At 69.6% G+C, this 55863-nt stretch carries 57 protein-coding genes, 2 tRNA genes, 1 pseudogene and 1 riboswitch (2 of these 61 only partly in view); of the genes and pseudogenes, 29 read left to right on the top strand and 31 right to left on the bottom strand.

Translation table 11 applies throughout. The features are described from left to right. Positions 1-247 carry the end of an amino acid ABC transporter ATP-binding protein gene (locus LK06_RS22560; protein WP_039651585.1) on the top strand. Its footprint begins 506 nt before the window's first position, so the window shows 247 of its 753 coding nt (coding positions 507-753); the start codon falls outside the window, past its left edge; it ends in the stop codon at positions 245-247. Between the two features lie 156 nt (positions 248-403). Next, a complete protein-coding gene (locus LK06_RS22555; RefSeq protein WP_039651421.1) occupies positions 404-757 on the top strand; it encodes a winged helix-turn-helix domain-containing protein in 354 nt (117 codons plus the stop codon). Between the two features lie 192 nt (positions 758-949). Here the strand turns inward: LK06_RS22555 and LK06_RS22550 are convergent, their stop codons facing one another. Next, on the bottom strand, positions 950-1228 hold the full coding sequence (locus LK06_RS22550; protein WP_052318919.1) for a hypothetical protein: 279 nt from the start codon (positions 1226-1228) through the stop codon (positions 950-952). Between the two features lie 216 nt (positions 1229-1444). Between LK06_RS22550 and LK06_RS22545 the strand changes: the two genes are divergently transcribed. Next, entirely contained in the window at positions 1445-2074 is a 630-nt protein-coding gene (locus tag LK06_RS22545; RefSeq protein WP_039651419.1) for a CGNR zinc finger domain-containing protein, read from the top strand. On the opposite strand, the gene sodX is transcribed toward LK06_RS22545, so the two are convergent. Continuing rightward, positions 1978-2412, bottom strand: coding sequence for a nickel-type superoxide dismutase maturation protease (sodX, locus tag LK06_RS22540; protein ID WP_071659152.1), 435 nt, complete (start codon positions 2410-2412; stop codon positions 1978-1980). The two genes, LK06_RS22545 and sodX, sit on opposite strands and share 97 nt — an antisense overlap. A 145-nt stretch (positions 2413-2557) precedes the next feature. Between sodX and sodN the strand changes: the two genes are divergently transcribed. Continuing rightward, a complete protein-coding gene (sodN, locus tag LK06_RS22535) occupies positions 2558-2953 on the top strand; it encodes a superoxide dismutase, Ni (RefSeq protein ID WP_030339082.1) in 396 nt (131 codons plus the stop codon). 7 nt (positions 2954-2960) lie between these two features. On the opposite strand, the pseudogene LK06_RS35090 reads toward sodN, so the two are convergent. After that, positions 2961-3083 (bottom strand): annotated as a pseudogene (locus LK06_RS35090) (tyrosine-type recombinase/integrase); the annotation flags it as partial. Between the two features lie 394 nt (positions 3084-3477). On the opposite strand from LK06_RS35090, the gene LK06_RS22525 reads away from it, so the two are divergent. Beyond that, positions 3478-3879: a helix-turn-helix transcriptional regulator gene (locus LK06_RS22525; protein WP_039651415.1), complete on the top strand. Its 402-nt coding sequence runs from the start codon at positions 3478-3480 to the stop codon at positions 3877-3879. Between the two features lie 40 nt (positions 3880-3919). Then, positions 3920-4336: a VOC family protein gene (locus LK06_RS22520; RefSeq protein ID WP_039651413.1), complete on the top strand. Its 417-nt coding sequence runs from the start codon at positions 3920-3922 to the stop codon at positions 4334-4336. A gap of 321 nt (positions 4337-4657) precedes the next feature. Here LK06_RS22520 and LK06_RS22515 read toward each other — a convergent pair whose 3' ends face one another. The 3 genes from LK06_RS22515 to LK06_RS22500 form a co-directional block, all read right to left on the bottom strand. Further along, complete coding sequence (locus LK06_RS22515; protein WP_039651411.1) at positions 4658-4990, bottom strand: DUF952 domain-containing protein; 333 nt, start codon at positions 4988-4990, stop codon at positions 4658-4660. A 703-nt stretch (positions 4991-5693) separates the two neighbouring features. After that, positions 5694-6833, bottom strand: a complete 1140-nt coding sequence (locus LK06_RS22505) for a family 2 encapsulin nanocompartment cargo protein polyprenyl transferase (RefSeq protein WP_039651410.1) — start codon at positions 6831-6833, stop codon at positions 5694-5696. A 112-nt stretch (positions 6834-6945) separates the two neighbouring features. Beyond that, positions 6946-8352: a family 2B encapsulin nanocompartment shell protein gene (locus LK06_RS22500; RefSeq protein ID WP_039651408.1), complete on the bottom strand. Its 1407-nt coding sequence runs from the start codon at positions 8350-8352 to the stop codon at positions 6946-6948. Positions 8353-8697: 345 nt separating this feature from the next. Here LK06_RS22500 and LK06_RS22495 point away from each other — a divergent pair, with 345 nt between their 5' ends. Continuing rightward, complete coding sequence (locus LK06_RS22495) at positions 8698-9597, top strand: 1-aminocyclopropane-1-carboxylate deaminase/D-cysteine desulfhydrase (protein WP_039651406.1); 900 nt, start codon at positions 8698-8700, stop codon at positions 9595-9597. Here the strand turns inward: LK06_RS22495 and LK06_RS22490 are convergent. Beyond that, positions 9594-11177: a Na+/H+ antiporter gene (locus LK06_RS22490; RefSeq protein WP_039651404.1), complete on the bottom strand. Its 1584-nt coding sequence runs from the start codon at positions 11175-11177 to the stop codon at positions 9594-9596. The two genes, LK06_RS22495 and LK06_RS22490, sit on opposite strands and share 4 nt — an antisense overlap. Before the next feature lie 61 nt (positions 11178-11238). Here LK06_RS22490 and LK06_RS22485 point away from each other — a divergent pair, with 61 nt between their 5' ends. From LK06_RS22485 to LK06_RS22475, 3 genes are all read left to right on the top strand, one after another. Further along, the gene (locus LK06_RS22485) at positions 11239-11499 is read left to right on the top strand and encodes a UBP-type zinc finger domain-containing protein (RefSeq protein ID WP_078858848.1); all 261 of its coding nucleotides are present in this window, start codon (positions 11239-11241) and stop codon (positions 11497-11499) included. A 292-nt stretch (positions 11500-11791) separates the two neighbouring features. Continuing rightward, positions 11792-12208 (top strand): ATP-binding protein, encoded by a 417-nt coding sequence (locus LK06_RS22480; RefSeq protein WP_039651402.1) that lies wholly within the window; start codon positions 11792-11794, stop codon positions 12206-12208. 17 nt (positions 12209-12225) lie between these two features. Then, positions 12226-13338: an RNA polymerase sigma factor SigF gene (locus LK06_RS22475; RefSeq protein WP_174673917.1), complete on the top strand. Its 1113-nt coding sequence runs from the start codon at positions 12226-12228 to the stop codon at positions 13336-13338. Positions 13339-13344: 6 nt separating this feature from the next. Here LK06_RS22475 and LK06_RS22470 read toward each other — a convergent pair whose 3' ends face one another. After that, positions 13345-13806, bottom strand: a complete 462-nt coding sequence (locus LK06_RS22470) for a hypothetical protein (RefSeq protein WP_039651400.1) — start codon at positions 13804-13806, stop codon at positions 13345-13347. Positions 13807-13952: 146 nt separating this feature from the next. Between LK06_RS22470 and LK06_RS22465 the strand changes: the two genes are divergently transcribed. Further along, on the top strand, positions 13953-14921 hold the full coding sequence (locus LK06_RS22465) for a diacylglycerol/lipid kinase family protein (protein WP_039651398.1): 969 nt from the start codon (positions 13953-13955) through the stop codon (positions 14919-14921). A 344-nt stretch (positions 14922-15265) separates the two neighbouring features. Continuing rightward, positions 15266-15523 carry a WhiB family transcriptional regulator gene (locus LK06_RS22460; RefSeq protein ID WP_003992873.1) on the top strand — a complete coding sequence of 86 codons (258 nt, stop codon included), beginning with the start codon at positions 15266-15268 and terminating at the stop codon, positions 15521-15523. Positions 15524-15720: 197 nt separating this feature from the next. Here the strand turns inward: LK06_RS22460 and LK06_RS22455 are convergent, their stop codons facing one another. Both LK06_RS22455 and LK06_RS33360 read right to left on the bottom strand, forming a co-directional pair. Then, positions 15721-17187 (bottom strand): sensor histidine kinase, encoded by a 1467-nt coding sequence (locus tag LK06_RS22455; protein ID WP_039651390.1) that lies wholly within the window; start codon positions 17185-17187, stop codon positions 15721-15723. Positions 17188-17570: 383 nt separating this feature from the next. Then, on the bottom strand, positions 17571-17852 hold the full coding sequence (locus tag LK06_RS33360) for a hypothetical protein (protein ID WP_159025102.1): 282 nt from the start codon (positions 17850-17852) through the stop codon (positions 17571-17573). A 246-nt stretch (positions 17853-18098) separates the two neighbouring features. Between LK06_RS33360 and nagB the strand changes: the two genes are divergently transcribed. The 7 genes from nagB to LK06_RS22420 all read left to right on the top strand — a co-directional run bounded on the left by nagB (position 18099) and on the right by LK06_RS22420 (position 26284). Continuing rightward, positions 18099-18884 carry a glucosamine-6-phosphate deaminase gene (nagB, locus tag LK06_RS22450; protein ID WP_039651389.1) on the top strand — a complete coding sequence of 262 codons (786 nt, stop codon included), beginning with the start codon at positions 18099-18101 and terminating at the stop codon, positions 18882-18884. A 235-nt stretch (positions 18885-19119) separates the two neighbouring features. After that, entirely contained in the window at positions 19120-19884 is a 765-nt protein-coding gene (locus LK06_RS22445) for a GntR family transcriptional regulator (protein ID WP_039651387.1), read from the top strand. 208 nt (positions 19885-20092) lie between these two features. Then, positions 20093-20365 (top strand): DUF3311 domain-containing protein, encoded by a 273-nt coding sequence (locus tag LK06_RS22440; RefSeq protein WP_039651385.1) that lies wholly within the window; start codon positions 20093-20095, stop codon positions 20363-20365. Then, positions 20362-21972 (top strand): monocarboxylate uptake permease MctP, encoded by a 1611-nt coding sequence (gene mctP / locus LK06_RS22435; RefSeq protein WP_039651384.1) that lies wholly within the window; start codon positions 20362-20364, stop codon positions 21970-21972. Before LK06_RS22440 ends, mctP begins: the two co-directional genes overlap by 4 nt. Positions 21973-22054: 82 nt before the next feature. Then, entirely contained in the window at positions 22055-22561 is a 507-nt protein-coding gene (locus LK06_RS22430) for a GNAT family N-acetyltransferase (protein WP_039651583.1), read from the top strand. A gap of 77 nt (positions 22562-22638) precedes the next feature. Continuing rightward, positions 22639-22716: riboswitch (cobalamin riboswitch) on the top strand. Positions 22717-22860: 144 nt separating this feature from the next. Beyond that, the gene (locus LK06_RS22425) at positions 22861-25218 is read left to right on the top strand and encodes a ribonucleoside-diphosphate reductase subunit alpha (protein ID WP_043433559.1); all 2358 of its coding nucleotides are present in this window, start codon (positions 22861-22863) and stop codon (positions 25216-25218) included. A gap of 55 nt (positions 25219-25273) precedes the next feature. Then, positions 25274-26284, top strand: a complete 1011-nt coding sequence (locus tag LK06_RS22420) for a ribonucleotide-diphosphate reductase subunit beta (protein WP_039651381.1) — start codon at positions 25274-25276, stop codon at positions 26282-26284. A gap of 246 nt (positions 26285-26530) precedes the next feature. On the opposite strand, the gene LK06_RS22415 is transcribed toward LK06_RS22420, so the two are convergent. The 10 genes from LK06_RS22415 to LK06_RS22370 form a co-directional block, all read right to left on the bottom strand. Further along, positions 26531-27901, bottom strand: a complete 1371-nt coding sequence (locus LK06_RS22415) for a bifunctional albaflavenone monooxygenase/terpene synthase (protein WP_039651379.1) — start codon at positions 27899-27901, stop codon at positions 26531-26533. Continuing rightward, positions 27898-28983 carry an epi-isozizaene synthase gene (gene cyc1, locus LK06_RS22410; RefSeq protein WP_086083749.1) on the bottom strand — a complete coding sequence of 362 codons (1086 nt, stop codon included), beginning with the start codon at positions 28981-28983 and terminating at the stop codon, positions 27898-27900. The genes LK06_RS22415 and cyc1 overlap by 4 nt, the downstream gene beginning before the upstream one ends. Before the next feature lie 292 nt (positions 28984-29275). Further along, positions 29276-29926, bottom strand: coding sequence for a peptide deformylase (gene def / locus LK06_RS22405; protein ID WP_039651377.1), 651 nt, complete (start codon positions 29924-29926; stop codon positions 29276-29278). A gap of 74 nt (positions 29927-30000) precedes the next feature. Further along, a complete protein-coding gene (locus tag LK06_RS22400) occupies positions 30001-31008 on the bottom strand; it encodes a tetratricopeptide repeat protein (RefSeq protein ID WP_039651581.1) in 1008 nt (335 codons plus the stop codon). Positions 31009-31119: 111 nt separating this feature from the next. Further along, entirely contained in the window at positions 31120-32376 is a 1257-nt protein-coding gene (locus LK06_RS22395; protein ID WP_052269850.1) for an HD-GYP domain-containing protein, read from the bottom strand. Continuing rightward, positions 32373-33686 (bottom strand): HD-GYP domain-containing protein, encoded by a 1314-nt coding sequence (locus tag LK06_RS22390; protein ID WP_043433561.1) that lies wholly within the window; start codon positions 33684-33686, stop codon positions 32373-32375. The genes LK06_RS22395 and LK06_RS22390 overlap by 4 nt, the downstream gene beginning before the upstream one ends. A gap of 116 nt (positions 33687-33802) precedes the next feature. Further along, on the bottom strand, positions 33803-34105 hold the full coding sequence (rsrA, locus tag LK06_RS22385) for a mycothiol system anti-sigma-R factor (RefSeq protein WP_039651374.1): 303 nt from the start codon (positions 34103-34105) through the stop codon (positions 33803-33805). Further along, entirely contained in the window at positions 34102-34965 is an 864-nt protein-coding gene (locus LK06_RS22380) for a sigma-70 family RNA polymerase sigma factor (protein ID WP_078858849.1), read from the bottom strand. The genes rsrA and LK06_RS22380 overlap by 4 nt, the downstream gene beginning before the upstream one ends. 91 nt (positions 34966-35056) lie before the next feature. Then, positions 35057-35707: an alpha/beta hydrolase family protein gene (locus LK06_RS22375; protein WP_052318920.1), complete on the bottom strand. Its 651-nt coding sequence runs from the start codon at positions 35705-35707 to the stop codon at positions 35057-35059. A 1-nt stretch (position 35708) separates the two neighbouring features. After that, positions 35709-36524: an SOS response-associated peptidase gene (locus LK06_RS22370; RefSeq protein ID WP_039651368.1), complete on the bottom strand. Its 816-nt coding sequence runs from the start codon at positions 36522-36524 to the stop codon at positions 35709-35711. Between the two features lie 51 nt (positions 36525-36575). On the opposite strand from LK06_RS22370, the gene LK06_RS22365 reads away from it, so the two are divergent. The 4 genes from LK06_RS22365 to LK06_RS22350 all read left to right on the top strand — a co-directional run bounded on the left by LK06_RS22365 (position 36576) and on the right by LK06_RS22350 (position 40093). Then, positions 36576-37298: a M50 family metallopeptidase gene (locus tag LK06_RS22365; RefSeq protein ID WP_039651367.1), complete on the top strand. Its 723-nt coding sequence runs from the start codon at positions 36576-36578 to the stop codon at positions 37296-37298. 29 nt (positions 37299-37327) lie between these two features. Beyond that, positions 37328-38644: a 3-phosphoshikimate 1-carboxyvinyltransferase gene (gene aroA, locus LK06_RS22360; protein WP_039651365.1), complete on the top strand. Its 1317-nt coding sequence runs from the start codon at positions 37328-37330 to the stop codon at positions 38642-38644. A 17-nt stretch (positions 38645-38661) separates the two neighbouring features. Further along, a complete protein-coding gene (gene rsgA, locus LK06_RS22355) occupies positions 38662-39672 on the top strand; it encodes a ribosome small subunit-dependent GTPase A (RefSeq protein WP_039651363.1) in 1011 nt (336 codons plus the stop codon). A 97-nt stretch (positions 39673-39769) separates the two neighbouring features. Next, positions 39770-40093: a DMT family transporter gene (locus tag LK06_RS22350; protein WP_030787784.1), complete on the top strand. Its 324-nt coding sequence runs from the start codon at positions 39770-39772 to the stop codon at positions 40091-40093. Between the two features lie 42 nt (positions 40094-40135). On the opposite strand, the gene LK06_RS22345 is transcribed toward LK06_RS22350, so the two are convergent. Next, positions 40136-40741: a TetR/AcrR family transcriptional regulator gene (locus LK06_RS22345; RefSeq protein ID WP_039651359.1), complete on the bottom strand. Its 606-nt coding sequence runs from the start codon at positions 40739-40741 to the stop codon at positions 40136-40138. Between the two features lie 200 nt (positions 40742-40941). On the opposite strand from LK06_RS22345, the gene hisN reads away from it, so the two are divergent. The 3 genes from hisN (at position 40942) to LK06_RS22330 (ending at position 43023) form a co-directional block, all read left to right on the top strand. Then, positions 40942-41742, top strand: a complete 801-nt coding sequence (gene hisN / locus LK06_RS22340) for a histidinol-phosphatase (RefSeq protein WP_039651358.1) — start codon at positions 40942-40944, stop codon at positions 41740-41742. 182 nt (positions 41743-41924) lie between these two features. Continuing rightward, a complete protein-coding gene (locus tag LK06_RS22335; protein ID WP_039651580.1) occupies positions 41925-42320 on the top strand; it encodes a CBS domain-containing protein in 396 nt (131 codons plus the stop codon). 286 nt (positions 42321-42606) lie between these two features. Then, positions 42607-43023 carry a Fur family transcriptional regulator gene (locus LK06_RS22330; protein ID WP_043433563.1) on the top strand — a complete coding sequence of 139 codons (417 nt, stop codon included), beginning with the start codon at positions 42607-42609 and terminating at the stop codon, positions 43021-43023. 193 nt (positions 43024-43216) lie between these two features. Here the strand turns inward: LK06_RS22330 and LK06_RS22325 are convergent. From LK06_RS22325 to LK06_RS22310, 4 genes are all read right to left on the bottom strand, one after another. Next, positions 43217-43290: transfer RNA gene (locus LK06_RS22325), tRNA-Met, on the bottom strand. A 69-nt stretch (positions 43291-43359) separates the two neighbouring features. Next, the gene (locus tag LK06_RS22320; protein ID WP_174673916.1) at positions 43360-45174 is read right to left on the bottom strand and encodes a tetratricopeptide repeat protein; all 1815 of its coding nucleotides are present in this window, start codon (positions 45172-45174) and stop codon (positions 43360-43362) included. Positions 45175-45378: 204 nt separating this feature from the next. Further along, a tRNA-Met gene (locus LK06_RS22315) sits at positions 45379-45452 on the bottom strand. Between the two features lie 82 nt (positions 45453-45534). Beyond that, the gene (locus tag LK06_RS22310; RefSeq protein ID WP_078858855.1) at positions 45535-48510 is read right to left on the bottom strand and encodes a UPF0182 family membrane protein; all 2976 of its coding nucleotides are present in this window, start codon (positions 48508-48510) and stop codon (positions 45535-45537) included. Positions 48511-48672: 162 nt separating this feature from the next. Here LK06_RS22310 and LK06_RS22305 point away from each other — a divergent pair, with 162 nt between their 5' ends. Next, the gene (locus LK06_RS22305; RefSeq protein WP_039651352.1) at positions 48673-49215 is read left to right on the top strand and encodes a PPA1309 family protein; all 543 of its coding nucleotides are present in this window, start codon (positions 48673-48675) and stop codon (positions 49213-49215) included. 57 nt (positions 49216-49272) lie between these two features. Here LK06_RS22305 and LK06_RS22300 read toward each other — a convergent pair whose 3' ends face one another. The 4 genes from LK06_RS22300 to LK06_RS22290 all read right to left on the bottom strand — a co-directional run bounded on the left by LK06_RS22300 (position 49273) and on the right by LK06_RS22290 (position 52442). Further along, positions 49273-50370 (bottom strand): YlbL family protein, encoded by a 1098-nt coding sequence (locus LK06_RS22300; protein WP_039651350.1) that lies wholly within the window; start codon positions 50368-50370, stop codon positions 49273-49275. 49 nt (positions 50371-50419) lie between these two features. After that, positions 50420-50593 carry a hypothetical protein gene (locus LK06_RS33835; protein WP_167747951.1) on the bottom strand — a complete coding sequence of 58 codons (174 nt, stop codon included), beginning with the start codon at positions 50591-50593 and terminating at the stop codon, positions 50420-50422. 178 nt (positions 50594-50771) lie between these two features. After that, entirely contained in the window at positions 50772-51230 is a 459-nt protein-coding gene (locus LK06_RS22295) for a molybdenum cofactor biosynthesis protein MoaE (protein WP_039651348.1), read from the bottom strand. A gap of 96 nt (positions 51231-51326) precedes the next feature. Next, on the bottom strand, positions 51327-52442 hold the full coding sequence (locus LK06_RS22290; RefSeq protein WP_039651347.1) for an SDR family oxidoreductase: 1116 nt from the start codon (positions 52440-52442) through the stop codon (positions 51327-51329). Positions 52443-52634: 192 nt separating this feature from the next. Between LK06_RS22290 and LK06_RS22285 the strand changes: the two genes are divergently transcribed. Together LK06_RS22285 and LK06_RS22280 are read left to right on the top strand one after the other, a co-directional pair. Next, positions 52635-54104: a zinc-dependent metalloprotease gene (locus LK06_RS22285; protein WP_039651345.1), complete on the top strand. Its 1470-nt coding sequence runs from the start codon at positions 52635-52637 to the stop codon at positions 54102-54104. Further along, on the top strand, positions 54101-54622 hold the full coding sequence (locus LK06_RS22280; RefSeq protein WP_039651343.1) for an NUDIX hydrolase: 522 nt from the start codon (positions 54101-54103) through the stop codon (positions 54620-54622). The genes LK06_RS22285 and LK06_RS22280 overlap by 4 nt, the downstream gene beginning before the upstream one ends. A gap of 69 nt (positions 54623-54691) precedes the next feature. On the opposite strand, the gene LK06_RS22275 is transcribed toward LK06_RS22280, so the two are convergent. Further along, positions 54692-55447: an AIM24 family protein gene (locus LK06_RS22275; protein ID WP_039651342.1), complete on the bottom strand. Its 756-nt coding sequence runs from the start codon at positions 55445-55447 to the stop codon at positions 54692-54694. Positions 55448-55464: 17 nt separating this feature from the next. Then, positions 55465-55863 carry the 3' portion of an AIM24 family protein gene (locus LK06_RS22270; RefSeq protein ID WP_039651340.1) on the bottom strand. It continues 282 nt past the right edge of the window, so 399 of the gene's 681 nt are visible here — the last part of the coding sequence; its start codon lies off the right edge, out of view; the stop codon is at positions 55465-55467.

Here is a 55863-nt window from a genome sequence, read left to right as displayed (position 1 = left end):
GTTCGACGAGCCCACGTCGGCGCTCGACCCGGAACTGGTCGGCGAGGTCCTCGACGTCATGCGGGACCTGGCGGAGGACGGCATGACGATGGTCGTCGTCACACACGAGATGGGCTTCGCCCGCGAGGTCGGCGACTCGCTGGTCTTCATGGACGACGGTGTGGTGGTCGAGTCCGGCCACCCGCGGGACGTCCTGACCAATCCGCAGCACGAGCGGACGCAGTCGTTCCTGTCCAAGGTGCTCTGACCGTCCAAGGGGTTTCCCCCCCGCTCCGCACCCTGCCATGCACGTCTGCATGGCAGGGTGCGCGGCTTCCGGGACCCTCATCACCGGCCGCAAGGACATCTGGACCGACCGGATCAAGCTCAAGAACCCCCAGCTGAAGATGATCGTCAGAAGCAGGTGCAACCGGGTCTGGGCTCCCTGCTGCCCCCTGCACCCGGCGTACACGGGCAGCACGACTCCCTCACCTCAACCTTCAGCCGGGCCCCTGCCCGGCTCTCGGCGCACGAGCGATTGCTGCTCCAGCAGCTCGCCGAAAATGAGGGCGATGTCAGCCTGGCCGACGTTGAGGCCGAGGCCGAGCCGTACCTCCGCCCGGTCTGCATCCTCCAGGCGCTGACCAGGCTCGTGGAACAGTCGTTTGTGCAGGCGCAGGACACGGGTGCCAGCTGCCGGTTCCAGCTGCTGGCACCGATACGGGCGTTCGTCGCGCAGATGAGCGCGCAGGAGATGGCCTGGGAGACGGTGGCGTAGCTCGAAGGGGGGCGGTACGGCTCGTACCGCCCCTTCACTCGGTGCGCTGGACAAGCTCTGGTCACGAACCTCGGTTAAGGGCCGGCAACGGCGTGTCCGACGGCGGGCACCGCACCGGGCGCGCCTGGGCGAAGCCCTTCTCGCACGGCACGCGCGCCACCCCGGCGACGGCACACGGCGCCGTCGGTGTGCTCACCGTAGAGCTCGAACGCCGGGCGGCCGGCCGGCGAGGGCGGCGCCCTTCGCTGCGAGCCGCCTCCGCCCGGACCGGTCGAGGGCGCCCTCAGGTTTGGCTTGATCCATGCGCATGAGACGCCGAGCACGTTGGACCGCGTTGATCTGGGGCGTCGTCTCGTCGATCATGTGGTCCGCATTCACGAAGACACCGCCGTCGCGGACCGGCGCCGCGACCTGACCGTAGAGGGCCGCGAGGGGTTGATTGTGCAGCCAGTGCGGGGCCCTGGCGCTCACAAGGGTGGCGTAGAAGTCCTACGGCAGCCGGGCCGGTCGGCCGGGGCCTCCGGATCGGCGGTCACGAAAGAGACGCGGCCGTCGCCCCGGAAGGGGTTCTGGCGCTCGTGGCGCCGAGACCTCACCACTCATCGTCGCGCGTAATACCCTGGAAGGACGATCGGCTGTTACCCCGCCCGCAGGCACGACCATAGAGCGCCCTCGTAAGGATTATAAGTGGAACTGGCCTATTACTCGGACTATGCCGTCCGCCTCGTCAACACCGAGGAGCCGACCCGGGGCAAAGACACCCTGACCTCGGTCGAGGCCGTCCGCGACCTCTTCGGCATCAACGCGTCGGCCGCCCGCCGCGCCACCGACGCCGACGTCACGCGCTTCCGCTCGGTCCGGGCCCGACTGCGCGCGGTCTTCGAAGCGGCCGACACGGGCGACGAGACCCTCGCCGTGGACCTGCTGAACTCCCTGTTGCTGGAGTTCCCGGTGAGCCCGCAGATCTCCGGCCACGACCACCGCGACGAGGACGGCCGCCCGCTGTGGCACATGCACCTGGCCGACCACCCCTCGAACGCCACCGCCGGTTACGCGGCGATCGCGGCCATGGGCCTCGCCTTCCACCTGACCGAATACGGCGTGGACCGTCTCGGCCTGTGCCAGGCGCCCCCCTGCCGCAACGCCTACCTCGACACCTCCACCAACCGTTCCCGGCGGTACTGCTCCGACCGCTGCGCGACCCGCGCCAACGTGGCCGCCTATCGGGCCCGCAAGCGCCTGGAAGCCGAGCGGTCGGAGAACAGCGGCCTCGTGGCCGAGAGCGCCCAGCGCAGCACTGCCAGCGGCGAGCGCTGACCGGCCACCCGTGGCCGGTACCGGAACCAGGCCTTCCCCAGGATCAGCTCGTCCGGTACCACCCCGTAGTCGGTACTGTCACCGCCCGCGTACGGGTTGTCCCCGAGCACCCACCAGCCGCCCTCGCGCCGCTCCGTGGCACGCTTGACGACCAGCAGGTCCTGCTGGAAGGGGTGACGCAGGACCACGACGTCCCCCGGCCGGATCGGGGCCCCGTACCGCAGCAGCAGCCGGTCCCCGTGCCGAAGCGTGGGAACCATGGACGGGCCCGTCACCTCGGCCAGCCCCAAGGGGGGCACGGTCCTTCCCCGCTCGGTGTCCTGCGACAGCTCCGGCATTCCCGGCACCTCCCCGGTCCGTTCCTCCACCAGTCTCAGTCTCACCCTGGACTTTTGTCCTAAGCCCTGGGGGGCACCCACGAAAACCGGTCCCTCAGGGAGTAATCTCGCACCTGAGAAGACGATCACGAGGAAGGAACGCTCCATGCTTTCCCGCCTGTTTGCCCCCAAGGTCAAGGTCAGCGCCCACTGCGACCTGCCCTGCGGCGTGTACGACCCGGCCCAGGCCCGCATCGAGGCGGAGTCGGTGAAGGCCGTCCAGGAAAAGATGGCCGGTAACGACGACCCCCACTTCCAGGCGCGTGCCACCGTCATCAAGGAGCAGCGCGCGGAGCTGGCCAAGCACCACGTCTCCGTGCTCTGGAGCGACTACTTCAAGGCCCCGCACTTCGAGAAGTACCCGGAGCTGCACCAGCTGGTCAACGACGCCCTGAAGGCCCTGTCGGCCGCCAAGGCATCCACCGACCCGGCGACTGGCCAGAAGGCGCTGGACTACATCGCCCAGATCGACAAGATCTTCTGGGAGACCAAGAAGGCTTGATCTATGGCTAGGCCGTCTGACCTGCGGTTTCGCGGGTCGCATCGCCTACCTGACCGCACCCGGCCCGCAGGCCGCCGAGCACGGCGTCCATGACGGCCCGGGTGCGGTCTTCTTCGCCCGGCCACGGGTGCGTGCACCACCACCAGGGCAGCACGACCGCGGTGGGGGCACTGGCCGTGCCCTTCCTGTTCCGTATCGCGACTACCGGATTCCCCGGCTCCGCTCCACCTGGCTGCGCCTCGTCGCCGACCCCGTCCCTGACGAACTCCGCACCCCCTGACCGACCCAGGTACCGATCAACGCAGCGACCTACTTCGCGGGCGCCACGGCTTGTACCGGTGGACTCCCACAGCGAACTGCGCCGCTGCATCCACGCACCGCTCGCGCCGAACATCCCCTGGAACAGGCGGTTTCGTTTCGTTGGGATCATGGAGTATCAGTTGCCGATGGGACAGGGTGAGGCAGGAAGGAGGCTCCGCCGTACTCGGACCCCTCCGCTGTGAGCCCTGTGCGATGCTGGGGTGATGACGGCCCTGGAGGACCTCAGACGGCTACGGCGCGTACGGGACCGCATGGACCGCGAGTACGCCGAGCCGCTGGACATGACCCAGCTGGCCCGCGACGCCCTGATGTCCCCCGGCCACTTCCAGCGCAGCTTCCGCAAGGCGTTCGGGGAGACGCCCTACACCTATCTGATGACCCGCCGCATCGAGCGGGCCAAGGCGCTGCTGCGCCGGGGGGACCTCACGGTGACCGAGGTGTGCCTGGCCGTCGGCTGTACCTCGCTCGGCTCCTTCAGCTCCCGCTTCACCGAGTTGGTTGGCGAGACGCCGAGCAGCTACCGGGCCCGCTCCCACGAGGCGAGCGTGGTGATCCCGTCCTGTGTGGCCCGTACGTTCACCCGCCCGCGCCGCCGACCCTACTGAGTCCCGCGCACCGCGGCCCGAAGGGGCCTAGCGTGATCACATGGACGTGAAACTCAAACAGTGCTTCATCGCCGTGGACGACCACGACAAGGCCCTCGCCTTCTACCACGACGTACTCGGCCTGGAGATCCGCAACGACGTGGGCTTCGAGGGCATGCGGTGGGTGACGCTGGGCTCGCCGCTCCAGCCGGACGTGGAGATCGTGCTGGAGCCCCCCGGGGCCAACCCCGACGCCTCACCCGCTGACCGGCAGGCGATGGCCGAACTGCTCGCCAAGGGGATGCTGCGCGGGGTCATCTTCACCACCGACGACTGTGACGCACTGTTCGAGCGGGTACGGGAGTCCGGCGCCGATGTGCTGCAGGAGCCGACGGACCAGCCGTACGGGGTGCGCGACTGCGCCTTCCGGGACCCGGCGGGCAATCAGCTCCGCTTCCTCCAGCGCCCCGCGGGGTAAGCACCCCGGCAGACCACGGGCCCGGTGCCGCATGCTTACCCGGGCCACGAGCGGTTCGAGGGCCGTTCGGCGGAAGGCCCTGGCCACCCTTTGGTCCCGTGCGTCCGTGATCGGGGTGGTCGTCCTCGCCCAGCGGCCGGATCGGCACGCCCTTCAGGTCCGGCGGAGGCGGGGATCCGTCGTCCCTCTCCCATACGTGGGGGCCCTGGGGCCGCGCCTCCTCCCGGAGCGCGAGCGTGAGTCCTCCCCCGACGGCGACGGCCACCACCCACGCCGCCACCGCCCACCGCCACCTCCGGCGGCGCGTTCCCCCTTCCCGTGTCATCCCCAGGGCTCCACGTCCACCACGGCCTCGATCGGCAGCGGCCCGTACACGTGCGGGAACTCCTCCCCGCCCGGCCGCACCGCCTCGTACTTCACCGGCACACCGACCCGGGCCGGGTCCACGACCAGAACAACCAGGTCGTCCGGACCGTCGTAGTCGCCGTAGAGGAGACCGGCGATGCGCGGGAGTTGCTCGCGGGTGGAGAAGTGGAGGAAGCCCTCCTGCTGGAGAGTGCGGCCACGCGTCGATACCTCGTAGGCACCGTGCTCCCGCGCAGCCTCCCACAGGGAACGCTCGGTCACATGGAAGATCCGGGGCAGTTTCGGCATGTGTCCACGCTACGGTGCCGGCCGGGCGGCACACACGCCTTCGGACAGCACCGTGGCGGCAGACGGCGGTCAGGCGTCCGGTGCCTCCCGGCGCGTTCCGGGACTCTTCGCAGCCGGTGTATGGGGCGGCCCGGCCGTGGCCGATGTGACCGTCCCGGGAGGCGCGGCATAGGCCGCGCAGTCGGGGTTGTGACACGGGCCGGGGCCCCAGACAGGCACCCAGGCGCCCAGCGTCTTGCGCCGGCCGACGACCGTTTCGACAGGCTGTCCGCAGATGGGACAGACGGATTTCTCGCCGCCCATGCTCTCAGCGTAGAGCGCGGCCGCTCGCTCGGCGCCTTCGCCGAGCGAGCGGGCGATGAGGTACGAGCCTGCACGAGCTGATGCCTTCCGCCGGCAGCGGACTTCACCGGGTGCGGCCCTCAGCGATCCGACCACTCGATCGACAGCGCCTCGCTTCCGTCCGAAACGCGCTGTTCATGGCGTTCGAGTTCATGGCGGTCGCCTCCGTGCCGGTCGCCTTCGTGGCGGTCAAGACGGCCGTGGCCGATAGCGCGCGCCGCGCGCACAGGACGACGGGTCCCGCGCACTGCGAGGATGCGCGGGACCCGTCTGGCCGGAGCCCCCGGTGTCCGCGCGGGGTCAGGAGCCGCACGGAGCCGGGGACTCCGGGGTTCTTCTCGGCTGCCGGTTCCGGCAGCGCTCAGCTGGTGCGTCGGGTCACGAACTCGGCGAGCGCCAGCAGACCGCCCGCCGCCTCGGGATCGGGAACCGCGCGGGAGAGTTCCTGCATCGCGCGGGCCATTCGGTCGGCGGCCTCCGTCTGCGCCCAGTCCCGGCCACCGGCCCGCTCCACGGCGAGTGCCGTTCGCGCGATGTCCTCGGCGTCCCCGGAGACGTGCGGCTGCCCGTACAGCTCGGTGAGTTCTGCCGCCGCCGGGGTGTCGGAGGCGAGCGCCGCCACCACTGGAAGGGACTTCTTGCGGGCAGCGAGATCCGCGCCGACTGGCTTGCCGGTCCGCCGCGGGTCTCCCCAAATGCCGATGACGTCGTCGATCAGCTGGAAGGCGAGCCCGGCCTGGCGGCCGAAGCCGTCCAGTGCAGCTACGTCCTGCTCCTGTGCTCCCGCGTACAGCCCGCCGAGTGCACAGGCGCAGCCCAGCAGCGCGCCGGTCTTCGCCTCGGCCATGGCGAGCACCTCGTCGAGGGTGATCTCCTCGGGGGCACGGCACTCCATTCCGGTGTCGATGTGCTGGCCGGCGCAGAGCTCCACGACACAGTCCGCGAGCCGGGCTGCGGCCGGGACGGAGGACGGGTGCGGGTCCTCGGCGAGCAACCGCAAGGCGAGCGCCTGCAGGGCGTCTCCGGCGAGGATCGCATCGGCGTCGCCGAACACGGTCCAGGCCGTCGGCCGGTGCCGACGGGAGGTGTCCCGGTCCATCACGTCGTCGTGCAGGAGCGTGAAGTTGTGGACCAGCTCGACCGCTGCAGCGGCCCGGACGGCCGCCGACCGGGCCGGGGGGCCGCCGAGCGCGGAGGCCGCGGCGAGGACGAGTGCGGGGCGTATCGCCTTGCCGGCGTTGTCCGCAGCTGGTGTGCCGTCCGCGTGCTGCCAGCCGAAGTGGTAGAGCGCGATCCGGCGCATGGAGCCGGGGAGGGAATCGACGGCTGCGCGCAGCTCCGGGTCGACCAGAGCACGGGTGCGTTCCAGCAGCACCGTCGCCTCGTGCGCCTCGTGCGCACCGGAGGTGCTGTTGCCGGTGCTCCCGCACCGCTTGGCAGCTGTGCCGGGACGTGGCACTGCTGCGGAGCGCCGTTCGGTCTCCGTCATGAAGTCGGCCATGCCTCCCCCTCGCCGAGTCCGCGAAGGCCGGTCTCATCGGCCCGGCCGGACGCGTACTCCAAAGGTGTACCCGCCCCAACGGGCGGGGACACGACCACGACGTGCGAAGACGTCACCTCCACCGGCCGATCTCGACGTTCTCCAGCACGCCGAGCGCGTCGGGCACCAGGACGGCTGCCGAGTAGTAGGCCGTCACCAGGTACTTGATGACGGCCTGTTCGTTGATGCCCATGAACCGCACGGACAGGCTCGGCTCGATCTCGTCCGGGATACCGGACTGCCTGAGGCCGATGACGCCCTGCTCCGCCTCGCCGGTACGCATGGCGATGATGGAGGTCGTGCGGGCCTCGGTGACCGGAATCTTGTTGCACGGGTAGATCGGCACCCCGCGCCAGGTGGGGATGCGGTTGCCGCCGATGTCGATGGTCTCCGGGACCAGTCCCCGCTTGTTCAGCTCGCGGCCGAAGGCGGAGATGGCACGCGGATGGGCGAGGAACAGCTTGGTGCCGCGGCGGCGGCTGAGCAGCTCGTCCATGTCGTCCGGGCTGGGCACACCGTCGTGCGGCTGGAGCCGCTGGTCGTACTCGCAGTTGCTGAGCAGACCGAACTCACGATTGTTGACCAGTTCGTGCTCCTGACGCTCCTTGAGCGCCTCCACCGTGAGCCGCAGTTGCTGCTCGGTCTGGTTCATCGGCTGGTTGTACAGGTCGGCCACGCGTGTGTGGATGCGCAGCACCGTCTGGGCGATGCTCAGCTCGTACTCACGGGGCCGGGGCTCATAGTCCACGAAGGTGTGCGGAATGTCGGACTCGCCGGAGTGACCGGCCGCCAGCTCGACCTCCTTCTCACCGTACTTGTTGGTCCGCTGCGAGGGGATCTGGCGGACCTGCTCAAGGTGTTCGCGCAGGGAGTCGGAGCGCTCGGCAACCTGCTCGAAGTCCTGGCGGCTGAGGATCAACACCCTGCATGTGGTGTCCGCGCGCGCGGTGTACTCCCAGATGGCGTCCGGGTCGAGCAGTGCCTGCTCGCCGAAGTAGGCCCCGTCGGCGAGGACGCCGAGGACGGCGTCGTCGCCGTACGGGCCAGTGCCGATCTTCTCCACCCTGCCGTGGGCGAGCAGATACACCTCGTCGCTCTGGTTGCCGAAATCGGCAATCACCTCGCCAGGTCCGAAGTCACGCTGACGGCAGCGCCGGGCCAGCTCTGTCAGCACCTCCTCGTCCTCGTAGGAGCGCAGGGCGGGCAGTTCGCCGAGCTCCGCCGGGATGACCTCCACCTGGTCCCCGGTCTTTACGAAGGTGATGCGGCCGTCGCCGACGGTGTACGCCAGCCGCCGGTTCACCCGGTACGTTCCGCCCTGGACGTCCGCCCAGGGAAGCGTGCGCAGCAACCAGCGGGAGCTGATCTCCTGCATCTGCGGAACGGACTTGGTGGTGGTGGCCAGGTTCCGCGCCGCCGCCGTCCCGAGGGACTGTTGCGGCCTGCCCTGCTCGGTGCGGACCTCTTCGCCTACCGACATAGAGAAATGCCCTCCCCATATGCACCCGCTGCCGGATTCCGCCCGGCACCGGTCTTGGCGCCGAGCCTTCCAGCACGAAGCGCGCCCGCGCTATTACCCGAAAGAGCGGGAATGGATCATCGGATTACTGGGCAGAAAGAGGCGCCCTGTCCAGTGCGCAGGGCCTGCGACACCTGTCTTGATCGGCCCGGACGGTGTGCGAGCGACGCCGTCCGGCAGATCGGTCGGCCGCCGGCCGCCTGGAACGACCCGGGCCTACAGGCCCCACGGCGTCACGATGGGGCGGCTGCGGCAGCGTGGGAGAGCGGTTGAAGGCGTGGTGCCGTACCGGGCGACAATGGAACCGTGACCAGCCCGGACCCGCTCTCCCCCCGCCTCCCCTCCCCCCTGTGGGCAGTGCGGGACGACCGTTTCGACCGGCGCGGGCTGCGGCTGCTGCTCAAGCGGGACGACTTGATCCACCCGGAGCTGATCGGCAACAAATGGCGCAAGCTGATGCCGAACGTCGAGGCGGCGCAGGGCCGGGCGTTGGTCACGTTCGGCGGCGCCTGGTCCAACCACCTGCGGGCCACCGCCGCCGCTGGCCGCCTGTTGGGGCTACCGACCACCGGCGTGGTCCGCGGGCAGGAGCTGGCCGGCCGTCCGCTCAATCCGTCCCTGGCCCGCTGCGCGGCCGACGGCATGCGTCTGCACTTCGTCGACAGATCGGTGTATCGGCGCAAGGCCGAACCGGAGACGCTGGCCGCGCTACTGCACGCGGCCGGCGCCGAGGGGAGCTATGTCGTCCCCGAGGGCGGCAGCAACACCGAGGCCGTGCACGGCTGCCGTGCCCTCGGTGCGGAACTGCGGGGTCACTCCGACGTGGTGGCGGTCGCCTGCGGCACCGGAGGTACGCTCGCGGGACTAGCCGCGGGGCTGGGCCCCGGGCAGCGTGCCCTCGGAATACCCGTTCTCCGGGGCGGCTTCCTGGACACCGCCGTGCAGACTCTGCAGGAACGTGCCTTCGGGACCCGCGTCGGCTCCTGGACCCTGGACGATCGCTTCCACTTTGGTGGTTACGCACGTACGACGCCGGGCCTGGAGGCGTTCGCACGAGGCTTCGAGGAGCGCCACGGCCTGCCCGTCGAACGTCTCTACGTCGCCAAGGTGCTGTACGGACTCGTCACCCTCGCGGAAGAGGGCGCCTTCACGCGCGGGACGACGATCGCCGCAGTCGTCACCGGGCGCCCGTTCCCGGAAGGCTAACCGGCTTCCCGGTACGCCGCGGCCTCCTCCAGGTCCAAGCGTCTGAGCAGGGTGCGCAGCATCTCGTCGTCGATGTGGCGCAGATCGCGGAGCTTGACGAAAACCTCGCGTTCGGTGTTGATCATCTCGCGGGACAGCCTGCGGTAGGTGTCGTCCGCGGATTCACCGGTGACCGGGTTGATCTGCCCGAGGCGTTCCCAGACCGCGTTGCGGCGACGCTCCAGCACCTGGCGCAGCCGGTCGGCGAGCGGCGGCGGCAGGGTGTTGCGCTCGTCGGAGAGGAGTTCACCGAGGCGGGCCTCGGCGGCCCGGGAGGCCTGGGCCTGGGCGTTGGCCTCGACCAGCGTCTCTGCCTGTCGGTCGCGGGCGGGGAACTTCAGCAGCCGGATCAGCGGGGGCAGGGTGATCCCCTGCACGACCAGCGTGCCGATGACCGTGCTGAAGGTCAGGAAGAGCACCAGGTTGCGGGCACCGACGCTCATGGTCGGCGGAATCGCGAAGGCGATGGCCAGGGAGACGACACCGCGCATGCCCGCCCACGAGGTGACCATCGCCCCCCGCCAGGTCGGGGGCTGCTCGCGTTCCCTGATGCGCGCGGACAGCAGGCGGGGCAGGAAGGTCGCCGGATAGACCCAGACGAACCGGGCCGCGACGACGACCAGGAAGATGGTGGTGGCGTACCAGGCGGCGTCGGCGCCCTCGTACCGTCCGAGCCGCTGGAGGACGACCGGCAGTTGCAGGCCGATCAGTGCGAACACCGCGGACTCCAGGATGAAGGCGACCATCTTCCACACCGCCGCCTCCTGGAGCCTGGTGGCGAAGTCGACCTCCCACGCCCGATGGCCGAGGTAGAGGGCGACGACCACGACCGCGAGCACCCCGGAGGCGTGCATCTGTTCAGCCACCCCGTAAGCGACGAACGGGATCAGCAAGGAGAGGGTGTTCTGCAGGAGGGGTTCGGTCAGGTGGGTGCGCAGCCAGTGCAGGGGTGCCATGAGCACGAGGCCGACGCCGATGCCGCCGACCGCGGCGAGCAGGAACTCGCCGACGCCGCCCGCCCAGGTGGCGCCCGCGCCGACGGCCGCGCCGAGCGCCACCTTGTAGGCGGTGATCGCGGTGGCGTCGTTCAACAGGGACTCTCCCTGGAGGATCGTGGTGATCCGGGAGGGCAGCCCGACCCGGCGAGCGACGGCGGTGGCGGCCACGGCGTCGGGCGGCGCGACCACCGCGCCCAGCACCATGGCCGCGGTCAACGGCAGTCCGGGGACGATCACATGGGCGGCCCAGCCGACGACGATGGTCGCGAACAGCACGTAGCCCACCGACAACAGTGCCACCGGCCGCACGTGGGCCCGCAGGTCGAGGTAGGAACTGTCGCTGGCCGAGGTGTACAGCAGCGGAGGCAACAGCAACGGCAGGACGATGTCCGGGTCGAGGGCGTAGGACGGCACACCAGGGACGTAGGACACCGCTAGGCCGACCGCGACCAGCAGCAGGGGCGCTGGCACCGGGGTGCGCCGGGCTGCCGCGGCCACCGCGGTGCTGCCCGCCACCAGCAACAGCAGCGGCATCACGTCCATGTTCCTCGCCCACCCTCGTATTGCGCGCGGCCACCGGCGCACCCGTCGTAATCTGGCAATCATGAAACAGTGCACGCACGCCGCCGCGTTGCCGCACCCCGAGCCCCAGCCGCTGAACGAGACCTGCCCGGAGTGCCTTCGGGATGGCACCCACCCGGTGCAGTTGCGGCTCTGTCTGACCTGCGGACACGTCGGCTGCTGCGACTCCTCACCGGGAAGGCACGCCACAGGGCACCACGAGCTGTCCGGTCACCCGGTGATACGGACCTTTGAGCCGGACGAGGACTGGCGGTGGTGCTTCGTAGACCACGTACTCGTGTGACGGCGTTCCCACGTGGCGGCGTTCTCGTGTGACACTGCATGCGGCGGTCGCCGCCGACGGTTCGAGCGTGTGGCGTCTGGGTACGTCAACCCGGCGCGCGCTCTTCCCATTTGGACCCGCCCACCCTCTAGACACGGAGCGTATTCGCAGCTTTACTGTGAGTGACGCCAGGGGGTTGGGGTCCCGGGGACAGAAGCGTTCGGAGCGCGGTAGCGTCACCGCGGAACCATGTACGCGTTACCCGGGGGGCGACCCTCGGCCCCATAGAGCTTGTACCACCATGGAGGTGAGGGTGTCCCAGATCGCAGGCGAGCCCGCGGCGAACCAGGACTTCGTGGAAGTCCGGCTTCCGGCTGCGGGTGCCTACCTGTCGGTGCTGCGGACGGCCACGGCCGGTCTGGCGGCCCGCTTGGACTTCACCCTGGACGAGATCGAGGACCTGCGCATCGCCGTGGACGAGGCCTGCGCGATCCTGCTTCAGCAGGCCGTTCCCGGTTCTGTACTCAGCTGTGTCTTCCGGCTCGTCGACGACTCGCTGGAAGTGACGGTGTCGGCACCGACCACAGACGGAAACGCCCCGTCGAGGGACACCTTCGCCTGGACCGTGCTGTCGGCCCTCGCGGGCAAGGTCTCGTCCGCCGTAGACGAGGACAGGACTGTGTCGATCAGCCTCTACAAACAGCGCGGCGCGGGTCCCGGGCCGGCGTGAGGAACGGGGACGGTTCGGTGCGGGACGAAGAGCGCGGCACACGGGAACTGCCGGCCGGAGACGGAGGCGCCTTCCGGCCGGGAGCCGCCGAGGCCCCCGGGGACGGCCCTCAGGGCGGTTCCCGGCGCATGATGGACGGCATCGACGGCATCCCCGAGCAGGCCAGGCCACATCCGGAGGCCGATTCCGCGCAGGACGGCACCGACGGTGCCGTGCAAGGCGCACCTTCGCGGGAGCACGGCGGGGCGGAACCCGCCGGCCGCGCGAAGCCGGGGGCTCGGGGAAGGGCTACGGGCGGGACGATGAGCGAGCACGAGCGAAACGCCGAGGACGGCGCGCTGGGCGCGGCGGCCGTGCAGGCCGCACAGCACGACGCCCAGGACCGCAGCGGGGCCCGGGCGATGTTCGTCGAGCTACGCACACTGGACCCGGGCAGCGCGAGGTACGCGGAGCTTCGCAACCAGCTGGTCCGTATGCACCTGCCGCTCGTGGAGCACCTCGCACGCCGGTTCCGCAACCGTGGCGAACCGCTGGACGACCTCACGCAGGTGGCCACGATCGGCCTGATCAAGTCGGTCGACCGGTTCGACCCGGAGCGCGGCGTGGAATTCTCCACGTATGCCACCCCGACCGTCGTCGGCGAGATCAAGCGCCATTTCCGCGACAAGGGCTGGGCGGTGCGCGTGCCGCGTCGGCTACAGGAACTACGGCTCGCGCTGACCACGGCGACGGCCGAGCTGTCCCAGTTGCACGGCCGCTCCCCCACGGTCCACGAGTTGGCGGAGAAGCTCGCCATCTCCGAGGAAGAGGTCCTGGAGGGCCTGGAGTCCGCCAACGCGTATTCCACGCTGTCCCTGGACGTCCCCGATACCGACGACGAGTCCCCGGCGGTCGCGGACACCCTTGGCGCCGAGGACGAGGCGCTGGAAGGCGTGGAGTACCGCGAGTCCCTCAAGCCGCTGCTGGAGGATCTACCGCCGCGCGAGAAGCGAATCCTGCTGCTGCGCTTCTTCGGGAACATGACCCAGTCGCAGATCGCGCAGGAGGTCGGCATCTCCCAGATGCACGTCTCCCGACTGTTGGCCCGCACGCTGGCCCAGCTGCGGGAGAAGCTGCTGGTGGAGGAGTAGGAGCGCTCAGTCGGCCCGGCCCGGCCCCTTGATACCGAGGGCCCGGGTGGTCTCACCGTTGACGAGCAGTACCAGCGCCGCCACGGCGACGACCGCGAGCACGATCCCGGCCGGGACGGCCATGCTGTCGGCCTGGAGCAAGTTGTAGGCCACCGGCAGAGCCATGACCTGAGTGATCACCGCGGGTCCCCGGCTCCAGCCGCGGCGCAGCAGCAGCCCGCGCGCGGCCAGCAGCGGCAGCAGGGCGAGCACGGCCAGGGTGATCCCCAGGGTCACGGCCTGCTGCCGGTCGTCCGGGGCACCGGTGAGTCCGAGGACCATCACCCACAGGCCGCCGGCCACCAGCGCGATCCCCTCACACGCGGCCAGAGCGGCCGCATACGTCAGCCGGCGTGGACGGGGCTGCGCGGCTGCGGCGACCACGGCGGCTTCGGCGGTCTCCGGGACGGGGTTCTGCTCACTGCTCACCCCAGCAGGGTAGCCCTAGCCCTCTGGAGCGCCCCCGCGCACCCCGCTCCTCGTATCCCGCCGGCGTCCAGGGTCACGACCGCACCTCTTACCTGATCCCTACCTCGCGCTGGGCCGGGTACCCCCCAGTAGGTACGCTGCCTTGCATGCGTGCACTCCTCGTGGTCAATCCGGCGGCAACCACCACAAGCGCACGCAGGCGTGACGTGCTGATCCATGCACTGGCGAGCGAGATGAAGCTGGAAGCGGTCACCACCGAGTACCGCGGCCACGCACGCGACCTGGGGCGGCAGGCCGCGGAGAGCGATGACGTCGACATGGTCGTGGCGCTCGGTGGCGACGGCACGGTCAACGAGGTCGTCAACGGCCTCCTGCACGCGGGTCCGGCTCCGGAGCGGCTCCCCGGGCTCGCCGTCGTACCCGGCGGCTCCACGAACGTCTTCGCCCGCGCCCTGGGGTTGCCGAACGACCCCGTCGAGGCCACCGGTGCGTTGCTGGACGCACTGCGCGAGCGCCGGGAGCGGGTCGTCGGCCTAGGGCTCACTTCAGGCACACCGGGCACCGAGGACGAGGCGGTCCCGGACCGCTGGTTCACCTTCAACGCCGGCCTGGGCTTCGATGCCGGCGTGGTCGGCCGGGTCGAACAGCAGCGCGAGCGCGGCAAGAAGTCGACGCACGCGTTGTACGTGCGTCAGGTGGTCCGGCAGTTCCTCGGGGAGCCGAACCGTCGGCGCGGGGCGATCACGCTGGAACGGCCCGATGCGGAGCCACTCGACGATCTTGTCGTCGCCATAGTCTCGAACACGTCCCCTTGGACGTATCTCGGCAATCGCCCGATGTACACATCACCTAAGGCCTCGTTCGACACCGGCATCGACGTACTCGGTCTCAGCCGTCTGTCGACGACCGCGGTTGCCCGGTATGGCACCCAGTTGCTCACTTCGTCCCCCGAGCGCGGCCCCCATGGCAAGCATGTCGTCTCACTACACGATCTGGACCGGTTCACCTTGCATTCGAAGGCGCCCCTGCCGCTACAGATGGACGGTGACCACCTGGGGCTGCGTACGAGCGTGACGTTCACAGGCGTACGCCGTGCACTGCGTGTGATTGTGTGAGCGGAACGGGCAAAAGTCCTTTCACTCGAACGTTTAGGCCAGGATCCACCCCATGGAAGTACGGCTGTGACCTAGTCGACACCGAGGAATCAAAAAAAACTTTCCGGAAGGGGTTGTATCCGCCGCTGAGGTTTGCGAGTCTCTACGTGGCGATCGGGACGGCCCGCAACACCGGCCTCCACTGATCACCGGAACCCCTCTTCAAACCAAGGACCACGCCGAGGAAGACTCGACGGTAGGCCCTTCCCTTGTTGGGGGATTCGTGAAAGCGTTCACATTCACAAGCAACGTGCATGTAATACATCAGTAGAACCTACTGAGAACACCAAGGAGAGGTAGCAGCCATGGACTGGCGTCACAACGCCGTTTGCCGCGAGGAAGACCCCGAGCTCTTCTTCCCCATCGGCAACACCGGTCCCGCGCTGCTGCAGATCGAGGAAGCCAAGGCCGTCTGCCGTCGCTGCCCGGTGATCGAGCAGTGTCTGCAGTGGGCGCTTGAGTCCGGTCAGGACTCCGGCGTCTGGGGTGGTCTCAGCGAGGACGAGCGCCGCGCCATGAAGCGCCGCGCCGCCCGCAACCGGGCCCGTCAGGCTTCCGCCTGACAAACCCACCCCTGCTAACAGCCTGAGCTTGGCGGCGCGTACGGCACGTACGCATCTCCCGCCCCGAGCCGCAGCGCGCAGTATCGAGCACGAGCCCCGGACCAACGATGGTCCGGGGCTTTTTGCTGTGCGCAACAATTCCTCGACGAAAGCCGCAGCCGCAAAAAGACCGGGCGACGAGCCTATGGGCGACGAGCCTATTTCTGTGCCCGCACCGGAATGTCCAGGATCACCCGGGTGCCTCGCCCGGGGGCCGGAACCATGTCGAACGAGCCGCCCAACTCGCCTTCCACCAGCGTCCGCACGATCTGCAGGCCCAGGTTTCCCGAGCGGTGCGGATCGAAGCCCTCGGGCAGACCAACGCCGTCATCCTGGACGGTGACCAGGAGGCGCGCCTCCTTGGTGGTACCACCGCGGGCCGCCGACACCTCGACCGTGCCGGTGTCACCGGACCGGAAGCCGTGCTCCAGTGCGTTCTGCAGGACCTCGGTGAGGACCATCGACAGGGGAGTGGCGACCTCGGCGTCGAGTATCCCGAACCGTCCGGTGCGCCGACCGGTCACCTTCCCCGGAGAGATCTCGGCGACCATCGCCAGCACCCGGTCGGCGATGTCGTCGAACTCCACCCGCTCGTCCAGGTTCTGGGACAACGTCTCATGCACGATGGCGATCGAACCGACCCGACGCACGGCCTCCTCCAGAGCCTCCCGACCACGCTCGGATTCAATGCGACGGGCCTGGAGACGCAGCAGGGCGGCCACCGTCTGGAGGTTGTTCTTCACCCGGTGGTGGATCTCCCGGATGGTCGCGTCCTTGGTGATCAACTCACGTTCACGGCGCCGGAGTTCGGTGACGTCCCGGAGCAGCACCAGCGAGCCGATACGGGTGCCCTTGGGTTTGAGCGGGATGGCCCTGAACTGGATCACCCCGTCATTGGTCTCGATCTCGAACTCGCGCGGCGCCCAGCCGCTGGCCACCTTGGCCAGCGCCTCGTCCACCGGGCCCCGGGTCGGAGCCAGCCCGGCGGTGGCCTGACCCAGGTGCTGGCCGACCAGGTCGGCGGCCAGGCCGAGACGGTGGTAGGCGGAGAGGGCGTTCGGGGAGGCGTACTGGACGGTGCCGTCGGCGTCCAGCCGGATCAGGCCGTCGCCGACGCGCGGCGAAGCGTCCATGTCGACCTGCTGGTCGGGGAAGGGGAAGGCGCCGGCCGCGATCATCTGCGCCAGGTCGGAGGCGCTCTGGAGGTAGGTCAGCTCCAGACGGCTCGGAGTGCGCACGGTGAGCAGATTGGTGTTGCGGGCGATCACTCCGAGGACGCGACCCTCACGCCGCACGGGGATGGACTCGACCCGTACCGGGACTTCTTCGCGCCACTCAGGGTCACCTTCACGCACGATCCGGCCCTCATCGAGCGCCGCGTCCAGCATGGGCCGACGGCCCCTCGGCACGAGATGGCCGACCATGTCGTCCTGGTAGGAGGTGGGGCCGGTGTTGGGGCGCATCTGGGCGACCGAGACGTACCGCGTGCCATCGCGGGTGGGCACCCACAGGACCAGGTCGGCGAAGGAGAGGTCGGAGAGCAGTTGCCACTCCGAGACCAGCAGGTGCAGCCACTCGAGGTCGGAGTCATCGAGGGCCGTGTGCTGGCGTACGAGTTCGTTCATGGAGGGCACGATGCGAGCGTACCCGGGGCCGACGGATGGCCGGAAAACACCCGCGGGCCGCGGCGCCTGGAAGGGACCCTCAACCCTCCCGGCACCGCAGCCCGGAGCATCATCGGCCGCGGGGTGTGCGGTCCCGGTCGGCCGAAGGTCGAGGAGCCGGGGCAGTCAGGGCAGAGAGCTCCGGATCCTCGGTCCGCCTTCCTGTGCGGGGAAGACGGAGGCTTGTTCACTTGGATTGTGGACTAGACCATGAAGACGTGTCCATGGCGCGGGCAGCATGCGGCGCAGACTGGCACCCGATGCCACGAAGCCTAGCCCGCCCAGGTTAGTCGTGGGGCCAGATAACCGCGGCAATTTCCGCGAGTGCTTCCGTTCCCCCCGGCTCACCCCGTCGCGCGCCTGCTGGGACACGCCCTGGACCATCGCACCAGTGCGCCGGGCGCGGGGGTGGCGGCATCGGCGCCGGCCAGAAGGCATCCGGCCGACAGGTCCACCCGGATCCAGGACTCCACGGCGGCGGTACCGGCATTGCGCCCATCGCGCAGCAACTCCCGCACCTCGGGGTGGTGCAGTGGGTGGCGGTGTGGACGGCCAGACAGCCGTGGGGGCGGGCGGGGTCGCTCGGCGGCCCCACCACGCAGGATGCGCACGACGGCCAACCGCACGCGCGGTGGGCTCCTCGGCGGGGGCGCGGCCGACAAAGGCCGCGGACGTCGGCGTAGAGCCCGACAACCGTCCCGGACTGTCACCACGGCACGCGTGTGACAGCGCCTCCTAGAAAAGGGGCCCGCCGCGGCGGCGACCGATCCCGGAGGGACGCCACGAGGACGCTCCGGCGAACACCGGTTCTGCTAGATTGGTCTAAACCACACAGAGACGCACAGAGCCCTCTCCAGAACGGCAGGCCCAGCGTGGAAGTTGTCATCGTTCCGGACGCCGCTGCAGGTGGCGAGCTGATCGCCGAGGCCATGGCCCAGCTGCTGCGGCGCAGGCCGGACGCCCTGCTCGGCGTGGCCACTGGCTCCACCCCGGTGCCCATCTACCAGGCGCTGAAGGCCAAGGTGCGCTCCGGCGCCGTGGATGCCTCCCGGGCGCGGATCGCACAGCTCGACGAGTACGTCGGCCTGCCCGCGGACCACCCCGAGTCCTACCGTTCGGTCCTGCACCGGCAGGTGCTGGAACCACTCGGAATAGGCATGAACGCGTTCATGGGGCCGGACGGCACAGCCACGGACGTACAGGCGGCCTGTGAGGCGTACGACCGCGCACTCACCGAAGCGGGCGGGGTCGACCTGCAACTGCTCGGCATCGGGACCGACGGGCACATCGGGTTCAACGAGCCGTGCTCCTCACTCGCCTCGCGCACCCGGATCAAGACGCTGACCGAGCAGACCCGGATCGACAACGCCCGCTTCTTCGGCGGTGACGTCCGGCAGGTCCCGCACCACGTCATCACCCAGGGCATCGGCACGATCCTGGAGGCCAGGCACCTGGTGCTCCTGGCGACCGGCGAGAACAAGGCGGACGCGGTCGCGGCGACCGTCGAGGGACCGGTGGCAGCAGTGTGCCCGGCCTCCGCGCTCCAACTCCACCCGCATGCCACGGTGGTCGTCGACGAGGCGGCCGCGTCCAAACTCAAGCTGGCCGACTACTTCCGGCACACCTACGCCAACAAGCCCGGCTGGCAGGGGATCTAGTGCCGCGGCACTAGCCGCACTAGCCGGAGGCAAGCGGCTCAGGCGGCAGGCCGAACGGCACTGCCGCCGGTCGGCCCACCCTCCAATGGACCAGACCAAGGGCAGGCCCGGCGAGGTATAGAGAAGATCACGGAGCGTCCGGGTGGACCCCTGAGGCGTGAAGCCGTGCCACGATGTGATCCGTGGCCGATGCCAGGTCGGTCGCTTTCGGCACCCGGAGCCGGGAAGGCAGGGCATGAGCACCGACGTCAGCAGTGCGGAGAACGAGGCCGGCACAACCGGCCGTACGGCGCGTGTGCCCAAGTACTACCGCCTGAAGAAACACCTGCTTGACATGACGGAGACGCTGCCGCCGGGCACGCCGGTCCCGCCCGAGCGCACACTGGCGGCCGAGTTCGACACCTCGCGCACCACCGTCCGCCAGGCCCTTCAGGAACTGGTCGTGGAAGGCCGGCTGGAACGCATCCAGGGCAAGGGCACGTTCGTCGCCAAACCGAAGGTCTCCCAGGCGCTGCAGCTCACCTCCTACACCGAGGACATGCGCGCCCAGGGCCTGGAACCGACCTCGCAGCTGCTGGACATCGGCTACATCACCGCCGACGACCGGCTCGCCGAGTTGCTCGGCATCACCGCCGGCGGACGTGTGCTGCGCATCGAGCGTCTGCGCATGGCCAACGGCGAACCCATGGCGATCGAGACCACCCACCTGAGTGCAAAGCGCTTCCCGGCCCTGCGCCGCTCCCTCGTGAAGTACACCTCCCTCTACACCGCCCTCGCCGAGGTGTACGACGTCCACCTCGCCGAGGCCGAGGAGACCATCGAGACCTCCCTCGCCACCCCGCGCGAAGCGGGCCTGCTGGGCACCGACGTGGGCCTGCCGATGCTGATGCTCTCCCGGCACTCCGTGGACCGCGAGGGCAAGCCGGTGGAGTGGGTGCGGTCGGTGTACCGGGGCGACCGGTACAAGTTCGTGGCACGGCTCAAGCGACCGCAGGACTGAAGCCACACCGGGTGTCCGCGTGCGGTGCGGACCCCCGGACGGACCACGCCGGGGCAGGACCGCCACACCCGCAATGGCCCCGGTTGGGCCCGGTATGCCCCCGGAACCGGCCTCCCGGTGTCCGGACGGGGTCTTCCCGTGCCGTGCCACCGTCGCCTAGATTGCCTGCGCATTGCACAGGTGATCAACGAGGGGACGGAGCCGCGGCATGTCCGGAACACCTGAAGTGCAACCACCGGTCGTCACACCGATCAGAGTGATCATCGGCCTGTGCCTCGTCGCGCCGTTCGTGGCGACGCTGTGGGTCGGCTCGTACAACAGGATGGATCCCGCGTTCATCGGGATCCCGTTCTTCTACTGGTACCAGATGCTCTGGGTGCTGCTCTCCACCGCGCTCACGGTACTCGCCTACCGGCTCTGGCAGCGCGACCAGCGATCTCGCAGGGCCGCGGGCGACCGGACCGGGGAGGCGGCGAAGTGAAGGACGGCGTCAACGGTGTCGCGCTCGGCGTCTTCGTCTTCTTCTTCCTGGCCGTCACGGTCCTGGGCTTCCTGGCCGCACGCTGGCGCAGGTCCGACAACGAGCACTCGCTGGACGAATGGGGACTGGGTGGACGGTCGTTCGGCACCTGGATCACCTGGTTCCTGCTCGGCGGTGACCTGTACACGGCCTACACCTTCGTCGCCGTACCGGCGGCGATCTACGCGGCGGGTGCGGCCGGCTTCTTCGCCGTGCCGTACACGATCCTGGTCTACCCGCTGATCTTCACCTTCCTGCCCCGTCTGTGGTCGGTATCGCACCGCCACGGATACGTCACCACCTCCGACTTCGTGCGCGGCCGGTTCGGCTCGAAGGGCCTGTCGCTGGCGGTGGCGCTCACCGGCATCCTGGCAACGATGCCGTACATCGCGCTCCAACTCGTGGGCATCCAGGCGGTGCTGGACGTGATGGGCGTCGGCGGCGGCGAAAGCACCGGCTGGTTCATGAAGGACCTCCCGCTGCTCATCGCCTTCGGCGTGCTGGCGGCCTACACCTACTCGTCCGGTCTGCGGGCACCCGCGCTGATCGCGTTCGTCAAGGACACACTGATCTACATCGTCATCGCAGTGGCGATCATCTACATCCCGATCAAACTGGGCGGGTTCGACGACATCTTCGCCGCGGCGGGCAAGAAGTTCGCGGACACGGGCGCCGGAGGCCTCACACCAGCCCCGGCCAAGCAGTGGACCTACGCCACACTGGCGCTCGGCTCCGCCCTCGCGCTGTTCATGTACCCGCACTCGATCACCGCGACCCTGTCATCCAGGAGCCGTGAGGTCATCCGCCGCAACACCACGATCCTGCCGCTGTACTCGGTGATGCTGGGCCTGCTGGCACTGCTCGGCTTCATGGCGATCGCGGCCGGGGTGAAGGTGACCAACGGACAACTGGCCATCCCCCAGTTGTTCGAGGACATGTTCCCGGACTGGTTCACCGGAGTCGCCTTCGCAGCGATCGCGATCGGCGCCCTGGTCCCCGCGGCCATCATGTCCATCGCGGCGGCCAACCTCTTCACCCGCAACGTCTACAAGGACTTCATCAGACCGGATGCCACCGCCGCGCAGGAGACCCGTGTCTCCAAGATCGTGTCCCTGCTGGTCAAGGTGGGTGCCCTGGTCTTCGTCCTCACCATGGACAAGACGGTGGCCATCAACTTCCAACTGCTCGGCGGCATCTGGATCCTGCAGACCTTCCCGGCCCTGGTCGGCGGCCTGTTCACCCGCTGGTTCCACCGCTGGGCACTGCTGGCCGGCTGGGCGGCCGGCATGGTGTACGGCACGGTCGCCGCGTACGGGATCGCCTCGCCGGCGCAGAAGCACTTCGGCGGCTCTGCCAAGGCGATCCCCGGCATCGGCGAGATCGGCTACATCGGCCTCACGGCGTTCGTGCTGAACGTCCTCGTCACGGTGGTCCTCACCGTCGTCCTGAAGGCCGTCAAGGCCCCCGAAGGCTTCGACGAGACCGAGCCGGAGGACTACACGGTGGACGCCGGTGACCCAGGCGTCCAGGTCGAACTCCCTCCCGCCACCGCGGGTGCCGGGCAGTGAGCGGCAGCTGAGCTGCAACGGCACGGCGGCCACGGGAGGAATCCCGTGGTCCGCCGCCATCGCATCCGGCAGACTCGCCACCATGGACATCGTGATCCGCCGGGCAACCCCCGACGAGTACGACAACATCGGCGCCATCACCGCCCGGGCCTACCTCCAGGACGGCCTGCTCGACTTCGGCGAGAGTGACACGTACCTCAGCGAGCTGAGAGACGTGGCCACCCGTGCGGCCGCGGCCGAGGTTCTCGCGGCGGTCCGGGGCGGCACCGTCCTCGGCGCGGTCACCTTCGTCCCCTCCGGCGGCCCCATGGCGGACATCGCCGGTCCCGGGGAGGCCGAGATACGAATGCTCGCCGTCGCCCACACGGCCCGCGGCCAGGGCGTCGGCGAGGCCCTCGTCCGCGCCTGCCTCGACCGTGCACGTGCCACCGAGGGGTGCGTCCGTGTCGTCCTGTCCACCCAGCGGGACATGCGCACCGCCCACCGGATCTACGAGCGGCTCGGTTTCGTTCGCACACCCGGACGGGATTGGAATCCGATCCCGCACCTGGACCACATCTCTCTCCTCACCTACGAGTTGACCCTCTGAAGGCGGAACGACACAACATCTGGGGGTGCCGCGGCAACCCGACACTAGATGTATGCTCATCCTCGCTGTCGCCGCAGGGGAATCCGGTGTGAATCCGGAACTGTCCCGCAACGGTGTACTCGCGCGCATCCGCACGCTTGTTCAGTCCGAGGACCTGTCGGCAGCATGCCCGGACGTCCGGTCCGGGTGTTCTGAGACGTCCGGGCCTCGCGGAGTGGGCTGGTGGACGCGACGCCGTGCGCGCTCGTGGCTGCCCCTGCCCTCCACCAGGCCCCGTGCCCAGCGAGGGAGAGCCCCACGTGACCATCGCGCCAGCAGATCCGGCTTCAGTCACCGGCCCGGAGACAGACGGTCCCGGTGCCGCGCTGCTGCGGACCCTGACCGAGCTGACCGTCGACCTCCCCGACGCCGACCCCGGCCGGGTCGCGGCCGCTGCGCTGCGCGGCCGGTCCGCCAGGGCCGACGAGGCGGAACTGCGCGAGCTGGCCACCGACGCAGCCGCCGGACTCATCTCCGAGGACCCGGCCTACTCGAAGCTGGCCGCCCGGCTGCTGACCCTCGCCATCCGGGACGAGGCCGCCTCGCAAGGCGTGACCTCCTTCACCCGGTCCGTCGCCGTGGGGCACCGGGAGGGGCTCATCGCAGACGGCACCGCCGAGTTCGTCCGGCTGCACGCCGGCCGGCTGGACGCGCTGACCGACACCACGGCCGACGACCGCTTCGGCTACTTCGGCCTGCGCACCCTGCACAGCCGCTACCTGCTCCGGCACCCCCTCACCCGCAGGGTCATCGAGACTCCCCAGCACTTCATGCTGCGGGTCGCGGCGGGCCTGGCCGAGGACGACACCACACGGTCCGTCGACGAGGTCGCGGCGCTCTACGGGCTCATGAGCCGCCTCGACTATCTGCCCTCCTCCCCCACCCTCTTCAATTCCGGTACGCGGCACCCGCAGATGTCGTCCTGCTACCTGCTCGACTCCCCACGGGACGAACTGGACTCCATCTACGACCGCTACCACCAGGTAGCCCGCCTCTCCAAGCACGCCGGTGGCATCGGTCTGTCGTACTCCCGCATCCGCTCGCGCGGCTCGCTGATCCGCGGCACCAACGGGCACTCCAACGGCATCGTCCCGTTCCTGAAGACGCTCGACGCCTCGGTGGCGGCCGTGAACCAGGGCGGGCGGCGCAAGGGTGCCGCGGCGGTGTACCTGGAGACCTGGCACTCCGACATCGAGGAGTTCCTGGAGCTGCGCGACAACACCGGCGAGGACGCGCGCCGTACGCACAACCTGAACCTCGCCCACTGGGTCCCGGACGAGTTCATGCGCCGGGTCCAGGCGGACGGACCGTGGTCGCTGTTCTCGCCTGCGGACGTGCCGGAACTGGTGGACCTATGGGGCGAGGAGTTCGACGCCGCCTACCGTAAGGCCGAGGAGGCGGGGCTCGCGCAGAAGACCATCCCGGCCCGGGACCTGTACGGCCGGATGATGCGCACCCTCGCGCAGACCGGCAACGGGTGGATGACCTTCAAGGACGCGGCCAACCGCACCGCCAACCAGACGGCCGAGCCGGGCCACGTCGTCCACTCCTCCAACCTCTGCACGGAGATCCTGGAGGTCACCGACGACGGTGAGACAGCGGTGTGCAACCTGGGTTCGGTGAACCTCGGTGCCTTCGTCGACACCGCGGCGGGCGACATCGACTGGCAGCGGTTGGACGCGACCGTACGGACCGCCGTCACCTTCCTCGACCGGGTCGTGGACATCAACTTCTACCCGACCGGGCAGGCGGGCCGTTCCAACGCCAGGTGGCGCCCGGTCGGCCTGGGCGCGATGGGGCTGCAGGACGTCTTCTTCAAGCTGCGCCTGCCCTTCGACTCCGCCGAGGCGAAGGCCCTGTCGACACGCATCGCCGAGCGCATCATGCTCGCCGCGTACGAGGCGTCCGCCGACCTCGCAGAGCGCAACGGCCCCCTGCCCGCTTGGGAGAAGACCCGTGCCGCCCGGGGGGTCCTGCATCCCGACCACTACGGCGCGGACCTGACCTGGCCGCAGCGCTGGGCAGCGCTACGGGAGCGGATCGCGTCCGTCGGCATGCGCAACTCGCTGCTCCTCGCCATTGCCCCGACCGCCACCATCGCGTCCATCGCGGGCGTGTACGAGTGCATCGAGCCGCAGGTCTCCAACCTGTTCAAGCGTGAGACGCTGTCTGGGGAGTTCCTGCAGGTCAACACCTACCTGGTGCAGGATCTGAAGGACCTGGGCGTCTGGGACGCGCGCACCCGTGAGGCGCTGCGCGACGCGAACGGCTCAGTACAGGACTTCACCTGGATCCCGCAGGACGTACGACGGCTCTACCGCACGGCCTGGGAGATCCCGCAGCGCGGCCTGATCGACATGGCCGCCGCGCGCACCCCGTTCCTGGACCAGGCGCAGTCCCTGAACCTGTTCATGGAGACGCCGACGATCGGCAAGCTCTCCTCGATGTACGCCTACGCCTGGAAGTCAGGCCTGAAGACCACCTACTACCTGCGCTCGCGCCCGGCGACCCGTATCGCCCGGGCGGCCCGTGCCGCCGTCCCCGTGCAGGCCACCGCGGACCCCGAAGCCGTCGCCTGCTCCCTGGAGAACCCCGAGTCCTGCGAAGCCTGCCAGTGACTCCCGCCCACCACCCGACCGCACCCCTGGAGGACGGCGCTCCGCGCCGACAGCGATGAGCCGTAACACCAACCTGCTCGACCCGGGCTTCGAACTGACCCTGCGCCCGATGCGCTACCCCGACTTCTACGAGCGCTACCGGGACGCCATCAAGAACACCTGGACCGTGGAGGAGGTCGACCTCCACTCGGACGTGGCCGACCTCGCCAAGCTGAGCCCGGGTGAGCAGCACCTGATCGGCCGGCTGGTCGCGTTCTTCGCCACCGGCGACTCGATCGTCGCGAACAACCTGGTGCTGACCCTCTACAAGCACATCAACTCCCCGGAGGCGCGGCTGTACCTGAGCCGGCAGCTCTTTGAGGAGGCCGTCCACGTCCAGTTCTACCTGACGCTGTTGGACACCTACCTCCCCGACCCGGAGGAGCGCGCGGCGGCCTTCGCGGCGATCGAGAACATCCCCTCCATCCGGGAGAAGGCGCAGTTCTGCTTCAGGTGGATGGACTCCGTCGAGAAGATCGAGCGGCTGGAGACGAAGGCTGACCGCCGCCGCTTCCTGCTCAACCTGATCTGCTTCGCCGCCTGCATCGAGGGTCTCTTCTTCTACGGCGCGTTCGCGTACGTCTACTGGTTCCGCAGCCGGGGCCTGTTGCACGGGCTGGCCACCGGCACCAACTGGGTGTTCCGTGACGAGACGATGCACATGTCCTTCGCCTTCGAGGTGGTCGACACCGTCCGCAAGGAGGAGCCGGACCTGTTCGACGACGTGCTCCAGCAGCAGGTCACCGACATGCTGGCGGAGGCGGTCGAGGCGGAGCTGCAGTTCGCACGCGACCTGTGCGGTGAGGGACTGCCGGGTATGAACACCGACTCGATGCGGCAGTACCTGGAGTGTGTCGCCGACCAGCGACTCACCCGCCTGGGCTTCGCGCCGGTCTACGGTTCGGAGAACCCCTTCTCCTTCATGGAGTTGCAGGGCGTTCAGGAGTTGACCAACTTCTTCGAGCGCCGCCCGTCGGCGTACCAGGTCGCGGTGGAGGGCAGCGTCGACCTGGACGAGGACTTCTGAGCCTGCCCCCGTCCGGCGGCCCTGCGGACCGTCGTATCGCACCTGTCCCGGGGCACAGCGGCCCTGGGGCAGGTGCGCACGGACGTGACCGTGGACGAGGCCGGCCCGCGCACGCACCGGGTGCGATGCGGCGGCCACGCTGCGGGGCGTGGGCGCCGGGCACGGTCCCGAACGCTCCTGCCGGCGCGCGTTCCGGCCCAAAGGGCCACCGGTGCACACGGGGGTACCGGGTGCACCTGACGGGACCTACCAGGGGATGGGCCTGAGCAGCAGATGGTGCGGGCGGAGCGTGATGCCCACCCGGGTGGTGTCGTTCGACTCCTCGGCCTGCTCGAAGCGGTACTTCGCCGACACCGCCGCGGTGATCAGGCTCAGCTGGGTCATGGAGAAGTGGTCGCTGGGGCACTTGCGGTTGCCCACGCTGAACGGGCTCATGGCGTACTTCGGTACCTCCCTGGCCCGCTCGGGCAGCCAGCGATCGGGGTCGAAGTCGAGGGGGCAGGCGTAGGAACGGGCGTCGCGCTGGATCGCGTACGGACTGTAGACGATGTCCGCGCCGGCCGGAATGCGATAGCCGCCGAGTGAGGTGTCGGTCACGGCTCGCCGAGTCAGAATCCATACGGCGGGCCTGAGTCGCATGGCCTCGACGACGACATTGTTGGTGTGCGTGAGCTGGCGCACGTGCTCGAATCCGACCGGTCGGCCACCGGTCACGGATTCGACTTCGGTCCGTACCTTCTCGGCGTGTTCCGGATGTTCGGCGAGGACCTGCAGCAGCCACATGATCGTGGACGCGACTGTTTCGCTGCCGGGGGTGAGTATGGCGACCACCTGGTCGTGGATCTCCTGTTCCCCGATGGGTTGGCCATTGCCGTCCTTCGCCTCCAGCAATGCCGTCAGCAAATCGTCCGGCTTTTGACCAGATGCCCGTCGCTCGGCCACGATCTCATCGACCAGGAGATGCAAATCGGCCAAAGCGTGGTTGAATTCGCGGTTGGCCGGAAAGGGAAGCCGGTAGAGCGGTCCGAGCGGGATCACCATGCGGCGGTACATACCGCGGAACACGGTGGCGAGGTCGATGCTCAGCCGCTCGGCGCGCTCGTCCATGAACTCCCCGCGCAGCAGGCAACGGGCGGCGATACGGACGGCGACCCGGAAGGACTCGGCGGTGCAGTCGACGATCTCGCCGGGCCGCCAGCGCTCGGTGAGGGCGTGTGCCTCCTCCTCCATGACCGGCCCGTAACCGGGTATCGCGTCCAGCCGGAACGCGGGCTGTATGGTGCGCCGCTGGCGCCGGTGCCGGGGACCGTTGGCGGTGGCCACGCCCTCCTTGCCGAGCAGTCCTTCGAGGGACTCCCAGAGCGGACCGTCGATCTTGAAGTCGGGGCTGAGCGCGAGCGCGCCGGTGAGTGCCGGCGTGGTGACGGCGTACACCGTCTTGGGACCGAGCTTCAGGCGCACGACATCACCGTGTGCACGCAGCCCGGACATGAAGGCGAGCGGGTCGCGGACCAGCTTCAGGCCGTGCCCGAGACCCGGCACGGCTCCCCCGGCCAGGGGCGGCTCCCTCAACTCCGCCGCCCCGGGGGTCACGGGGTTCACAGACTCGACGGTCATTTCTCACCTGCCGCTTCGTTGTTGACGTACGGGGGCGTGGACCGGTCGTCCCAGCTGTCGACCATGTACCTGCCCGACTCGTGGTGGAACCAGTAGACGGAGCTGAACCAGTTGCGCATACTGCCGACGCAGTCGCGGACGGCGGCACCCAATTCCTTGCCGTGGACTGTTCCGTCGGTGATCTCGTCGGCGAACTGCAAGGCTTCCCGTTCGGCCTTGAGGAATTCACTGATGCATTCCTCGACACGGTGCCGGACTTCGCTCACCGCTTCTTCCAGCGTCAGGCCCTCATAGGTGATGAGACTGATTCCGAGGTTGTGAACCTCATCGCCCGCTATTTCCTTCGGCAGCGAGCAGAGGTCGTTGTACCAGGCGGCAAATTCCTGGCTGAGTAGTGCGGCCCGACGGTATGCGGGGTGTTTCCGGACGACATCCGGGAGTTCACACCCTGCACTCAGTTCGAGCAGATCCGTCCATATCCAGTGGGCGAAGGTGTGGCGACGCAGTGCGAGGTATTCCTCGACGCCGGGGATGTATCCCTCGGTGCGGTTGCGGAATTCGCGGTCGTAGGCCTCGATCACCGTGTGGAAGTGCCGGCCGAACCGCTGGTTCCAGGTGCGCGGCAGGAACCCGTACAGCCGCAGCACGCTGTCGGCGAAGCCCGCGACCAGCGGGTCCGGGTGGTGCAGATGGTGCCTGGGCGCGTCGAGCGCCGCATGCAGGCGGTACCTGAGCCGTCGCCAGTCCCCGGCCCGGCCGTGCACGATGTCGCGGTCGTGGCGGTCGTCCCAGACGAAGAACCAGGCACTGTAATCGGCTACGGCCTGCAGGACCTCGTCGGTGGCTCCTGTGTAGTAGCCGGCCATGAGGTCGGTGTAGCACAGTCCGTCGGCATATTCCTGCACCTTGTCCGCCGGCATGAGCCGCTTTTCGAGCAGCCAGAGACGTGTCTTCTCCTGAAGCTGCGGCCAATACGGATGCAGCTGCCGGGAAAAGGCGGACTCGATCACCGGGAGCGCCAGTGAGGGTGGGACTACGACCGCCGTGGGCGTCGCTGTGGTGCCGTGTGGGAAAGCTTGCACGAACAAACCCCTCTCACCCGCCAGGAGCGCACGCCCCTTCCGTTGTGCCGGGCGCGCGCCGTTGCGTATCCCCGCACTTCCCATTCAGCACCACAACTGACCGTCATGGGAACGGATTTGCTTCACTCACTACCCCAAGGTGCCGAGAATCCCCCCTCGCGTGACTGATTAGGGATCACCAGGAACGCGGAGGGGACCGGCTGTACGACGCACGAACGAGCGAGCCGGGGCCATGCGAAAGACGCCCGAACGGGAGAGATCCCGATCGGGCGCCCGGGCGGTCCGGCGGCACCTAGTCGTTGGCGACCACCGGGTAGCGTGGTTCGTTCTCGGCCATCTGCCGCAGCGCGTCCTTGCGGTCCCGCTTGGACAGGCGGTCGATGTAGAGGGAGCCGTAGAGGTGATCGGTCTCGTGCTGCAAACAGCGTGCGAAGTAGCCCGTGCCGCGTACCTTGATCGGGTTGCCTCGCTCGTCCTGCCCGGTCACCTCGGCGTAGTCGGGACGCGCGAGCGGCGCGTACGCCGTCGGCACGGACAGACAGCCCTCGTTGCTGTCGTCCAGCCGACGCCTGTCGGCAGGCAGTTCGACCAACTTCGGGTTGCACACCACGCCGGTATGCCTGACACCCTCGTCGTCGGGGCAGTCATAGACGAAGACCTTCAGGTCGACACCGATCTGGTTGGCGGCCAGACCCACGCCCTCGGCGGTGCGCTGACTGGTGAACATGTCGGCGACCAACTGCTGGAGCTCCTCACCGAACTCGGTGACATCCTTGCACTCCCTGTGCAACACCGGGTTGCCGACGACCGTGATCGGCCGCGAGGTTCCGCGCTCCCGCCAAGCCTTCTCGCGCTCCTCGCAGTCCCCCGTGTCGACGACGTACCCCTCGTCGTCGACGGGGAGCACTCCCGCGTGCTGCTGATCGGTGTCCTGCTGCGCCATGACCGACGTACGCCTTCCTGCAAGCCTCGAAGAATTCTGCGGGTACAGCCTAAAGGCGGCTGGTCACCGGCGGCTCAGCAAACCTCTTCCAGATCACGCCAGTCCCTGGAGTCCGGGCCGTCCGCGACCCACCCGTCCAACAGCCCGCGCACCAGCGACGCCGGTGCGGCCACCCCGCACTCCCGCTCCGGCACCCAGAGCTGGCCGTCGGTCCGATGACCGAGCGGCCCCGGATGACCGGGCTCACTGTGGTCGTGCGGGTCCAGATGGACGCCCTCGCCGTCATCGGACGGCATCCGGGACTCGGAGCACATCCGGCACAGCAGTCGTACCGACGACGACCAGTCCTCCGCGGCGAACCCCGCGTCGGCCGCGAGCTGCTCCAGTGCGTCCCGGTCGGCCTCCGTGGCCGCCTCCAGCAGGACCACCCAGGTGGGGACGGGGGACGGCGCCCACAGTTCGATCTCGTCGAAGACCGGGTAGGAGTGCCCGGTGGACGTCGTGCGCTCGCCGTGCGGAACGCCGTCGTGCAGGACCACCTCACCCCAGCGTCGTCCGGAGGACGGAAGCGGGATGGAGAGCACCTCTATCCGTGCCGGGTCCAGCCTGCGACCCCACACCACCTCCGCCTCACCCTCCGGGGAGAGCCGTACGGCCGCGCTGCCCAGCTCCATGCCGACCGGTTCCCCGGCCGCGGCAGTCCCTCCCCCCGCCTTCGGCCGGGAGGCGCCCCCGGGCACTTTCAGCCCGTACGCCTGCCAAGCACGGCGGGCCAACGGCCAGTCCTGCAGGGCCGTGGCAGCGATGCCGACGTTCCACCAGTCGGGCGCCCCGGACTCCCGGTCGAGGAGGGCCACCGCGCGCAATCCGGCGGCGCGGGCCTGCTCCCAGTCGTGCCGGAACTTGTGCAGCAGGGCCAGGTTGAACCAGGACTCCGACAGCCAAGGTTCCAGGTCGGCGGCTCGTGTCAACAGCTCGCCAGCGTCCTCGTACCGGCCGTCGCCGATGAGCGTGAACGCCCGGTCAGTGGCCTGCCGCCAGGAGGCGGAGGGCCGGTGCCGTCCCTTGCTGAAGATCCTCACGATTCCCGCCTGCCAGTTCCATTTCCGCACAGTGGGCTGGCTTGTGCCCCCGGACACCCTCTCCCTCGCATCCAACCACGTACGCCGGGAAAGGCGCTCATTACCCATGGGTTACCCAGCCGTGGACGGGGTCAGACAGTGCGGCCCACCTTCCCGTCCGCCCCGGGGCTGGGCAAGCACCCGGGCGAGCGACTCCACGACCTCGGGAGCGTAATCACCGGCGGTGCCGAGGCGCAGCTCCTCCAGCGCCCGCAGGGCGCCTTCGGGGCCGGTGTCCCGGGTCTTCTCCTCATAGGCGTTCACGGCCCGGACGATCCGTGCGGCGACAGGTTGCTCCCGGTAGGGGTCGGCCTGCCGCTCCACGACGACGGCGACGGCCGCGTCCACTCCGGTCTGTCGGACGACGGCCCCACCGAGCAGCGCGATGCGCTGCTGTTCCGCGGGAGGCAGCCCAGCGGTGGCACCGGCTGCTACCGGGTCGACCAGACTGAGCTGACCGATGTCGTGCATGAGGGCCGCGTATTCCAGCACGGTCAGTTCGGAGCGGGCCAGGCCGAGGTCCCGGCCGACGGCCAGGCTGAGACCGGCGACCCGGCGCGCGTGTCCGGCAGGGGTGTACCCGGCTGTCTCGGTGGCCCGGGCGAGGGAGGCGATGGTCTGCCGATAGGTGGCACGGACGGCCGCGTACCGGCGGACGGACAGCTGTGTGAGCAGCAGGGGCAGGCAGAACACGGGTAACGCCCACAGCCCGACGACGGCGACCGCGAGTGCCATCACCGCACCGGTCGCGCACACGGCGGAGCCGATGCCGAGCAGGCCGTGCAATTCCTCGCGCAGGAGTGGGCCGAACGGCCAGCGGGTGTGGGAGTGGGCGAGGGCTGCGGCCAGGACGGCGTCGCAGAGCGCGGTGAGGCCGAGCAGTGCGACCAGGAGCAGGGCGTAGGCGGAACCGCCCAGAGAGGCAAACACGCCCTGGTTATGCAGGGGTTGGAAGCAGACTGCGGCAAAACCGACGGTGAGGACACGGCGGGCCAGATGGTCCAAGGAGGGGGTGTGGCCGGACCAGATGTGCGGGACGGCACCGAGCAGGGTGGCGGCGAGGACGACGGTGACGACCTGGGCGGCGCCGTGCTGGGTGGACCGCCCTGCGTCGGCGCCCAGCAGGGCGTACGACAGCGCACCGGCGGCACCGAGGGGCGCCGCCTGCCGTGCTTGCGCGCCGCTCCACCGGGTCAGCTCACCGATGGCCGTGAGTAACCCGAAGGCGAGCGCGACGCCCCTGTCGGCAAGGCCGCTGTCCAGGGTGACGGCGAGGGCGACGACCGCGACGAGAGCGGCGGAGCCACGGATAAGCCGCAGGACGGTCATCGCGGCGTCCCGGTGCCGGGGATCTGCTCCTTGGGAGCGGTGCCGTACGACGGCTCGTCGGCGGTGACGGCCGGATGCCAGCCGCAGCGGCGCAGGGCGTGTACGAGCGCGGTGACCATGCGTGGGTCGAACTGCGCCCCGGCACAGCGCTCCAGTTCCGACACGGCCGCCTCGACTGGCCGGGCCCTCCGGTAGGACCGGGTGGAGGTCATGGCGTCGAAGGCGTCCGCTACGGCGACGACCCGGGCGCACTCGGGGATCTGGGCGCCGGCCAGGCCGTAGGGGTAGCCGCTGCCGTCGAGGCGTTCGTGGTGGTGGAGGATCGCGGCGCGGGCCTCGTCGAGGAAGGAGATCCCACGGACCATTTCGTGGCCGTGCTCCGGATGCAGTTCGATGATCCGCCGTTCTTCGGGGGTGAGCGGGCCCTCCTTGCGCAGCAGCCGGGTGGGGACGCCCAGTTTGCCGACGTCGTGCAGGATGCCTGCGAAGCGCAGTACCTCGACGCGCTCGTCGTCCATGCCGAGTTCTCGGGCGATCATCGCCGAGGCCCGCCCGACGCGTTCACTGTGACCGCGCGTGTAGCCGTCCTTGATGTCGACGGCCTGCACCAGAGCTCGGATGGTCGCCCGGTGGGCGGCCCGTTCACGGTGGTACTGGGCGAACACCCACCAGGAGACGCACATCGGCAGCAGTACGAGCAGCGCTGCGACCGGTCCGTACGGGCTGCGCCACAGCACGGCCATCATCAGCCCGGCGAGTCCGTGCACCGCGACCGGGGCGAGGGCCCGGGACAGCAGTCCGCGCCAGGCCCGGCGCAGCGGGATTCCGAGGGCGGCGGCACGGATTCCGCCGTCAAGAGCAGTGAGGACGAGGCAGAAGGCGAGTACGGCCCCGCCTGCCGGCAGCAGCGCGAAGGGGAAGTCCGAGGCGACGACGGCGTCCCGACCGCCCAGCGCCCAGTGGACCTGGGCGGCACCCCACACGGCGAGCGCGGGCTGCGCGGCCCGCCACAGGCGCCGCACTCCCGCTGCCCGCTGCCCGAGCGGGGAGACCGGGGAGAACAGAGCGGCGGGCAGCGGGACGAGCGCAGCGGCGGGTGGGGGCAGCAGGAACGCCCCGGTGAGCAGAACGGGGTAGAAGGGGCCACCGAAGCGCCGCCGCACGACGTGCTCGCAGGCCGCGTAGAGCACGGCCAGCAGAGCGAGCGCCCACCAGGGGGTGCGGGTCACCGGAAGGGGCAGGAGGCAGAGCAGGGCGAGCAGGACCACGGCGACCACATAGGCGCGTGCCCTCGCCGGTACCTCCTCCATCGCGCCCCTCCCCGGCCGTGCCTGTGCAGGCTCGGAGCCTAGGGCGCAATCCGGGGGGCCGGGGGCCTATGACCCGAGCTTTAGCACATTCGGGTGACGGCCGGTGTCGACGGTGCTCAGCCTTCCCGGGCCGGGGCCGCAACGTCGTGTTCGGGCACGGTCTGCCCGGAGCGGATCAGGTCGATCCGCCCCATGACCTTCGCGCGCAGGTCGGCGGGCACGTCATCATGGCCGCAGCAGCGCTTGACCAGCTTCTTCACGGCCTGCTCCAGACCGTACTTCTCCAGGCACGGCGAGCATTCCTCGAAGTGGTGCTGGAACTTGTCGCGATCGACGTCCGGCATCTCGCTATCGAGGAACTCGTACAGGTGGTCGAGAATCTCACTGCAGTCCGTCTCGTGCGGCTCTCCGCAGCTCATGAGCCCGACCCTTTCGCTTCGTCCGACTCTCCGGCACCGGCCGGGACCAGTCCGCGTTCACGGGCGTAGTCCTCCAGCATGCCGCGCAGCTGACGGCGGCCCCGGTGCAGTCGGGACATGACCGTACCGATGGGGGTCCCCATGATGTCCGCGATCTCCTTGTAGGCAAAGCCCTCTACGTCCGCGAGATAGACGGCGATGCGGAACTCTTCGGGGATGGCCTGCAGCGCTTCCTTGACATCCGAGTCGGGCAGGTGGTCCAGCGCCTGCGACTCGGCGGAGCGCAGCCCCGTCGACATGTGCGACTCGGCGCGGGCGAGCTGCCAGTCCTCGATCTCCTCCGCGGCCGAGCGCTGGGGCTCACGCTGCTTCTTGCGGTAGGAGTTGATGAACGTGTTGGTGAGGATCCGGTACAGCCACGCCTTGAGGTTGGTGCCCTCGCGGAACTGGTGGAAGGACGCGTACGCCTTGGCGTACGTCTCCTGCACCAGGTCCTCGGCATCAGCCGGATTGCGCGTCATGCGCAGTGCGGCCGAGTACATCTGGTCGAGGAATTCGAGCGCGTCCCGCTCGAAGCGCGCACTGCGCTCCGCGGTCGACTCGGGGCTAATGCCCGTGTCCGCCTGCGCGCTCATGCCCTGGCCCTCGGGCAGCTCCGCCTGGCCGTTGTCGGTCCCAGCGTCGGTCCCAGTGACCGGACCCACCTCCTCAAGATCCTGGGCGGGACCAAAACCGGTCCCACTCGATTCGGAGGATAGAACACGACCCGTGTCCGCCGCCGCTCGAATAGGAGCGGTCCTGGCCGCGTGCAGCACCGTCCAGTCCAGGTCAGTGCGGCTCGGGCATACGGTCGAACCCATGCGGCGGACTCCCTCTCCCACGACGTCGGTGCCAAGGCCTCAGCACTCCTGTGGGCGACAACAGTGGTCCGCCGTGCGTCATTCCCGGCCGCTAGGCGAGTGACGCGACCCACGTCACGACACCCGCGGTGATGACCTCCAGAGCCCCTTCCTGGGTGATCTCCGCGCGCTTGGGCACGGCGAAGCCGTGATCGCCGCGGTCGACCTCGACCAGCTCGAATTCGCCCTCGGGGAACTCCCCCGGCTTACCGAAGGGGTCGTTCCCGCCCTGCACGACCAGCGTGGGAACCCCGGCGCCGAGCAGTTCCGCCGCACGGGACCTCTCTGGTCTGCCAGGCGGATGCAACGGGAAGCTGAGCGCCAGGACAGCACACGCACCCAGCCCGGCGGCCGTACGGCAGGCGACGCGGGCACCGGCGCTACGGCCGCCGGAGATCACCGGCAGGCCGGTCCCGGCGAGCGCCGGCCACACCCCGCGCCACCCGGTGTCCAGGGTCTTCGGCGCGGGCGCGACCTTCCTGCCCGCCACCCGCCAGGGCTGCTCCACCAGGGCGACGGTCACACCGTGCGCGGGTAGGACACGGGCGAGCGCCTGCAGGTCCCGCGCTTCGACGCCCCCGCCGGCCCCGTGACCCAGGGCGAGGACCAGTCTCGGCCTCTTCGCCTCGTGCCAGGTGATGTGGGCGTCCCCGGATTCGGTCCCGACGGTCTCGGTCACTTTCGACACGGCTGTCTCACTCACGTCAGAAGAGTGTGCCCTCTTCCGGTGCCGGCAGTTCCTTCAGCAGCTCCGGACCGTTGTTGCGGACGTTGCTGACGGCGGTGGGGACCGGGTAGGCACGCATCAGGCCGGGCGGAGGCGGGGCCAGCAGGTCACGCAAGCGGTCGGGGTCGGTGCGGGAGGGGTCGAGCCAGGCGTCCCAGCGGTCCGGGGTGAGCATCAGCGGCATCCGGGGGTGGATCTCGGCGAGCGAGTGCGGGCCCTCGGCCGGAGCCACGGCCAGCGGGGTCCGTTCCGCCTCCGTGGTGATCACCGAGCAGGTCACCCACCAGGCCTGCGGGTGGTCGTCGGGCAGCGTCCGGTCACGCCAGAATTCGTACAGTCCTGCCATCGCGAACACCGATCCGTCGGCCGGCAGCACGAAGTAGGGCTGCTTGCGCGGCCGTTTCTTCCTCCCCTCGACCTCCAGCTCGCGTTCCTGCCGGCCGGTGACCCACTCGTAGTAGCCGTCGGCCGGCAGGATGCAGCGGCGGGCGGCGAAGGCGCGGCGGAAAGCGGGCTTCTCGTGGACGGTCTCCGCGCGGGCGTTGATCATCCGGGCACCGCCCTCGGGTGTCTTGGCCCAGGACGGGACCAGGCCCCACCTCAGCTTCCGCAGCTGACGAACCGGACGCGGGGAGTCCGCGTCTTTCAGGGGACGGTCGAGGACGGCGTAGACCTCCTTGGTCGGAGCCACGTTGTAGTCCGGCTCCAGAATCTCCTGGGGCTCCCACTTCTCGATCTCAAAGACTCCTGCGAGATCCTCGGGCCTACGACTCGATGCATACCGTCCGCACATACGTGCCACAGTGCCAGATTCCGAACCAGGACAGGGAGCCACCGACCCCACATGGACAGCCTCGCCACCACTGCGCTCCCCGGTCTCTGGGACCGGCTCACCGGCCCCCAGACCGCTCCCGACCTGTGGGTGGTGCTGGCCACACTCGTGGCGGCGCTCGCCATGGTGGTCCCGCACCCCCTGTGGCGGATATCCCGCAATGCGATCACCATCGCGCATGAGGGAGGCCACGGCCTGATCGCGCTGTTCACCGGTCGGCAGCTCACCGGCATCCGCCTGCACTCCGACACCAGCGGTCTCACCGTCAGCCGCGGCAAGCCGTACGGCCTGGGCATGATCCTCACCGCCGCCGCGGGGTACACGGCACCCTCACTGCTGGGGCTGGGCGGGGCCGCCCTGCTGGCCGCCGGGCGCATCACGCTGCTGCTGTGGGCGGCCACGGCCCTGCTGCTGGCCATGCTGGTGATGATCCGTAACGCTTACGGGGTATTGACCGTCGTACTCACGGGCGGTGCGTTCCTGCTGGTGTCGTGGCTGGCGGGCCCCCAGGTGCAAGCCGCGTTCGCGTACGCGGGGGTGTGGTTCCTGCTGCTCGGCGGGGTACGGCCGCCGTTCGAGCTGCAGGCCAAACGCTCGCGCGGCGGGGCGGGAGACTCGGACGCGGACCAGCTGTCCCGCCTGACGCACGTACCGGCCGGCCTCTGGCTGTTCCTGTTCCACGCGGTGTCACTGTGCTCCCTGATCGGCGGGGGCCGCTGGCTGCTGGAAGGTTGATGCCGGGCCCTCCTTATAAGGTGGGCTCCATGGCCCCGAACACCGCCTCCACCGCCCTCTGGCCCGCCCCGCACGCGAGCGGAGCCGTCGACGCGACGGTCCACGTGCCGGGGTCCAAGTCGGTCACCAACCGCGCCCTCGTCCTCGCTGCCCTGGCCTCCGAGCCCGGCTGGCTGCGCCGTCCCCTGCGTTCGCGCGACACCCTGCTGATGGCGGGCGCGCTGCGCGCGATGGGCGTGGAGATCGAGGAAGGGGTGGGCCCGGACGGCACCGGGGAGGCCTGGCGGGTGCTGCCCACGGGCCTGCACGGCCCGGCCACGGTCGACGTCGGCAACGCGGGCACGGTGATGCGCTTCCTGCCGCCGGTGGCCACGCTGGCCGACGGCCCGATCCGTTTCGACGGCGACCCGCGGTCCTACGAACGTCCCCTGCACGGTGTGATCGACGCGCTGCGGGTGCTCGGCGCCCGGATCGACGACGACGGCCGGGGCTCGCTGCCGATGACCGTGCAGGGCAGCGGCGCGCTGGACGGCGGCCCGGTGTCGATCGACGCCTCCTCGTCCTCCCAGTTCGTCTCCGCGCTGCTGTTGTCCGGCCCGCGCTTCAACCAGGGCGTGGAGGTCCGCCACACCGGCACGGCCCTTCCCTCCATGCCCCACATCCGGATGACGGTGGACATGCTGCGCGCGGTGGGCGCCCAGGTGGACACGCCGGAGTCGGGCGGTGAGCCGAACGTGTGGCGGGTGACGCCCGGCGCTCTGCTCGGCCGGGACCTGACGATCGAGCCGGACCTGTCCAACGCGCAGCCGTTCCTGGCGGCGGCCCTGGTCACCGGCGGCAAGGTACTGATCCCGGACTGGCCGGCCCGCACCACCCAGCCGGGTGACCGGCTGCGGGAGATCTTCACCGAGATGGGGGGATCGTGCGCCCTCACCGACTACGGACTGGAGTTCGCCGGTTCGGGTGCCGTCCACGGCATCGATGTGGACCTGTCCGACGTCGGTGAGCTGACCCCGGGCATCGCGGCGGTGGCCGCGCTCGCCGATTCCCCCTCCACCCTGCGGGGCGTGGCCCATCTGCGACTGCACGAGACGGACCGACTGGCCGCGCTCACCAAGGAGATCAACGAACTCGGCGGCGACGTCACGGAGACCGCCGACGGCCTGCACATCCGCCCGCGCCCGCTGCACGGCGGGATCTTCCACACCTACGAGGACCACCGCATGGCGACCGCCGGCGCGATCATCGGCCTGGCGGTCGACAGCGTCCAGATCGAGAACGTGGCCACGACGGCGAAGACCCTGCCGGACTTCCCCGAGCTGTGGACCGGGATGCTCGGGCAGTAGGACGCGGGAACCCAGTCATGCGCCGCTACGGCAAGCACACCGACGAGGACGACATCCGCACCCGTCCCCACCGCAAGGGGAACCGGCCGCGTACAAACATCCGGCCCAAGCACGAGGACGCGGCGGAGGGCATGGTCCTCACCGTCGACCGGGGCCGGTTGACCTGTCTGGTCGAGGACCGCACGGTGCTGGCGATGAAGGCCCGCGAGCTGGGCCGCAAAGCCGCCGTGGTGGGCGACCGGGTGGCCCTGGTGGGTGACCTGTCCGGCAAGAAGGACACTCTCGCGCGGATCGTCCGTATCGAGGAACGCGCCTCGGTCCTGCGCCGCACGGCCGACGACGACGATCCGTACGAGCGGGTGGTCGTGGCCAACGCCGACCAGCTGGCGATCGTCACGGCCCTCGCCGACCCGGAACCCCGCCCCCGGCTGATCGACCGCTGCCTGGTCGCGGCCTACGACGGCGGCCTGGAACCGCTGCTGGTCATGACCAAGTCGGACCTGGCCCCGCCGGACAAGCTGCTGGAGTTGTACGGCGCCCTTGACATCCCGTACGTCGTCACCAGTCGTGCGGAACTGGAGAACGAAGACGCGGCGGACCGGGTGCGCGCGCACCTGAACGGCAAGGTCACCGCGTTCGTGGGGCACTCGGGTGTCGGCAAGACGACCTTGGTCAATGCGCTCGTCCCGCAGGCGCGGCGGCGTACGACGGGACATGTGAACGCGGTGACGGGCCGCGGTCGACACACCACGACGTCGGCGCTCGCGCTGCCGCTGACCGGTGGGGATGGCTGGGTGGTCGACACCCCGGGGGTGCGCTCCTTCGGTCTCGCGCACATCGACCCCTCCCGTGTGATCCACGCCTTCCCCGATCTGGAACCGGGTACCGAGGGCTGCCCACGCGCGTGCAGCCACGACGAACCGGACTGCGCGCTGGACGCCTGGGTCGAGGAGGGCCATGCGGACCCCGCACGGCTGTTCTCCCTGCGCCGGCTGCTCGCGACGCGGGAGCGCAGGGAGGGCGACTGAGTCCCGGAGCGGTGTCATGCGTTGTTTGCCGGGCGGCGAGTCCGGTAAGTGCATAGACGCACCGAGCCGGAGATCCGGACCAACGGGAGGACCCCACATGGCGTGGCTGCTGGTCATAGTGGCCGGGATTCTGGAGACCGGTTTCGCCGTGTGTCTGAAGCTCTCACACGGGTTCACCCGGCTGTGGCCGACGATCGCGTTCGCCTCGTTCGCACTCGGCAGCTTCGGCTTGTTGACGCTCTCGCTGAAGAAGCTCGACGTCGGTCCGGCCTACGCCGTGTGGACCGGAATCGGTGCTGCCGGCACCGCCATCTACGGCATGGTCTTCCTCGGCGACCTGGTCTCCACCCTGAAGATCGTCTCGATCAGCCTGGTCATCGTCGGGGTGATCGGCCTGCAGTTGTCGGGCTCGGCCCATTGAGCAGGCCGGGCGAAGTCGACCACGGGCCACCGGTGGGATCACTCACGTCGTCTGCCAGGGAGCCACCGCTCGCACCAGCTCCGCCATCTCGCCCTCCCCCGGCGGCGCCGCCACACAGGACAGGGCGAGACGGACCACGAGCTCGCAGGAGCGGGCAAGGCCGGCGCTCTCGGCAGGGGTGACGCCGGGGCCGGTCAGCGCCGTCACCGCGCGGTCCCGCACGATCCGCAGGAAGTCGCGGGGTGTCGGCAGCGGCCCGTCGGCCCGCCGCTGGGCGGGCACCGTGGAGGTGGACTGCGCGGAGGAGAACGGAGGCGTCGGCAGCCGCTCGCTCCAGCATCCGGTGAGCATGGCCCGGACCAGTGCGTTCTCCCGGGCAGCGGCAGCCGTCCACTCGACGGTGGCGGTGAGCCGGTCTCGTGGCTCCGCAGGGGCGGAGAGTGCCCGTTCGACTCCGGCGAGGTAGCCGTCGGCCGCCCGCTGCACCAGTGCCCGGGCCAGCCCGTCCTTGCTACCGAACTCGTTGTACAGGGTCTGCCGGGACACCCCGGCCGCCGCGGCCACGTCGACCATCCGCACCGCGGACCACGGCCGGCGCGCAAGAGCGGTGTCAGCGGCGTCCAGTAGCGATTCCCGGGCAGCAGGCATCCTCGCCTCCCTGGGGGTGGAGCGGCTCTGCGCCCAGATTTGACGCGCTCGCATGCACTGTCAAGGGTTCAGGGCGAGGTTCCGACCGATCGTGGTACCGGCCTCGGCCATCCGGAGGCCACCGGTCCTTCATCGTCGCTCGCGAGGTTCCCCGCACCCCCGCTGGCCCGCGTACCCGCCCGGCGGATACCGTTCGTCCCATGCCGGACTACCTCGATGACCTGCGCCTCGCCCACGTCCTCGCGGACGCCGCCGACGCCGCCACCATGGACCGCTTCAAGGCCCTCGATCTACAGGTGGAGACCAAACCGGACATGACCCCGGTGAGCGAGGCGGACAAGGCGGCCGAAGAGCTCATCCGCGGCCAGCTCCAGCGTGCCCGCCCGCGGGACGCGATCCTCGGCGAGGAGTTCGGCACCGCGGGCACCGGTCCGCGCCGCTGGGTGATCGACCCCATCGACGGCACCAAGAACTACGTACGCGGCGTTCCCGTCTGGGCGACCCTGATCGCCCTGACGGAGGCGGGAGAGGGCGGCTACTGGCCCGTCGTCGGCGTGGTCTCCGCCCCCGCGCTCGGCCGCCGCTGGTGGGCCGCGAAGGGCCAGGGTTCCTTCACCGGCCGCAGCCTGTCCTCGGCGACCCGTATCCACGTCTCCCGTGTCGGTGATCTCGCGGACGCCTCCTTCGGGTACTCCTCCCTCTCCGGCTGGGAGGAGCAGGGTCGCCTCGACGGCTTCCTAGACCTCACCCGTCAGGTGTGGCGCACCCGCGCGTACGGCGACTTCTGGCCGTACATGATGGTCGCCGAGGGCTCGGTCGACATCTGCGCCGAGCCTGAGCTGTCGCTGTGGGACATGGCGGCGACCGCGATCGTCGTCACCGAGGCGGGCGGCACCTTCACCGGCCTCGACGGCCGCCCGGGTCCGCACGGCGGCAACGCGGCCGCATCGAACGGCCTGTTGCACGACGCGTTGCTGGGGTATCTCAACCAGCGCTACTGAGCAGCAAGAGGAGCCTGCATACGCCCTCAACTGGCCTCGCGCGCCCCCTTGTTGACCCTCCCTTTACCTGGCACTCTGAGTCCACCCCCACTTGTGAACTTGTGCAGTGCCGAACAGGCGCCTCCGGCGCCGGGCCTGGACGACCCCGGGGACTCCTAGGAGGTGGCCCATCCATGCCCGCCATGCTCGTCCGCGACGCCATGAGCACAGTGATCCTCACCGTCGGCCCCGCGCACACCCTCCGCGAGGCGGCCGCCCTGATGTCCGCCCGCCGCGTCGGCGCCGCCGTGGTCCACGACCCGGACGGTGACGGCATCGGCATCCTCACCGAACGCGACATCCTCGACTCCGTCGGCCTCGGCCAGGACCCGGACTCCGAGCACACCCGCGCCCACACCACCACCGACATCGTCTTCGCCGGCCCGACGTGGACGCTCCGAGAAGCGGCTCGCGCCATGGCCCACGGCGGCTTCAGACACCTGGTCGTCCTGGACCGTGGCGAGGTGACCGGAATCGTCTCGGTCCGCGACATCATCCGCTGCTGGGCCCCGGCCTCAGAGCCGGCGCCCGTGCCCTGACCGTGAGAAGCGGGGCGCCCCCGAGCACTACGGGGTTTGGCCCGCCCGGCGGTACGGGCGACGCGGGCGGCTCGGCCGCGCAGCGCCTGCACCGCGACCTCCAGCCGTTCTCCGAAATCGACACCGGCGTTGCGGAAGTTCGGGAACACACCGCGCTCGATCGCCTCGCGCAGGTCGCACGGGTTCGGGTCGAATCGATCCCATGATGGACTACATCTAAATCAAACTCTGCTCTAAAATCACACCTATTCCCAACCTGGTGCGCCTTCCTGTTAGGGTGGTAGCCATGAGCGACCTTCTGGAACGGCTGCGTGGACGCGGATGGCGGATGACCGCGCAGCGGCGCGTGGTGGCCGAGGTCCTGGACGGCGAGCACGTCCACTTGACGGCCGACGAGGTCCACGCGCGCGCTGTCGCGAAGCTGCCCGAGATCTCCCGCGCGACCGTCTACAACACGCTGGGAGAACTGGTCTCCCTCGGCGAGGTACTGGAAGTCGCGACGGACAAGCGCGCCAAGCGGTACGACCCGAACGCGCACCGACCGCACCATCACCTGGTCTGCGCCCGGTGCGGCGCGATCCGCGACGTCCACCCGACGGGCGATCCCCTCGCCGACCTCCCCGACACCGAGCGCTTCGGCTTCACGGTGTCCGACGTCGAGGTGACGTACCGCGGCCTGTGCCCGAGCTGCGCGGGCGCGTAGCGGCCGACCCTGGAGAGCCCGGAACTCAAGGCGGTCGGCACCGGGGCCCTGCGGCACCCTTGCACGGCCCGCCCTCCACACACCGGCCGGCCGCACCCGCCGGCGACGCATGGGCAACGGGTAGGTACGGGCACACCCTCCGCAAACACCGAGGGCCGGAATCCATCTCTGGATTCCGGCCCTCGGCCTTCAGTAGCGGGGACAGGATTTGAACCTGCGACCTCTGGGTTATGAGCCCAGCGAGCTACCGAGCTGCTCCACCCCGCGTCGGTGAACACGACATTACGCGAGGGAAGCCCGCGGAAGCAAATCGATGGGTGGGCCACGTGGCCAGGCTCACGCCGACAGCTCCTCCCGCAGGGCGTCCCGCAGCCGCCCCGCCCGCTCCGACACCTCCGCCGGCCCCAGCTCCACCGCCCGGTCGGCCCACTTCTGCCCCTCCGCCAGCTCACCGCGACGCGCGTAGACGAGGGCCAGCCGAAGTGCCGCCCGGCCGTGACCGGCATCGGCCGCCCGAGTCCACCACACGGCCGCTTCCGGTTCGCTGCCTTCCCTGGCCAGCAGCAGTCCAAGGTTGAAGGCGCCGTTGCGCGACCCGGCCTCGGCAGCCGCCCGGTACCACCGCGCCGCCTCCACCACATCGCCCCGAGCCGCCGCGAGCATGCCCACCCGGACCTGCGCCCGCCGGTGTCCCTGCGAGGCCGCCCGCTCGTACCACTCCTCGCACTCGGTCTTCTCGTGCACGACCTCCCCCAGTTCGTGCGCGGGCTCCGGTGGCCGGCGGGCATCGAGCACGGTGGCCAGCCGGTAGGCACCCTCCGCGCTGCCGCCGCCGGCGGCGCACCGCAGATGACGCTCGGCCTCCTGCTCCTCGCCCTCGCGCAGCCTGGCGATCCCGACCTGCAGCGCGGCCTCCGCATGCCCGGCGGAGGCCGCCCGCTCGTACCAGCGCAGCGCCGCCGCTTCCCCGCCGCGCCCGGCGTACAGAATGCCGAGGTTGAACGCGGCGTCCACGCTGCCGGCCTCCGCGGCCTTGGAGAACCACGGTTCGGCCCCGGCCGTGTCGCCGACCTGGAGCAGCAATACGGCAAGGGCGTTCGCCGCCTCCCGGTGCCCGGCGTACGCAGCACGGCGGTACCACTGATCGGCCTGCGCGGTCCGCCCCTGCTCGGCACAGAGCAGTCCGAGGTTGTAGGCACCGTTGTCGTCGCCGGCGTCCAGCGCCGCCCGGTACCACCGCTCGGCGGTCTGCGTCTCCCCCCGCTCGGCATGCAGGGCGCCGAGGGCGTTGGCCGCGTTGCCGTCGCCCTCCTGGGCCGCACGCAGCCACCACACGGCCGCGCTTTCCGTGTCGCCCGCGTCGCGCAGCAAGAACCCGAGCGCGCAGGCGGCGCGTGGCTCACCATCCTTGGCGGAGGTGAGATACCAACGCCCGGCCTCCTTGAGTTCGCCGCGCTTCTCCAGGATCGCCCCGAGATGCAGTGCGGCCTGCCGGTGACCGCGGGCGGCGGCCTGCCGGTACCACTGCTCGGCCTCCGCGACAGCGTTGTCAGGCCCACCCACCTCCTCTTGCCCTCCTGCCTGGCGGTCGAGCGCACGCGCCAGCCGGTAGGCGGCCTCCCGGTGCCCGCGCTCGGCGGCGGCCCGCAGCCAGTGCTCAGCACCGGCATCCCCGCGGTGGTCCAGCAGGTCGGCCAGCGCGTAGGCGCCCAGGAGGTGACCCTGCTCGGCGGACTGGCGCAGCCAGTACTCGGCAGCCGGCTCGTCCCCGCGTTCACGGTGGTAGCGACCCAGCGCGTGCGCAGCCGCGGCGGAACCGGCGACGGCGGCGATCCGCCACCAGCCGGCGGCTTCCTCCGGGTAGCCGCGTTGGTGGAGCAGAACACCCAGGTTGTTGGCGGCAGCCCGGTCACCGGCCGTGGTGGCGGCCCGCAGATGGGGTTCGGCTCCGTCCAGGTCGCCGCGGCGCAGCAACATGGCCCCGAGGACGCTCATGGCCTCCGCATCGCCGGTCTCCGCGGCAAGGCACAGGCGCAGTTCCTCGGCGGCCTCCCCCATGTCGTCCCGTTCGTCGCGGGACGCCTCCTCGCCTGAAGGCTGCACAAATCGCCCTGTCTCGAACAGAGTCGCCTTGTCCCCCATAACGTCCATCGTCGCACCACCTGCAACCTGGGTATACCCGGTATACCGCAGCCCGTGAGGTCACTTGAGCGTTTTGTCGACATGCCCACAGAGAGACAAGCCAAACACAAATCCAGCAACTCCCCACGGCGGCGCGGCCAGCCTCCCCTCCGGACATGAGTTCGCACACCACGAAGGCCCGGATCCCTGTAGGATCCGGGCCTTCGATTGCAGTAGCGGGGACAGGATTTGAACCTGCGACCTCTGGGTTATGAGCCCAGCGAGCTACCGAGCTGCTCCACCCCGCGCCGTTGCGAGATAACCGTACCACGGCGCGGGGGTCGCTTGATCAACTCCCGCTCTTGCCCCGTCCTGTCCAGTCCCTCCGGCCTATCCGGTCTGTCCGGCGTTGTTGCCGGCGTTGCCGTCCGGGCTCTTGTCGCCACTCTTGGCCGCGCTCTTCTCCGTGCCGTTGTCGGCGTTCTTGCCGCTTGCCGAGTTGGCGGCCTTGGTCTCCGCGTCACGGGCCCGCTTGAGCGCGTCCTGCAGGTCCTTCTGCGCCTTGGCGTACGCCGTCCAGTCGGGCCCGTCCGCCTGTTTCAGGGCCTCCTGCCCGGCCGTGAACGCCTTCTGCGCATCGTCCAGCGCCTGCTGGACGGTCGGGTTGTTGGACGTGGGCGGGTTCGTGGTACCCGTGTCCGGTGGTGTGGTGGTGGAAGCCTTCGTGCCGAAGACCGTGTCGAGCGCCTCTCCGAGCGTGTCCTCGAACGCGGTCTTGCCCTCGTAGGTCACCAACACCTTGCGCAGCAACGGGTACTTGAGACCACCGCCGCGCACGTAGACCGGCTCCACGTAGAGCAGCCCGCCGTCCAGCGGCACGGTCAGCAGGTTGCCGTACTCGACCTCGGAATCGCCACCCTTGAGCAGTCTGATGGCGGCGGCGATCTTCTGCTCGGAGTTGAATTGGCTCTGCACCTGTTTGGGGCCGTCGACCGTCGTACTGGTGGGCAGCTTCAGAATTCTGATCTTGCCGTAGTCACCGGAGCCGGCCTCAGCGTCGACGGACATGAGCGCACTGAGGTTGTAACGGCCGTTGGGAGTGAACGTCGTCGACAAGGAGAAGGCCTGCTTCGCCTGGTCGGGCATCTTCATGCTCAGGTAGTACGGCGGCACTGCGTTGCCCGACTTGTTGGTCGGGTCGTCGGGCACCTGCCACACCTCGCTACCGGTGAGGAACGTCTGCGCGTCCGTCACGTGGTAGCGGGTGAGCAGCTCGCGCTGGACCTTGAACAGGTCCTGCGGGTACCGCAGATGCGCCATCAGAGACGAGCTGATGGCGCTCTTCGGCTGCACCGTGCCGGGGAACGCCTTCATCCAGGTCTTGAGCACCGGGTCCTCGGTGTCCCACTGGTACAGCCTGACCTCGCCGGTGTACGCGTCGACGGTCGCCTTCACCGAGTTCCGGATGTAGTTGACCTGGTTCTGCTGGGCCACCACGGAGCGCGAGTCGTTGGTGGCGGTCAGCGAGTCGGCCGTGGTGTCACCGAGGGTCGTGCGGGACGAGTACGGATAGCCGTTGGAGGTCGTGTACGCATCGACGATCCACTGAATGTGGTGATTCACGATCGCCGGGTAGGCGTCGCCGTCGATGGTCAGCCAGGGGGCGATCGCCTCGACGCGCTCCTTGGGCGTGCGGTTGTACAGGATCCGCGAACCCTTGCCGATCGCACCCGAGTAGAGGATCTGCGGCTCGTTGAACGCCACCGCGTACGCGGCCCGGTTGACCGGGTTGTCCAGGTTGATGCCGCTCTTGCCCTGGTAGCTGGTGGTCTTCTCGCCGCTGTCGTCGGAGTAGTCGATCTCCTTCTGGGGGCCACCGACGATCGAGTACGTGGTGGTCTTCTCCCCGTAGTAGATGCGCTGCTGGTACGTGCCGAGGTCGCCCTTCGACGGCAGGTCGTACTCGGTGAAGACCGGCTGGCCCTGGGCGTCGGCCGCGGTGCCCTTGGCCGCGACCACCCCGTAGCCGTGCGTGTAGCGGAAGTGGTCGTTGATCCAGTTGTTCTTCGGGATGCCGGCCAGGTTCAGCTCCCGCAGTCCGATGACCGTGTCCTGGTCCTTGCCGCCCTCGGTGGTGTACCGGTCGACGTCCAGGTTGGTCGGGAAGCCGTAGTAGTTCTTCATCTGCTGGAGCTGTTGGAACGTCGGCGAGACGATGTTCGGGTCCATGATGCGGATGCTGGCCGCGTCCCCCACGTCATCGCGCAGCTTGGTCTTGTCCGAGGTCGTGGACTTGCCCTCGTACTCGGTGACCTTGGTGTCGTCGATGCCGTACGCCTCACGCGTCGCCTTGATGTTCTTCTGGACGTACGGGGCTTCCTTGGCCTGCTCGTTGGGCTGGACCTGGAACTTCTGCACGATCGCCGGGTACAGGCCGCCGATGAGGATGGCCGAGAGGACCATCAGGCCGAAGCCGATGACGGGAAGCTGCCAGGTGCGTCGCCACAGCGTGGCGAAGAACAGCAGCGCACAGATGACGGCGATGCAGAACAGGATCGTCTTGGCCGGCAGATAGGCGTTGGCGTCGACGTAGCGCAGACCGGTCCAGTCATCGGTCGCTTTGAAGTCGCTGGACTTGACGGCCAGGCCGTACCGGTCGAGCCAGTAGGCGACCGCCTTGAGGGCGACGAAGATGCCGAGCAGCACGGACAGGTGCCCGGTCGCCGCGGCGGTGGCACGCGCCCCCGGACTGGTGACGCGCAGCCCGCCGTACAGGTAGTGGGTGAGCGCGGCGGCGATCAGGGACAGAATGGCGGCAGCGAAGCCGAAGCCCAGCAGGAACCGGTACCAGGGCAGGTCGAAGGCGTAGAAGGCGATGTCGAGGTGGAACTGCGGGTCCTTCTGGTGGAAGGGCACGCCGTTGACCCACATCAGCCAGGTCCGCCACTGGCTCGACGCCGAGGCTCCGGCGACGAGGCCGACCAGCGCGGTGACGGCGAGCAGCAGCCACTTCTTGTAGGGGGCGATGCCCATCCGGTACCGGTCGAGGCTCTGCTGCTCCACGGACATGGCGCTGAGTGGCGGTCGCAACCGGTGCGCGAGCCAGACGTTGATGGCGACCGCGGTCGCCATCAACAGACCGAAGACGAGGAACAACCCGATCTTGGTCCACAAGGTGGTGGTGAACACGGACGAGTAGTGCACCGACCGGTACCACAGCCAGTCGGTCCAGAAGCCCGCGAACATCGTGAACGCCATGCCGAGTACAGCAAGCACGCCCAGCGTCATGAGCAGGGTCCGGACGCGCCGGGACGGGCGGCCCGCTCTGATCCGTGGCCCCGTCGGGCCTCCGCCGCGGTCCGGCATCTGGAAAGCCAAGGTGCGCACCTCGAAGTCGCTGTCGATCCGTCAGGCCCTCGGGTTCGCGGGCCCCCCGTGGGCCCCGTGATCGCGAGCCCACATCTATGCAACTTACTCACGGTTTACTCGGTTCCCGATTCGGGCCGGGAACGAGGCAGGATTGTGACCATGTCCAACACACCCATGGCGGCGAGCCCGCTCACCAGGGCCGTACTCGAGATCGACGCATACGCCTCCGGCCTCGGCTGGGACCAGCCCGCTCGCCTCTTCGCCCTCGTAGACACCGCACGGCTGCGGACCCAGGAACCCTCGCTCGCGGTCCAGCTGGGCCTTGAGGACGAATCCACGACCGCAGGTCTGACCCCGATCGAGCAGGACGAGATCCCGTCCGGCAAGCCGCTGGACGAGTTCCTCGGCACCATCGCCTGGCCCGACGCCGTGGTCGGCTGCGCACTCACGGTGGAACGTCTGATGCTGCCGCCGTCGGCCGAGTCACAGGTCCCGAAGGACCTGGGCAAGGGCGAGCTGACCCAGTGGGTGGCTCAGCACCCCGAGCGCCAGGAGGTCCGCATGACGGTCGCGGTGCTGCGCGACGGCAACCGCGAGTCCGCGCTGCGGCTGCGTGAGAAGGACTCCCCGACGGAGGTCCTGACCGGCCCGGACCTGGTGCCGGGTCTTGCGGAGGCGCTGGCGGCGACGTTCGCGGACTGACGTCCCGCTGCGGCGGCGGGACGTCCTGTGGCCCGCTGGTACGGCGCGGCGTCCCGCTCAGCCCTTGGTGGTGCACTTGGGCAGCGCCGCGGTGTTCCCACTGCGGATGTCCTTGAGCGCGTCGAGCGCGTCCCCGATCTTCTTGACCCTGACCAGGGTGAGCCCGCTCGGGGCGTCCTTGGCGGCGGCGGCACAGTTGGCGGCCGGCGTCAGGAAGTACTGTGCGCCCTTTCGGCGCGCGCCGATGGTCTTCATGTCGACGCCGCCGATCGGACCGACGGTGCCGCTGTCGTCGATGGTGCCGGTGCCGGCGACGAACTTGCCGCCGGTGAGGTTGCCCGGGGTGAGCTTGTCGTAGATCCCGAGAGCGAACATCAGTCCGGCACTGGGCCCGCCGACGTCGGCGAGCTTGATGTCGATGGTGAACGGGAAGCTGTGGCCGGTCCCGGCGGAGATCCCGACGATGGCCCGCTTGGGCCCGCCGTCGCCGGATGTCGTCGTGGTGATGGTGATGTCCTGCGTCGTGGTGGCCGGCCGCTTCGCCTTCTCGGCGGCGGCCTGCTCCTTGGCCGGAATGACGGTGAAGACGACATCCTGACCGGGCTTGTGCTTGGTGACGAGCCGGGCCACGTCAGAGGGCTGCTTGACGGCCCCGCCGTCCACGGCCTTGATCACATCGCCGGCGTGCAGCCGGCCCTCGGCCGGGGAACCCTTGATCACGGTGGAGACGATCACCCAGGACTTCACCGGGATCCCCAGTTCCTTCAGGGCGGCGACCTTGGCGCTCTCCTGGGACTGGGTGAACTCCTCGGCGTTCTCCTGGTTGGACTGCTCCTCCGTCTTGCCGTTCGGGTAGAGCGTGTCGTGCGGGACGATCTTGGTGTCGTGGGCCAGCCAGCCGTACACGGCCTGCACGAGGTTCAACCGGAAGTTTGCACTGGTCACGCGGACGGTGGTCATGTTCAGGTGGCCATCGGCAGCGTAGGTCTTGTGATCGGAGATCTGCAGCACCGGCTCGCCGTCGTGCTGCCCCAGGGTGTTCACGGTCGGGCCGGGGGACATCTCCGCGTACGGCACGGGGATGAGGACTCCCGCGCACAGGAGCGCGATCAGCATCAAGGTTGAGGCGAGCATCGTAGCGGTGCGGCGTGGCATGCCAAGACAGTACGGGACGTACCTGTCAGCGCACCGTCAGGGCATCCCGTCACGCGCCACGCGCACCCGTGCGGGACTTCTCCATGGCCGCACGGAACCGGGCATAACCGTCCAGCTCGGGACCGTCACCGCGCACCTTGCGGGTCCGATTGGCCCAACTGCCCCACAGGCCGCCGCCGATCGCGGCCCCAAGCGGAATCAGCAGCCAGAAAAGCACCCCCATGCCGGCCTCCCAACACCGTGAGCGTCCACAACTGACTGATCAGCAGATTAACCATCCGCACGGACAACGCTCACGCGAGGGGGGCGGTTACGCAACCCGGGGGACCGTGCGCCGGACGTGACCGGCGTCAGCCCGCGCCGCGCCTCGTCCCGTCACCAACCGCTCCCCCGTGTCGGCACTACGCGCCTACCCATTCCTCAGTACCGTCGGAGAACGTCTGGTGCTTCCAGATGGGCACTTCGTGCTTGAGGTCGTCGATCAGCCTCCGGCAGGCCTCGAAGGCCTCCGCCCGGTGCGGGCAGGCCACGGCGACGACGACGGCCAGATCCCCGACCCGTAGCTCGCCCACCCGGTGGACGGCGGCCAGTGCCCGCACCGGGTGGTCAGCGACGACCTTCTCCGCGATCCGCCGCAGCTCCGCCTCCGCACGGGGATGACAGGAGTACCCGAGCGCATCCACGTCGGCGCCCCCGTCGTGGTTCCGCACGGTCCCCGCGAACAGCGCGATACCCCCGGCCGCCGCGTCCCCGACGGCCTGGAACACCTCGTCCACGGAGAGCGCGGTGTCCCGGACGCCGATCAGCTTGATGGGCTCCTGAGCCGCCTGCTCACCCGGGTGGTCGTTCGTGACTGCCATGCCCCCATCGTGCCGCACCTGCTCAGCATCCAGGAATACGACTTTCACCAGGCACGCGCACCGAGGCGTTTGGAGTGTCCTACAGACACCCCCGTCTCACAGCCGCCGCCTCGCCTTCCGGGCCCGGCGCACGACAGCCGCCGCACCGAGCAGGGCGACCGTCGCCCCGGCGGCACCCGCGGCCGTGGCGTCCTTGCGTCCCAGCCGCCGTCCGGCAACCGTGTGCCGCCCGGAAACCTCTTCCAGCAGCTCCGCGAGCACTTCCTCGTTGGTCCACTTCGGCCGCCACCCGGCATCGTGCAGCCTGCTCCCGCTGACCACCCAGGGGTACATCGTGTACGCGAGGTCCCCCGCCGGGGACGGCGTGAGCCCGATCCGGTGCAACCGGGCCGCCGCGCCGAGCGCGACCGCCGACGGCAGCTCCATCCGCCGGATCCCGCTCAGCTCCTCGACCTCCTCCTGCTCCAGCCACCCGTCGCAGCCGACGGCCAGCTCCCCGTCGACCTTCTCCAGAACGGCGTATTCCAGAGCGCCGCACAGGTCCTCGACGTGGCAGAACTGCCACGCGGGCCGCGAGCCGGCGACGACGAGCAGCCGCGGCGACTCGAAGTACCGGGTCAGCGCGGTGTCCGTGCCCCCGACCAGAACGGCCGGCCGCACCACGGTGACGTTCAGCCCCGGGTGCGCCCGCGGCGCCCGCCGCGCCAGCCGCTCGATCTCCAACAGGTCCCCGACCCCGGTGGCCTCCGCCGTCGCACGCAGTTCGGCGTCCTCCGACAGGGGGAGCTCATTGTCCGGCAGCGCCCCGTAGACCATCGCGGAGGTGCACAGCACCACCCGGTGTACGCCGGCCGCTGCCGCGGCCGTCAGCACCGTCTGGGTCCCCCGGACGTTGTAAGCCGTGCGGGCGGCCCCATCGCTCCCCAGGTCCAGGTCGAGCGCCAGATGCACCACCACATCCGCGCCCCGCAATTTGTCCGCGATGGCGGGGTCACGCACGTCGAGGATGTGCCACTGCGCGTCGGCGCACTCCCCGCGCCGCTCGTCGATGGCGATCACCTGCTTGATCTCCTCGCAGGCGGCGAGCCGCTCGGTGAGCAGGGCTCCGACTCCGGTGGCGGCACCGGTGATCGCGACGACGGGCCCGCGTACTGCGGCGGGCCGGGTGGAAGGGTTTCGCGCTGCGCGAACCTGTGGATCTGGGGAACTCACCGGGCGTCTCCAGCGGTTGTCTTCAATACGAGCGCGAGTGACGCGTACGTACCAGGTGCATCCATCCTGCCGCAGGCCAGCTGTGGGCGAAGCACCGAGGCCCGATTGGGTCCGGGTGTCTAGGCTGGGTGGTGTTGTCGGGCAGCCGCGCCGCCGGTGAGAGACCGGCGGCCTTACCAGCCGAGGAATCCCGTGAGTGACACCCCATTCGGATTCGGCCTTCCGCCGGAGGAGCCGGAGGACGGCGACGAGGGCAAGAAGAAGGACGAACAGCAGAGCGGCGGTGGGCAGGGACCAACCAATCCGTTCGGTTTCGGCGGCCTGCCCGGAGCCGGAGGCTTTGGCGGCCCCGGCGCCGACAATCCGCTCGCAGCCATGTTCGGGTCGCTGAACCCCACCGACCTGGGCGCCGCGTTCCAGCAGCTGGGCCAGATGCTCTCCTACGAGGGCGGTCCGGTGAACTGGGACATGGCCAAACAGATCGCCCGCCAGACGGTGTCCCAGGGCACCCCGGACGGCACGAAGGACGCCAGCGTGGGCCCGGCCGAGCGCAGGGCGGTCGAGGAGGCCGTCCGCCTGGCCGACCTGTGGCTGGACGACGTGACGTCCCTGCCGTCGGGCTCCGCCTCGGCGGTGGCCTGGTCCCGCGCGGAGTGGGTCGAGGCGACCCTGCCCGCCTGGCAGGAGCTGGTCGACCCGGTCGCCGAGCGTGTCGGGGCGGCCATGGGCGATGTCCTGCCGGAGGAGATGCAGGCCATGGCGGGCCCCCTGATCGGCATGATGCGCTCGATGGGCGGCGCCATGTTCGGCACGCAGATCGGGCAGGCCGTCGGCGTGCTGGCGGGCGAGGTCGTCGGCTCGTCCGACATCGGGCTGCCGCTGGGCCCGGCCGGCAGGGCCGCGCTGCTCCCGGCGAACGTGGCGGCCTTCGGCAGGGACCTGAGTGTGCCGCAGGAGGAGGTGCGGCTCTACCTGGCCCTGCGCGAGGCGGCCCATCAGCGACTGTTCGTGCACGTGCCGTGGCTGCGCTCGCACCTGTTCGGTGCGGTCGACGGCTACGCGCGCGGGATCAAGGTCGACACGGCCAAGCTGGAGGACGTGGTCGGCCAGTTCGACCCGCAGAACCCCGAGCAGTTGCAGGACGCGCTGCAGCAGGGCATGTTCCAACCGGAGGACACGCCCGAGCAGAAAGCCGCCCTGGCCCGTCTGGAGACCGCTCTGGCGCTCGTGGAGGGCTGGGTGGACGCGGTGGTGCACGCCGCTGCAAAACCGCGCCTGTCGTCCGCCGACGCCCTGCGTGAGACCCTGCGCCGCCGCCGGGCCACCGGTGGCCCGGCGGAGCAGACGTTCGCCACGCTGATCGGCCTGGAGCTGCGACCCCGCCGACTGCGTGACGCCTCCCGCCTGTGGGCTTCCCTCACGGACGCGCGCGGGGTGGACGGCCGGGACGCCCTGTGGCACCACCCGGACATGCTGCCGACCGCCGGCGATCTGGACGACCCGGACGGCTTCGTGCACCGCGAGCAGCTGGACTTCTCCGAGCTGGACAAGATGCTCGGGGAAGCCGCCGAGCGGCCCGGCCCGCACAAGCCCGACCTGCGTAAGAAGGACGAGGGCGAGCCCCAAAGTGACGACGGGGCCGGGGGCGACGACACAGAGTGACCCTGTACGACGACACGGTCCTCGTACTGAAGGGGTACGAGGGCCAGGGAGAACTGCGCCGGGCCTACCTGGACCATCTGGCGGCCCACCCGGACGGCATGTGGAAGGCTTGCCGCGCGGGGCACATCACGGCCAGCGCCCTGGTCATCGACCCCGAGCGCGGCCGGGTACTGCTCACTCTCCACCGGAAGCTGCGGATGTGGCTGCAGATGGGCGGTCACTGTGAGCCTGGGGACGCCGTCCTCCAAGCGGCTGCGCTGCGCGAGGCGACCGAGGAGTCCGGCATCACCGGGCTGAGGCTGCTGCCCGGCGGTCCGGTGCGCCTGGACCGGCATCCGATCCCAGCACCGTGCCACTGGCACTTCGATGTCCAGTACGCGGTTCTGGCCCCGCGCGACGCCCAGCATGCGATCAGCGAGGAGTCGCTGGACGTGCGCTGGTTCGCCTACGGCGAGGTGGCCGACGTGGCGGATGCGTCGGTCGTACACCTGCTCGACGCCACCCGCGCCAGACTCTGACCCGGTGCCATGGCCGACGCCGTGCCGGGTGCGGGGTGATCGGCCTTGCGGTCACCCCGCACCGGAGTCTCAGTTCCAGACGTTCCCCTGGTTCTGTCCACGCGCTCCGTGCTGTCCCATGCCGAACTGGGCGGCAAGCCCCTGCCCGATCACCGCGTTCTGCGGCGGCAGCAGTTCGCTGGGCTGGACCAGCGTGAACCCGGAGCCCATGAAGCTCAGCTCCCACCCCTCACCGGTGCTGCCGCGCCTACGCCACACCCCGGAGGAGTGCGTCTGGGCCTGCATCTGCACGCGCAGCCCGGTCGACCAGGCGACGATCGCGTCGGCGTCGCAGTTGACGTACTTGTCGGGCGTGACCTGCATCAGCAGCGGCGCCCCGGAAGTCATCAGGGCGATCCTTCCCCGACCGGTGATGTTGAGCTGGTACTTCCCGGAGCCGGAGATCCCGTAGAGACTGTCGACGGCGATGACCTCGTGGTGCAGCGAGGAGTCCATGGCGAGGACGTAGGAACTGTCGACGGTCAGCCCCTCCTGCTCGACGTCCATGATGTGCACGTGCTGGGCGAGGTTGGCGAGGTAGACCGTGCCCTGCCCGTGACAGCGCATCAGGTCCAGCCCTTCGCCGGTGTACGCACGTGTGCGTGCCTGGCTGTTGCTGCGGTACTCGGCGTCGAACTCGACGAGCCCCTGGTAGGCAACCATGGTGCCCTTACGGGCGAGGATGTCGTCGTGCCCCTCCAGCACGACGCGGAGCAGCTGCGCGTTCTGCAGGCTCCAGCGCTCCTGGGTCTGGAGGTCGTTGTGCGCGAAAAGCGGGCTCTGCATGGTGTTCTGGCTCCCCCTCAGCCCCGGATCCGGAGGCGGTCGGTACTGTCCTCGCTGGGCTGAACGACGACGATGCCCTGGCCGGAGAAGGCCATCTGGTAGGCCTCACCGCTGCCCCGGCCGATCAGTGACTGCGCCTTGAAGCTGCGCTTGCCCTTCACCTTCAGGTTCGGTGACCAGGCGACGAGCGCATCCGGGTCGACGTACGTCTCGTCCTCGCCGCCACCGCAGTCCACGACGATCGGCTTGCCCCGGGAGGTCAGCGCGACCCAGCCCTGGCCGGAGATCTTCGTGTTCCACAGCCCTTGTCCCGCGAACTTCGCGAGGCCCTTGACCCGTTCCACGCCCCAGGTGAGGTGCGCATCGAAGGCAAGCAGGTTGGTGGCGTTGACGGAGATGCCGTCGCCGTTGAGGTT

It is taken from the genome of Streptomyces pluripotens (assembly GCF_000802245.2).
In the GTDB taxonomy this organism is placed as follows: domain Bacteria; phylum Actinomycetota; class Actinomycetes; order Streptomycetales; family Streptomycetaceae; genus Streptomyces; species Streptomyces pluripotens.
The sequence above is the reverse complement of the archived record's forward strand: the minus strand, read 5'-3'. Positions and strand labels throughout refer to the sequence as shown.

Bases quoted from the DNA above. Each gene is read 5' to 3' on its own strand.
- sodX (WP_071659152.1), bottom strand. From the start codon at position 2,412: ATGCCGGAGCTGTCGCAGGACACCGAGCGGGGAAGGACCGTGCCCCCC.
- sodN (WP_030339082.1), top strand. From the start codon at position 2,558: ATGCTTTCCCGCCTGTTTGCCCCCAAGGTCAAGGTCAGCGCCCACTGC.
- LK06_RS22525 (WP_039651415.1), top strand. From the start codon at position 3,478: ATGACGGCCCTGGAGGACCTCAGACGGCTACGGCGCGTACGGGACCGC.
- LK06_RS22520 (WP_039651413.1), top strand. From the start codon at position 3,920: ATGGACGTGAAACTCAAACAGTGCTTCATCGCCGTGGACGACCACGAC.
- LK06_RS22515 (WP_039651411.1), bottom strand. From the start codon at position 4,990: ATGCCGAAACTGCCCCGGATCTTCCATGTGACCGAGCGTTCCCTGTGG.
- LK06_RS22505 (WP_039651410.1), bottom strand. From the start codon at position 6,833: ATGGCCGACTTCATGACGGAGACCGAACGGCGCTCCGCAGCAGTGCCA.
- LK06_RS22500 (WP_039651408.1), bottom strand. From the start codon at position 8,352: ATGTCGGTAGGCGAAGAGGTCCGCACCGAGCAGGGCAGGCCGCAACAG.
- LK06_RS22490 (WP_039651404.1), bottom strand. From the start codon at position 11,177: ATGGACGTGATGCCGCTGCTGTTGCTGGTGGCGGGCAGCACCGCGGTG.
- LK06_RS22485 (WP_078858848.1), top strand. From the start codon at position 11,239: ATGAAACAGTGCACGCACGCCGCCGCGTTGCCGCACCCCGAGCCCCAG.
- LK06_RS22465 (WP_039651398.1), top strand. From the start codon at position 13,953: ATGCGTGCACTCCTCGTGGTCAATCCGGCGGCAACCACCACAAGCGCA.
- LK06_RS22460 (WP_003992873.1), top strand. From the start codon at position 15,266: ATGGACTGGCGTCACAACGCCGTTTGCCGCGAGGAAGACCCCGAGCTC.
- LK06_RS22455 (WP_039651390.1), bottom strand. From the start codon at position 17,187: ATGAACGAACTCGTACGCCAGCACACGGCCCTCGATGACTCCGACCTC.
- LK06_RS22445 (WP_039651387.1), top strand. From the start codon at position 19,120: ATGAGCACCGACGTCAGCAGTGCGGAGAACGAGGCCGGCACAACCGGC.
- LK06_RS22440 (WP_039651385.1), top strand. From the start codon at position 20,093: ATGTCCGGAACACCTGAAGTGCAACCACCGGTCGTCACACCGATCAGA.
- LK06_RS22430 (WP_039651583.1), top strand. From the start codon at position 22,055: ATGGACATCGTGATCCGCCGGGCAACCCCCGACGAGTACGACAACATC.
- LK06_RS22420 (WP_039651381.1), top strand. From the start codon at position 25,274: ATGAGCCGTAACACCAACCTGCTCGACCCGGGCTTCGAACTGACCCTG.
- LK06_RS22415 (WP_039651379.1), bottom strand. From the start codon at position 27,901: ATGACCGTCGAGTCTGTGAACCCCGTGACCCCCGGGGCGGCGGAGTTG.
- def (WP_039651377.1), bottom strand. From the start codon at position 29,926: ATGGCGCAGCAGGACACCGATCAGCAGCACGCGGGAGTGCTCCCCGTC.
- LK06_RS22395 (WP_052269850.1), bottom strand. From the start codon at position 32,376: ATGACCGTCCTGCGGCTTATCCGTGGCTCCGCCGCTCTCGTCGCGGTC.
- LK06_RS22390 (WP_043433561.1), bottom strand. From the start codon at position 33,686: ATGGAGGAGGTACCGGCGAGGGCACGCGCCTATGTGGTCGCCGTGGTC.
- rsrA (WP_039651374.1), bottom strand. From the start codon at position 34,105: ATGAGCTGCGGAGAGCCGCACGAGACGGACTGCAGTGAGATTCTCGAC.
- LK06_RS22380 (WP_078858849.1), bottom strand. From the start codon at position 34,965: ATGGGTTCGACCGTATGCCCGAGCCGCACTGACCTGGACTGGACGGTG.
- LK06_RS22370 (WP_039651368.1), bottom strand. From the start codon at position 36,524: ATGTGCGGACGGTATGCATCGAGTCGTAGGCCCGAGGATCTCGCAGGA.
- LK06_RS22365 (WP_039651367.1), top strand. From the start codon at position 36,576: ATGGACAGCCTCGCCACCACTGCGCTCCCCGGTCTCTGGGACCGGCTC.
- aroA (WP_039651365.1), top strand. From the start codon at position 37,328: ATGGCCCCGAACACCGCCTCCACCGCCCTCTGGCCCGCCCCGCACGCG.
- rsgA (WP_039651363.1), top strand. From the start codon at position 38,662: ATGCGCCGCTACGGCAAGCACACCGACGAGGACGACATCCGCACCCGT.
- LK06_RS22350 (WP_030787784.1), top strand. From the start codon at position 39,770: ATGGCGTGGCTGCTGGTCATAGTGGCCGGGATTCTGGAGACCGGTTTC.
- LK06_RS22345 (WP_039651359.1), bottom strand. From the start codon at position 40,741: ATGCCTGCTGCCCGGGAATCGCTACTGGACGCCGCTGACACCGCTCTT.
- hisN (WP_039651358.1), top strand. From the start codon at position 40,942: ATGCCGGACTACCTCGATGACCTGCGCCTCGCCCACGTCCTCGCGGAC.
- LK06_RS22335 (WP_039651580.1), top strand. From the start codon at position 41,925: ATGCTCGTCCGCGACGCCATGAGCACAGTGATCCTCACCGTCGGCCCC.
- LK06_RS22330 (WP_043433563.1), top strand. From the start codon at position 42,607: ATGAGCGACCTTCTGGAACGGCTGCGTGGACGCGGATGGCGGATGACC.
- LK06_RS22320 (WP_174673916.1), bottom strand. From the start codon at position 45,174: ATGGACGTTATGGGGGACAAGGCGACTCTGTTCGAGACAGGGCGATTT.
- LK06_RS22310 (WP_078858855.1), bottom strand. From the start codon at position 48,510: ATGCCGGACCGCGGCGGAGGCCCGACGGGGCCACGGATCAGAGCGGGC.
- LK06_RS22305 (WP_039651352.1), top strand. From the start codon at position 48,673: ATGTCCAACACACCCATGGCGGCGAGCCCGCTCACCAGGGCCGTACTC.
- LK06_RS22300 (WP_039651350.1), bottom strand. From the start codon at position 50,370: ATGCCACGCCGCACCGCTACGATGCTCGCCTCAACCTTGATGCTGATC.
- LK06_RS33835 (WP_167747951.1), bottom strand. From the start codon at position 50,593: ATGGGGGTGCTTTTCTGGCTGCTGATTCCGCTTGGGGCCGCGATCGGC.
- LK06_RS22295 (WP_039651348.1), bottom strand. From the start codon at position 51,230: ATGGCAGTCACGAACGACCACCCGGGTGAGCAGGCGGCTCAGGAGCCC.
- LK06_RS22275 (WP_039651342.1), bottom strand. From the start codon at position 55,447: ATGCAGAGCCCGCTTTTCGCGCACAACGACCTCCAGACCCAGGAGCGC.